This window comes from Listeria farberi (assembly GCF_014229295.1).
In the GTDB taxonomy this organism is placed as follows: Bacteria; Bacillota; Bacilli; order Lactobacillales; family Listeriaceae; genus Listeria; species Listeria farberi.
Window position 1 is genome coordinate 115,344 of sequence record NZ_JAARZL010000005.1, and the last position, 57,671, is coordinate 173,014.

General features: G+C 37.3%; 61 protein-coding genes, 1 tRNA gene, 1 other RNA gene, 1 pseudogene and 1 riboswitch (2 of these 65 cut by a window edge). Of the genes and pseudogenes, 57 read left to right on the forward strand and 7 right to left on the reverse strand.

Going from position 1 to position 57,671, the window contains the following annotated elements:
- The 5 genes from rapZ to bcaP all read left to right on the forward strand — a co-directional run.
- Nucleotides 1–351, forward strand: partial view of an RNase adapter RapZ gene (gene rapZ, locus HCB38_RS12690; protein WP_185319879.1) — the end only. Its footprint begins 525 nt before the window's first position; only the last 351 of its 876 coding nucleotides appear in the window; its start codon lies beyond the left edge, outside the window; the stop codon is at nt 349–351.
- Nucleotide 352: 1 nt separating this feature from the next.
- Nucleotides 353–1,321 carry a gluconeogenesis morphogenetic factor MgfK gene (gene mgfK, locus HCB38_RS12695; protein WP_185319878.1) on the forward strand — a complete coding sequence of 323 codons (969 nt, stop codon included), beginning with the start codon at nt 353–355 and terminating at the stop codon, nt 1,319–1,321.
- 7 nt (nt 1,322–1,328) lie between these two features.
- Nucleotides 1,329–2,300: a DNA-binding protein WhiA gene (gene whiA, locus HCB38_RS12700; RefSeq protein WP_185319877.1), complete on the forward strand. Its 972-nt coding sequence runs from the start codon at nt 1,329–1,331 to the stop codon at nt 2,298–2,300.
- A gap of 25 nt (nt 2,301–2,325) precedes the next feature.
- Nucleotides 2,326–3,342, forward strand: a complete 1,017-nt coding sequence (namA, locus tag HCB38_RS12705) for an NADPH dehydrogenase NamA (RefSeq protein ID WP_185319876.1) — start codon at nt 2,326–2,328, stop codon at nt 3,340–3,342.
- A gap of 182 nt (nt 3,343–3,524) precedes the next feature.
- A complete protein-coding gene (gene bcaP / locus HCB38_RS12710; RefSeq protein WP_185608130.1) occupies nt 3,525–4,916 on the forward strand; it encodes a branched-chain amino acid transporter BcaP in 1,392 nt (463 codons plus the stop codon).
- Between the two features lie 44 nt (nt 4,917–4,960).
- Here the strand turns inward: bcaP and clpP are convergent, their stop codons facing one another.
- Nucleotides 4,961–5,557: an ATP-dependent Clp endopeptidase proteolytic subunit ClpP gene (clpP, locus tag HCB38_RS12715; RefSeq protein WP_185319874.1), complete on the reverse strand. Its 597-nt coding sequence runs from the start codon at nt 5,555–5,557 to the stop codon at nt 4,961–4,963.
- 156 nt (nt 5,558–5,713) lie between these two features.
- On the opposite strand from clpP, the gene HCB38_RS12720 reads away from it, so the two are divergent.
- The 29 genes and pseudogenes from HCB38_RS12720 to HCB38_RS12855 all read left to right on the forward strand — a co-directional run bounded on the left by HCB38_RS12720 (nt 5,714) and on the right by HCB38_RS12855 (nt 32,638).
- A complete protein-coding gene (locus HCB38_RS12720; protein ID WP_185638703.1) occupies nt 5,714–7,150 on the forward strand; it encodes a lytic polysaccharide monooxygenase in 1,437 nt (478 codons plus the stop codon).
- A gap of 120 nt (nt 7,151–7,270) precedes the next feature.
- Nucleotides 7,271–7,342 (forward strand) — tRNA-Arg (locus tag HCB38_RS12725).
- 402 nt (nt 7,343–7,744) lie between these two features.
- Nucleotides 7,745–8,632, forward strand: a complete 888-nt coding sequence (locus tag HCB38_RS12730; RefSeq protein WP_185638706.1) for a hypothetical protein — start codon at nt 7,745–7,747, stop codon at nt 8,630–8,632.
- A 10-nt stretch (nt 8,633–8,642) separates the two neighbouring features.
- Nucleotides 8,643–8,834: a hypothetical protein gene (locus HCB38_RS12735; protein WP_185619406.1), complete on the forward strand. Its 192-nt coding sequence runs from the start codon at nt 8,643–8,645 to the stop codon at nt 8,832–8,834.
- A gap of 125 nt (nt 8,835–8,959) precedes the next feature.
- A pseudogene (locus tag HCB38_RS12740) lies at nt 8,960–9,186 on the forward strand (hypothetical protein).
- Nucleotides 9,183–9,374: a hypothetical protein gene (locus tag HCB38_RS15115; protein ID WP_260484445.1), complete on the forward strand. Its 192-nt coding sequence runs from the start codon at nt 9,183–9,185 to the stop codon at nt 9,372–9,374. Before HCB38_RS12740 ends, HCB38_RS15115 begins: the two are co-directional and overlap by 4 nt.
- A 319-nt stretch (nt 9,375–9,693) precedes the next feature.
- Entirely contained in the window at nt 9,694–10,092 is a 399-nt protein-coding gene (locus HCB38_RS12745; protein WP_185319868.1) for a hypothetical protein, read from the forward strand.
- Nucleotides 10,093–10,108: 16 nt separating this feature from the next.
- Complete coding sequence (locus tag HCB38_RS12750; protein ID WP_185638707.1) at nt 10,109–10,717, forward strand: TetR/AcrR family transcriptional regulator; 609 nt, start codon at nt 10,109–10,111, stop codon at nt 10,715–10,717.
- Nucleotides 10,718–10,796: 79 nt separating this feature from the next.
- Entirely contained in the window at nt 10,797–12,959 is a 2,163-nt protein-coding gene (locus tag HCB38_RS12755) for an MMPL family transporter (RefSeq protein WP_185638709.1), read from the forward strand.
- A 78-nt stretch (nt 12,960–13,037) separates the two neighbouring features.
- A complete protein-coding gene (locus HCB38_RS12760) occupies nt 13,038–13,964 on the forward strand; it encodes a dipeptidase (RefSeq protein WP_185638711.1) in 927 nt (308 codons plus the stop codon).
- Nucleotides 13,965–14,112: 148 nt separating this feature from the next.
- On the forward strand, nt 14,113–15,456 hold the full coding sequence (rpoN, locus tag HCB38_RS12765) for an RNA polymerase factor sigma-54 (protein ID WP_185319864.1): 1,344 nt from the start codon (nt 14,113–14,115) through the stop codon (nt 15,454–15,456).
- A gap of 441 nt (nt 15,457–15,897) precedes the next feature.
- Entirely contained in the window at nt 15,898–16,944 is a 1,047-nt protein-coding gene (locus HCB38_RS12770; protein ID WP_185319863.1) for a sugar-binding transcriptional regulator, read from the forward strand.
- 32 nt (nt 16,945–16,976) lie between these two features.
- Entirely contained in the window at nt 16,977–17,987 is a 1,011-nt protein-coding gene (gene gap / locus HCB38_RS12775; RefSeq protein WP_185638713.1) for a type I glyceraldehyde-3-phosphate dehydrogenase, read from the forward strand.
- 135 nt (nt 17,988–18,122) lie between these two features.
- Nucleotides 18,123–19,313 (forward strand): phosphoglycerate kinase, encoded by a 1,191-nt coding sequence (locus tag HCB38_RS12780; protein ID WP_185638715.1) that lies wholly within the window; start codon nt 18,123–18,125, stop codon nt 19,311–19,313.
- Between the two features lie 45 nt (nt 19,314–19,358).
- Nucleotides 19,359–20,114 carry a triose-phosphate isomerase gene (gene tpiA, locus HCB38_RS12785; protein WP_003726581.1) on the forward strand — a complete coding sequence of 252 codons (756 nt, stop codon included), beginning with the start codon at nt 19,359–19,361 and terminating at the stop codon, nt 20,112–20,114.
- A gap of 1 nt (nt 20,115) precedes the next feature.
- On the forward strand, nt 20,116–21,648 hold the full coding sequence (gene gpmI, locus HCB38_RS12790) for a 2,3-bisphosphoglycerate-independent phosphoglycerate mutase (RefSeq protein WP_185619410.1): 1,533 nt from the start codon (nt 20,116–20,118) through the stop codon (nt 21,646–21,648).
- 134 nt (nt 21,649–21,782) lie between these two features.
- Nucleotides 21,783–23,075 (forward strand): phosphopyruvate hydratase, encoded by a 1,293-nt coding sequence (gene eno, locus HCB38_RS12795; RefSeq protein ID WP_003727923.1) that lies wholly within the window; start codon nt 21,783–21,785, stop codon nt 23,073–23,075.
- A 102-nt stretch (nt 23,076–23,177) separates the two neighbouring features.
- Entirely contained in the window at nt 23,178–23,351 is a 174-nt protein-coding gene (locus HCB38_RS12800; RefSeq protein WP_185319970.1) for a hypothetical protein, read from the forward strand.
- Nucleotides 23,352–23,475: 124 nt separating this feature from the next.
- Entirely contained in the window at nt 23,476–24,195 is a 720-nt protein-coding gene (locus HCB38_RS12805; RefSeq protein WP_185638717.1) for an alpha/beta fold hydrolase, read from the forward strand.
- Between the two features lie 182 nt (nt 24,196–24,377).
- Entirely contained in the window at nt 24,378–25,121 is a 744-nt protein-coding gene (locus tag HCB38_RS12810; RefSeq protein WP_185319859.1) for an alpha/beta hydrolase, read from the forward strand.
- An 89-nt stretch (nt 25,122–25,210) separates the two neighbouring features.
- Complete coding sequence (gene secG / locus HCB38_RS12815) at nt 25,211–25,444, forward strand: preprotein translocase subunit SecG (RefSeq protein ID WP_003739713.1); 234 nt, start codon at nt 25,211–25,213, stop codon at nt 25,442–25,444.
- 471 nt (nt 25,445–25,915) lie between these two features.
- Nucleotides 25,916–26,662 (forward strand): alpha/beta hydrolase, encoded by a 747-nt coding sequence (locus HCB38_RS12820; RefSeq protein WP_185319858.1) that lies wholly within the window; start codon nt 25,916–25,918, stop codon nt 26,660–26,662.
- Between the two features lie 33 nt (nt 26,663–26,695).
- Complete coding sequence (gene rnr / locus HCB38_RS12825) at nt 26,696–29,077, forward strand: ribonuclease R (protein ID WP_185638719.1); 2,382 nt, start codon at nt 26,696–26,698, stop codon at nt 29,075–29,077.
- Nucleotides 29,078–29,092: 15 nt separating this feature from the next.
- Nucleotides 29,093–29,557, forward strand: coding sequence for an SsrA-binding protein SmpB (gene smpB / locus HCB38_RS12830; RefSeq protein WP_003723350.1), 465 nt, complete (start codon nt 29,093–29,095; stop codon nt 29,555–29,557).
- A 197-nt stretch (nt 29,558–29,754) separates the two neighbouring features.
- Nucleotides 29,755–30,124, forward strand: a transfer-messenger RNA (tmRNA) gene (ssrA, locus tag HCB38_RS12835).
- 112 nt (nt 30,125–30,236) lie between these two features.
- Nucleotides 30,237–30,560, forward strand: a complete 324-nt coding sequence (locus HCB38_RS12840) for a hypothetical protein (RefSeq protein WP_185638721.1) — start codon at nt 30,237–30,239, stop codon at nt 30,558–30,560.
- A 133-nt stretch (nt 30,561–30,693) separates the two neighbouring features.
- On the forward strand, nt 30,694–31,263 hold the full coding sequence (locus tag HCB38_RS12845; protein ID WP_185319855.1) for a YdcF family protein: 570 nt from the start codon (nt 30,694–30,696) through the stop codon (nt 31,261–31,263).
- A 40-nt stretch (nt 31,264–31,303) separates the two neighbouring features.
- Nucleotides 31,304–32,200, forward strand: a complete 897-nt coding sequence (locus HCB38_RS12850; protein WP_185319854.1) for a helix-turn-helix transcriptional regulator — start codon at nt 31,304–31,306, stop codon at nt 32,198–32,200.
- A 54-nt stretch (nt 32,201–32,254) separates the two neighbouring features.
- Nucleotides 32,255–32,638: a GyrI-like domain-containing protein gene (locus tag HCB38_RS12855; protein WP_185319853.1), complete on the forward strand. Its 384-nt coding sequence runs from the start codon at nt 32,255–32,257 to the stop codon at nt 32,636–32,638.
- Nucleotides 32,639–32,669: 31 nt separating this feature from the next.
- On the opposite strand, the gene HCB38_RS12860 is transcribed toward HCB38_RS12855, so the two are convergent.
- Nucleotides 32,670–33,011 carry a YxeA family protein gene (locus HCB38_RS12860; RefSeq protein WP_185319852.1) on the reverse strand — a complete coding sequence of 114 codons (342 nt, stop codon included), beginning with the start codon at nt 33,009–33,011 and terminating at the stop codon, nt 32,670–32,672.
- Between the two features lie 126 nt (nt 33,012–33,137).
- On the opposite strand from HCB38_RS12860, the gene HCB38_RS12865 reads away from it, so the two are divergent.
- A complete protein-coding gene (locus tag HCB38_RS12865; protein WP_185319851.1) occupies nt 33,138–33,650 on the forward strand; it encodes a ClbS/DfsB family four-helix bundle protein in 513 nt (170 codons plus the stop codon).
- Nucleotides 33,651–33,669: 19 nt separating this feature from the next.
- Here HCB38_RS12865 and HCB38_RS12870 read toward each other — a convergent pair whose 3' ends face one another.
- The gene (locus HCB38_RS12870) at nt 33,670–34,080 is read right to left on the reverse strand and encodes a VOC family protein (RefSeq protein ID WP_185319850.1); all 411 of its coding nucleotides are present in this window, start codon (nt 34,078–34,080) and stop codon (nt 33,670–33,672) included.
- A 268-nt stretch (nt 34,081–34,348) separates the two neighbouring features.
- On the opposite strand from HCB38_RS12870, the gene licT reads away from it, so the two are divergent.
- Entirely contained in the window at nt 34,349–35,206 is an 858-nt protein-coding gene (licT, locus tag HCB38_RS12875) for a BglG family transcription antiterminator LicT (RefSeq protein WP_003763832.1), read from the forward strand.
- A gap of 59 nt (nt 35,207–35,265) precedes the next feature.
- On the opposite strand, the gene HCB38_RS12880 is transcribed toward licT, so the two are convergent.
- Complete coding sequence (locus HCB38_RS12880) at nt 35,266–35,574, reverse strand: SdpI family protein (RefSeq protein WP_185638723.1); 309 nt, start codon at nt 35,572–35,574, stop codon at nt 35,266–35,268.
- A 125-nt stretch (nt 35,575–35,699) separates the two neighbouring features.
- Between HCB38_RS12880 and gad the strand changes: the two genes are divergently transcribed.
- The gene (gad, locus tag HCB38_RS12885) at nt 35,700–37,103 is read left to right on the forward strand and encodes a glutamate decarboxylase (protein ID WP_185319848.1); all 1,404 of its coding nucleotides are present in this window, start codon (nt 35,700–35,702) and stop codon (nt 37,101–37,103) included.
- Nucleotides 37,104–37,142: 39 nt separating this feature from the next.
- On the opposite strand, the gene HCB38_RS12890 is transcribed toward gad, so the two are convergent.
- Nucleotides 37,143–37,901 carry an alpha/beta hydrolase gene (locus HCB38_RS12890; protein WP_185319847.1) on the reverse strand — a complete coding sequence of 253 codons (759 nt, stop codon included), beginning with the start codon at nt 37,899–37,901 and terminating at the stop codon, nt 37,143–37,145.
- A gap of 132 nt (nt 37,902–38,033) precedes the next feature.
- Nucleotides 38,034–38,198 (reverse strand): hypothetical protein, encoded by a 165-nt coding sequence (locus HCB38_RS12895; RefSeq protein ID WP_185319846.1) that lies wholly within the window; start codon nt 38,196–38,198, stop codon nt 38,034–38,036.
- 154 nt (nt 38,199–38,352) lie between these two features.
- Here HCB38_RS12895 and HCB38_RS12900 point away from each other — a divergent pair, with 154 nt between their 5' ends.
- The 15 genes from HCB38_RS12900 to HCB38_RS12970 all read left to right on the forward strand — a co-directional run bounded on the left by HCB38_RS12900 (nt 38,353) and on the right by HCB38_RS12970 (nt 51,118).
- Nucleotides 38,353–39,324 carry an ABC transporter substrate-binding protein gene (locus HCB38_RS12900; protein ID WP_185619429.1) on the forward strand — a complete coding sequence of 324 codons (972 nt, stop codon included), beginning with the start codon at nt 38,353–38,355 and terminating at the stop codon, nt 39,322–39,324.
- Nucleotides 39,324–40,334 carry a FecCD family ABC transporter permease gene (locus HCB38_RS12905; protein WP_185638725.1) on the forward strand — a complete coding sequence of 337 codons (1,011 nt, stop codon included), beginning with the start codon at nt 39,324–39,326 and terminating at the stop codon, nt 40,332–40,334. The genes HCB38_RS12900 and HCB38_RS12905 overlap by 1 nt, the downstream gene beginning before the upstream one ends.
- Nucleotides 40,331–41,122, forward strand: a complete 792-nt coding sequence (locus HCB38_RS12910) for an ABC transporter ATP-binding protein (protein ID WP_185319843.1) — start codon at nt 40,331–40,333, stop codon at nt 41,120–41,122. The genes HCB38_RS12905 and HCB38_RS12910 overlap by 4 nt, the downstream gene beginning before the upstream one ends.
- A gap of 140 nt (nt 41,123–41,262) precedes the next feature.
- Nucleotides 41,263–42,432 (forward strand): rod shape-determining protein RodA, encoded by a 1,170-nt coding sequence (gene rodA / locus HCB38_RS12915; protein ID WP_185319842.1) that lies wholly within the window; start codon nt 41,263–41,265, stop codon nt 42,430–42,432.
- 70 nt (nt 42,433–42,502) lie between these two features.
- Entirely contained in the window at nt 42,503–43,678 is a 1,176-nt protein-coding gene (gene rodA, locus HCB38_RS12920) for a rod shape-determining protein RodA (protein ID WP_185319841.1), read from the forward strand.
- Nucleotides 43,679–43,834: 156 nt separating this feature from the next.
- Nucleotides 43,835–44,188: an arsenate reductase family protein gene (locus tag HCB38_RS12925; protein ID WP_185319840.1), complete on the forward strand. Its 354-nt coding sequence runs from the start codon at nt 43,835–43,837 to the stop codon at nt 44,186–44,188.
- A 39-nt stretch (nt 44,189–44,227) separates the two neighbouring features.
- The gene (gene gcvH / locus HCB38_RS12930) at nt 44,228–44,605 is read left to right on the forward strand and encodes a glycine cleavage system protein GcvH (protein WP_185319839.1); all 378 of its coding nucleotides are present in this window, start codon (nt 44,228–44,230) and stop codon (nt 44,603–44,605) included.
- A gap of 85 nt (nt 44,606–44,690) precedes the next feature.
- Complete coding sequence (locus HCB38_RS12935; protein ID WP_185319838.1) at nt 44,691–44,975, forward strand: thioredoxin family protein; 285 nt, start codon at nt 44,691–44,693, stop codon at nt 44,973–44,975.
- Nucleotides 44,976–45,168: 193 nt separating this feature from the next.
- A complete protein-coding gene (locus tag HCB38_RS12940) occupies nt 45,169–46,044 on the forward strand; it encodes a cation diffusion facilitator family transporter (RefSeq protein ID WP_185319837.1) in 876 nt (291 codons plus the stop codon).
- A 74-nt stretch (nt 46,045–46,118) separates the two neighbouring features.
- A complete protein-coding gene (gene cesR / locus HCB38_RS12945; protein ID WP_185319969.1) occupies nt 46,119–46,814 on the forward strand; it encodes a response regulator CesR in 696 nt (231 codons plus the stop codon).
- Nucleotides 46,804–47,946 carry a sensor histidine kinase gene (locus tag HCB38_RS12950; RefSeq protein ID WP_185319836.1) on the forward strand — a complete coding sequence of 381 codons (1,143 nt, stop codon included), beginning with the start codon at nt 46,804–46,806 and terminating at the stop codon, nt 47,944–47,946. The genes cesR and HCB38_RS12950 overlap by 11 nt, the downstream gene beginning before the upstream one ends.
- A 78-nt stretch (nt 47,947–48,024) precedes the next feature.
- Complete coding sequence (locus HCB38_RS12955; RefSeq protein WP_185319835.1) at nt 48,025–48,213, forward strand: hypothetical protein; 189 nt, start codon at nt 48,025–48,027, stop codon at nt 48,211–48,213.
- 108 nt (nt 48,214–48,321) lie between these two features.
- Nucleotides 48,322–48,440: riboswitch (SAM riboswitch) on the forward strand.
- An 89-nt stretch (nt 48,441–48,529) separates the two neighbouring features.
- Entirely contained in the window at nt 48,530–49,552 is a 1,023-nt protein-coding gene (locus HCB38_RS12960) for a methionine ABC transporter ATP-binding protein (RefSeq protein WP_112120061.1), read from the forward strand.
- Entirely contained in the window at nt 49,549–50,223 is a 675-nt protein-coding gene (locus HCB38_RS12965) for a methionine ABC transporter permease (RefSeq protein ID WP_185319834.1), read from the forward strand. The genes HCB38_RS12960 and HCB38_RS12965 overlap by 4 nt, the downstream gene beginning before the upstream one ends.
- Nucleotides 50,224–50,287: 64 nt before the next feature.
- Entirely contained in the window at nt 50,288–51,118 is an 831-nt protein-coding gene (locus HCB38_RS12970) for a MetQ/NlpA family ABC transporter substrate-binding protein (RefSeq protein WP_185319833.1), read from the forward strand.
- A gap of 39 nt (nt 51,119–51,157) precedes the next feature.
- On the opposite strand, the gene HCB38_RS12975 is transcribed toward HCB38_RS12970, so the two are convergent.
- On the reverse strand, nt 51,158–52,234 hold the full coding sequence (locus tag HCB38_RS12975) for an Lmo2079 family surface lipoprotein (RefSeq protein ID WP_185319832.1): 1,077 nt from the start codon (nt 52,232–52,234) through the stop codon (nt 51,158–51,160).
- Nucleotides 52,235–52,574: 340 nt separating this feature from the next.
- Between HCB38_RS12975 and sufC the strand changes: the two genes are divergently transcribed.
- The 5 genes in view from sufC to sufB are tightly spaced (at most 22 nt apart) and all read left to right on the forward strand, a layout consistent with a single transcriptional unit that may run on beyond the window.
- Nucleotides 52,575–53,360 carry a Fe-S cluster assembly ATPase SufC gene (gene sufC / locus HCB38_RS12980; RefSeq protein WP_003722442.1) on the forward strand — a complete coding sequence of 262 codons (786 nt, stop codon included), beginning with the start codon at nt 52,575–52,577 and terminating at the stop codon, nt 53,358–53,360.
- A gap of 18 nt (nt 53,361–53,378) precedes the next feature.
- Nucleotides 53,379–54,680, forward strand: coding sequence for a Fe-S cluster assembly protein SufD (gene sufD, locus HCB38_RS12985; RefSeq protein WP_185638727.1), 1,302 nt, complete (start codon nt 53,379–53,381; stop codon nt 54,678–54,680).
- Nucleotides 54,681–55,907: a cysteine desulfurase gene (locus tag HCB38_RS12990; RefSeq protein ID WP_185638729.1), complete on the forward strand. Its 1,227-nt coding sequence runs from the start codon at nt 54,681–54,683 to the stop codon at nt 55,905–55,907.
- Nucleotides 55,904–56,347 (forward strand): Fe-S cluster assembly sulfur transfer protein SufU, encoded by a 444-nt coding sequence (gene sufU, locus HCB38_RS12995; RefSeq protein WP_003722439.1) that lies wholly within the window; start codon nt 55,904–55,906, stop codon nt 56,345–56,347. Before HCB38_RS12990 ends, sufU begins: the two co-directional genes overlap by 4 nt.
- Before the next feature lie 22 nt (nt 56,348–56,369).
- Nucleotides 56,370–57,671: the 5' portion of a Fe-S cluster assembly protein SufB gene (gene sufB / locus HCB38_RS13000; protein ID WP_003722438.1), read on the forward strand. The gene runs 93 nt beyond the window's last position; only the first 1,302 of its 1,395 coding nucleotides appear in the window; it begins with the start codon at nt 56,370–56,372; its stop codon lies off the right edge, out of view.

The following is a 57,671-nucleotide window of genomic DNA, read 5'->3' on the forward strand; positions in this document are numbered from 1 at the left end:
TTTAAATATGGCATTCCTATTGATGCAGATTTAGTATTTGATGTTCGTTTCTTACCAAATCCGCATTATATTGATAAGATGCGCCCGCTAACAGGGCTTGATGAAGATGTTTATGAGTACGTGATGAAATGGCCAGAAACAGGGGCCTTTTTAGATAAATTAGTTGATTTATTAATGTTTACTCTTCCTTTTTACAAACGAGAAGGAAAAACCCAGCTTGTGATTGCAATTGGATGTACGGGAGGACAGCATCGTTCTGTTGCTTTAACAGAATATGTTGGTAAAGCAATCCAGCAAAAATATGAAACAACGATTTCACACCGAGATATGAAACGTAGAAAGGAACGCTAATATGAGCAAAGAAACGAAGCCAAAAGTAGTCGTTATAGGCGGCGGAACAGGTCTCCCAGTCATTTTAAAAGGACTTAAGAAAAAAGAGATTCATTTAACAGCGATTGTTACAGTTGCTGATGATGGCGGTAGTTCTGGTAAAATTCGCGAACAAATGGACGTTCTTCCTCCTGGAGATATTCGTAACGTCATGCTTGCTTTATCTAATGTTGATCCGCGCGTAGTAGACTTGTTCCAATATCGTTTTGCTGTAGATGGTGATTTATCAGGTCATGTAATTGGTAACTTGATTTTGACGGCATTATCGCAACTTAATGATAGTTACGTTGATGCAATAAATGTTCTTGCTACTGTACTTAAAATTCGTGGTAAGGTCATTCCAGCAACCGACCAACCGCTTATTTTAAATGCAGAAATGGAAGATGGATCAATTGTTCACGGTGAGTCGCTTATTCCACTTCAAGGCAAACATATTAACCGAGTATTTATAGAACCCGAAAATGTAAAACCTTATCCAACAGCAGTAGAAGCAGTCAAAGAAGCCGATTTGATTGTTATTGGTCCTGGAAGCTTATATACAAGTATTTTACCTAATTTATTATTAGAAGAATTAGCTGAAGAAATTACAGCAAGTAAAGCCCAGAAAGTATACATTACGAACATTTTAACGCAAATTGGGGAAACAGACTTTTTCTCAGATGCGGATCATATCAAAGTCATTCACGAACATGTTGGTAAATCTTTTATCGATAAAACGTTGATTAACACTACAACTGTTCCAAAAGAATTACTATTTCCTGAAGATGTGGCGCAAGTGGAGCATAATGCGGAAGAAATGGAAAAACTTGGAGTAGAAGCTATTTATCAAGATTTTCTTTCTACAGAAGACGGACTTGTGCGTCATGCTGCTGATAAGGTGGCGGACGCGCTTTTAGCAATGTTACCTAATAAAATTAATGAAAAGGAGTGAGTAAGCCATGTCATTTGCATCGGAAACAAAGAAAGAATTAACCCATATGGACGTAAGTGATAGCGATGCAAAAGTGGAACTCGCAGCTTTTATTCGAATGAATGGCGCCATCTCGTTTTCGAATCAATTAGTTATAATGGACGTCCAAACGGAGAATGCAGCTATAGCTAGGCGAATGTACCAATTACTAAAAGATTTGTATGAAGTGCCAATTGAACTTTTAGTACGTCGCAAAATGAAACTTAAAAAAAATAATGTTTATATTGTGCGACTAAAGTCTGGCACGCGAGGGATTTTAGAGGATTTACGAATTCTTGAACCCCCAATGACGTTTACGAAGTCGATTGATAGGGGATTTGTTAAGAAGAGGAGCGCCAAACGTGCTTATTTACGTGGAGCCTTTTTGGCAAGTGGATCAGTTAATAACCCAGAAACTTCATCGTATCATTTAGAAATTTTTTCTGTTTATGAAGAACACAATGAGGCGATTTGTGCTTTAATGAATCAATTTGATCTCAATGCGCGAACACTTGAACGAAAAAACGGTTTTATTACCTATTTGAAAGAAGCAGAAAAAATTACGGAATTCTTAAGCATTATTGGTGCAACTAGTGCGCTTCTTCATTTTGAAGATGTTCGGATTATGCGTGATATGCGAAATTCGGTAAATAGGTTAGTTAACTGTGAAACAGCGAATCTCAATAAAACGATTAACGCTGCTGTAAGGCAAATTGATAATATTAAGTATATCCAGTCAACAGTTGGGCTGGAAGCTTTACCAGATCGGTTGCGCGAAATTGCCGAACTTCGGATTGCGAATGAAGATGTTACTTTAAAAGAGTTGGGTGAAATGCTAACAACTGGGCAGGTAAGTAAATCAGGCATTAACCATCGTCTTCGCAAACTGGATCAAATTGCCGAACGACTTAGAAGCGGTGAAACTCCAGCGCAAGTTGGGTTAAAAGTTAGCAATAGTTAATTAAAAGAAAAGGATGCGAATTAGAATGTCAAAATTATTTTCAGAATATAAATTAAAAGATGTAACGCTAAAAAACAGAATTGTTATGTCGCCAATGTGTATGTATTCAGTAGAAAATAAAGACGGGATTGCAACAGATTTTCATTTTGCGCATTACGTTTCAAGAGCAGCTGGCGGTACCGGGCTTGTGATATTAGAGGCTACTGCGGTTCAAGAAGTAGGTAGAATTTCTGAATTTGATTTAGGTTTATGGAATGACGAGCAAGTACCAGCTTTAAAACGGTTAGTAGATGGCCTTCATAACCACGGGGCAAAAGCAGGTATACAGTTAGCACACGCTGGTCGAAAAGCAGTTTTACCAGGTGAAATTGTGGCTCCTTCTGCAATTGCCTTTGACGAGAAATCTGCTAAACCTGTAGAACTTACGAAAGAAGCAATTAAAGAAGTGGTTGCTGATTTTAAACGGGCTGCGTACAGGGCTAAGGAAGCTGGTTTTGATGTAATCGAGCTTCACGCAGCGCACGGTTATTTAATTCATCAGTTCCTTTCCCCAATTACAAACCGTCGTGAAGATAATTACGGCGGGCCTGCTGGCAATCGTTATAAAATTTTAAGTGATATTATTAAGGCAGTAAAAGAAGTATGGGACGGACCGATTATTGTTCGAGTTTCCGCTACTGATTATGCACATGGGGGCTTGCAATTAGAAGACCATATTCCTTTTGCAAAATGGATGAAAGCAGATGGTGTAGAATTAATTGATGTGAGTACAGGTGGTTTAGTTAATGTAGCGCCACCAGTTTTCCCAGGTTATCAAGTACCATTTGCTGAGGGGATTCGTCGCGGAGCTGGCATTGCGACTGGAGCGCTTGGACTTATTACACGAGGTGAGCAAGCAGAGGAGATTTTATGCAACGAAAGAGCAGACTTAATTATCATCGGTCGAGAATTATTACGAAATCCTTATTTTGCCAAAGAGGCTGCTGAAACATTAGGTGAAACAATCGAAGCGCCGAAACAGTATTCGCGTGCTTGGAAATAAATTGCTGAAGCTTGAAGATTACAGATTGTGGTCTTCAAGCTTTTTTACATTTTAAATAAAGTTGTAGATATGAGGTATATTTTTTAGCGTGTTTATGGTAGTATGAATAATAGTTTTCTAGTTAGTTTAAAAATACACAAATAAATTAACTGAAAATTGGAATATAAGTAGGAGGGATTTTTATGACGAAAGTTAATTCTTTTTTCAGAAAAAAGAGTTTTCATAACCCAGCGACAGATAAACATCATTTAAACAAAACCTTAGGGGCATTTGATTTGACGATGCTTGGGGTTGGAGCGGTTGTTGGGGGAGGAATATTCATTCTTCCAGGGCAGGTAGCTTCTGTCATAGCAGGACCAGGAATTATTATTTCATTTATTATTGCAGGAATTGCTTGTTGTTTGGCAGCTCTTTGTTATTCGGAATTCGCTTCAAAATTGCCAGTTGCAGGTAGCGCTTATACATATAGTTATCACGTGTTTGGAGAAGGAATTGCATGGATTCTCGGTTGGTCGCTTATTTTGGAATATGGTCTTGCGGTTGCAGCGATTGCAAGTGGTTGGTCATCTTATATGAAGAGCTTATTAGCGGGCTTTGATTTACACATTCCAACAGTTATATCTTCTGCTTATAACCCAAGTGCAGGTACTTACTTTGATTTACTCGCTTTTGTAGTAGTTATGGTTATTGGTATTCTACTAAGTTTTGGAATTCGCGAATCTACGAGAGTAAATAATATAATGGTTTTAGTGAAAATTGCTGTTGTTGTCTTGTTTATTATCGTTGGTGCGTTTTATGTGAAGCCAGATAATTGGACGCCGTTTTTACCATTTGGAGTACAAGGGGTAATCACAGGAGCTTCTACTGTTTTCTTTGCTTATATTGGTTTTGACGCCGTATCTAGCGCAGCGGAAGAAGTGAAAAATCCGCAAAAAAATATGCCAATCGGGATTATCTCTTCTTTAGCAGTTTGTACATTACTTTATATTTTATTATCAGCAGTTTTAACTGGGGTGGTACCATACACTGATTTAGTTGGAGTTAGTGCACCAGTTGCTTTTGCACTTCAAGCTATTAATCAAAACTGGATTGCAGGTTTGCTTTCAGTTGGAGCTATTGTAGGAATGACAACCGTCGTACTTGTAATGTCTTATGGTGGAACAAGGTTATTGTTTGCAATGGGACGTGACGGCTTACTACCAAAATCTTTCTCAAAAATTAGCAAAAATGATACACCTGTTAGAAATACAATGATTTTTGCAACTGTGATGGGCTTAATTGCCTCTACAGTGCCAATGGAAGATTTAGCACAGTTAATTAATATCGGAACGCTATTTGCTTTTGCAATGGTTTCTGTTGGAATTTTCTTCTTACGTCGCAATCCAGAGCTTAATCAAAAAGGCTTTAAGACACCGTTTTATCCAGTAGTACCAGCACTTTCATTTTTACTTTGTGTATACTTAATGCTTAATCTATCTAAAACAACTTGGATTGCATTTGGCGTTTGGTTTGTACTAGGGATTATTGTTTATATGTTTTATGGAAGAAAACATTCTACGCTACGTTTAAAATAAGACAAAAAAAGTGGGCTTGATTTACAAGCCCACTTTTTTAATAATTAGCCTTTTAAGCCAGATTTGTTAACGATGATGTCATCAATTAAACCATAATCTTTTGCTTCTTGAGCAGTCATGAAATTATCACGATCTGTATCGCGAGCAATTACTTCATAAGTTTGCCCTGTTTTTTCAGCCATAATAGTATTCATACGTTCTTTGACTTTCAAAATGTGACGAGCAGCAATTTCGATTTCAGTTGCTTGACCTTGAGCACCGCCTAGTGGTTGGTGAATCAAAATTTCTGCATTCGGAAGAGCAAAACGTTTACCAGATGCACCAGCAGTTAGTAAAAATGATCCCATCGAAGCAGCCATACCCATACCGATAGTTTGTACGTCAGCTTTAACAAAATTCATCGTATCGTAAATGGCCATCCCAGCTGAAATACTTCCTCCTGGAGAGTTGATATATAAGAAAATATCTTTTTCAGGATCTTGAGCATCTAAGAATAATAATTGAGAAACAATGGAGTTAGCCACATTGTCATCAACTGCAGAGCCTAACATAATAATTCTGTCTTTTAATAAACGAGAATAAATGTCGTATGCGCGTTCACCGCGGCTAGTTTGTTCAATTACTGTTGGAATTAAGTTCATATCAGATTCCTCCTGTTAAATTGTAGATTTTAAATTAGCTTTGTTTATATCATACACGAATGGTCAAATTAGGTCAAATGATAAAGTTTGTAGCAAACTATTTTTAAAAAATTTAACAAAAAGGTATAATGAACTATATTGAAAGGAAGGTGCATCATGAATAAATTGTTAAAAGTCGGAATGTTTTTTGCTGTTGTTATATTATCTATCGTACTTTTCGAAACAAATGCATTTGCTCATGGATACATATCTAAACCAGCAAGCCGAGTATATTTAGCTAATCAAGGGGTTAATACGGGAGTTGGAGCAGCACAGTACGAGCCACAAAGCGTAGAAGCACCAAAAGGATTTCCAGCAAGTGGTCCTGCTGATGGCAAAATTGCAGGCGGAGGAAAATACTCACTGTTAGATGCACAAACACAAGATCGATGGGCAAAAGTAGATATAGAATCAGGCCCATTAACTGTAGAATGGACTTTAACAGCGCCACATAGAACAAGTAGTTGGGATTATTTTATTACCAAAAAAGGTTGGGACCCAAACAAGCCATTAACAAGAGCGGACTTTGAACCATTAGCAACAATTACAGCTGATGGTAGCGTACCTGATAAATTAACAAGACAAGAAATAACGATTCCAAATGATCGTTCTGGTTATTATGTTATTTTAGGTGTTTGGTCTATTGCGGATACTGGAAATGCATTTTACCAAGTTATCGACGCAAACATCATTAATTCTGATATTGAACCAATTGTAGACAATGAAGCACCTACTGAACCGACTAATTTAACAGGAACAACCACTGCTAAAAAAGTAAGTTTAACATGGACTGGTTCTAAGGATAATGTAGGAATTAAGGGATATGAAATTTTACGTGATGGAAAAGTAATCGGGGAAAGTCAAGTTGCCGTATACGAAGATACAACTGTAAAAGACAATACAAACTATACGTATACAGTGCGCGCAAAAGATTTTTCTGGTAATACATCATCACTTAGTAACAGCGCTAAATTAACAACAAAGGAAGCGCCAGCCGTTGATAACGAAGCTCCAACAGCACCAAAAGGTTTAATGTCACATGCACAATCAGACACTACTATTGCACTTTGTTGGCAAGCCTCAACGGATAATGTTGAAGTGAAAAATTATGAACTATATCGAAATAATACGAAAATCGCAACCACGACTTCCACGATGTTTGAAGATACAAAGTTAGCAAATGACACAAGCTATAGCTACAAAGTATACGCAGTTGATACATCTGGTAATCGTTCACGAGTAAGTAATGAAATCACTGCCAAAACTAAAACGCTAGACCCAATGAATACATGGAAAGTTGATCGAATTTATAATGCAGGCGATCAAATTTATTATAATGGGGTAGCTTACACAGCGAAATGGTGGACTAAAGGTAATGCACCAGATACGAGTGATGTATGGAAATCAAACAGCACCGAAATACCAGTTTGGAACGCCCAAAAAGCCTATAATGGTGGAGAAAAAGTTTCATACAACGGTAAAATCTACCAAGCAAAATGGTGGGTTCGAGGTGAAAAACCAGCTAGTTCTTCTATTTGGATAGCGGTAAATTAACTATTGAAGCCAGCGCATCATAAGGTGCGCTGGCTTCTTCATTCAAAATAAAGCTTGTAAAAACATACGAATTTCGTTATAATTGTTATTCGTACGGTAAATATTTTCTTTGTACATAAAGCCCTCGTGGTGCAACGGATAGCACGTAAGATTCCGGTTCTTAAAATGGGGGTTCGATTCCCTCCGAGGGCATAAGTTGAAGCGTTATAAACATTGGTAATACAATGTTTATAACGCTTTTTTGTTTTGTGAAGTTCAAATACATGCGAGTAAATCTCTAACGTCGGTACTAGAGTATGATGCTTCAATCTAAATGAAATTACTAGATACAAAAAACACCTATGGGATGATTATTACAAGCAGATTTATTATGAGTTAATAACTTTTAGGTTTTTTGAATAATAACTTGTATTGGGTAATAATTTGCGACTAAAAACACAATATTACACGAATTGTGTAATAAAAAATCTAAATAACTCTTATTTTTGGTCGTTCATGACAAGAATCGGGCGTTTCATTACATTTTTGGTTATACATTGAATTCTTATGGTAGGGTAATAGTGATCAATACAACTTGCAAAGGGAGATAGTGACATGAAAAAAATATTCGGAATATGTAGTATAGTAGGTATAACTTTACTTACAGTATTGGGACCGGTTTCTACTGTTACACAAGCGGAAGAAGCTACAAATAACCCTGAGACTAAAGTAGAGATTTTAGAGCTTTCAGGGAAAGAATTAAAGGAACAAATTAAAAATGAAAAGGAACTAATAAATGAAGCAAAAACTAATCCAGAAAATGTAAAGGAAATAGTAGTAGAATACTTGGAAAGTGAAAATAATGTTGTTGGAAATAAGTTGCAAGAAGAAGAGTTAAATCCTGAAGACGCGGTGCTAGTAACTAATAGCGGGGAAGCTTTAGATAACGAATATAAAATTGATAATGAAACTAGTATTTCATTTAATGGGGCTGGGGTTGAAGTAGTTCAAGTAGAAGAAAGTGAAGAAAGAGATGCTACTGGAGCTGAAGACGCTAATCTGATTGAAGAAGAAACGAATGAAAATCTTTTTTCAAGTATTTCAAATAATGTGAAGTCATTTGTTTTTGGAAAAGAAGTTCTTGCGGCAAGTTCTAAAACTAAATCAGCTAGCCATTCTAGAACGGCTTATTCATGGTTAGGACCAAAACTATTTACTGCTAAAATTGCTGCAAAATTTACTTATAATGGATCAAAAGTGACTGCACAAACAACTGAAAATTACATCAAGAAATCATTTACGGGTGGTATGTGGAGTTGTTACGACAAGAAAAATGGTGTTCAAAAACCAAGCAGCAAGAAGAGGGTTGTGTATCAACAAGGTATGTGTAGCTGGGGACTAGCTGTAAAAGGATATGGCTGGACTGTACAAGAAAAATATGTAAGAGTAAATGTAGAGTGCAATCAGAATGGTACGATTTCAAAATCAAGTGTACTTAAATAGGAGGTTTAACATGAAAAAATTTATTCTTATAGAATCTATTCTTTTTCTAGTAATATTTTCTGTCTTACTGGTTCAAGCTACAGAAATGAGCATACAAATGCTTATTGGAGTTCTACTTATGACAGTTGTAATAAACGGCTTTATTCTTTTTATAGCTTGGATTATTAAGGTGATACGAGCGGGAATACAATCAACTAGATAATAGTGTTCAAACATAAAAAGCATGCTAAACAGCATGCTTTTTATGCTTGAGAAAAGAAAGTAAATTGTATTATCTCTTGATTATAGGAACGCTTGTTCTTATAATGTTTTCAAGAGGTGACGAAAATGTATAATTTAATGGATGATATTTTAGAACATTCAATAGTGTTAGCAGAAGGAATGAAGCGCTATTGATTAATAGAAGTACTGTTTTTAAAGAATAATCATCATGTGCGTGCGATACAAGTATGGTTTTAGACTATGAAAAACATATTGTGCAGCTTGAAAGATTTGACGAACGAATAATTGACATTAATATAGAAGATATTGTTTTCTGCGAGGTTATGACATGAGAGTATATAGCTTTAATAATTTTAAATATATTTGTTACGTCGAAGGAAAAAGAATAGGTGTTGAAAAAATCTTTTCTGAACTACTTGAAACAAATGAATTAAAATCATTTTATAAAAACCTTGAGAAAAAACATCTTGATATAAATACTATTTATAATGAATATTTACTACAATGCAAAAATAAATAACATTTACAAACACATAAAATGTTTGTGACGAAATTTGTGGCAAGCGTATCCTGAATGGCTATATATCAACATATATTAATCCCTCCGAGAGCATAAAAAACATCTCACATTTGGCGAAAGCTCATTTGTAAGATGTTTTTATTTTTTAAACTTCCCATATAGAAATGATAGTTAGAAGAGACTATACGTAAAACTCAGAGATAACCGCCGATTGCGATTGTAAAATATTTATACTGTCTATTTAACTTTCTGCCAAAATTAGTCTACTTCAACCCAGCATTTTCTGGTAAAATATAAATCAGCAAGGGAGGCGCTTATTTTGGCTGCTAGTTTGAAAGAACGGTTAGAAAAAGAAGTAAGAACATATAGTGAAGATAATCATTTGAACGTTCAAACAATTGATTTTTTATATGCAGGACCTCATATGCGAGGACGCCACTCGCTTATTCTAGCCTTTACGGAAGCTGGAATTTTTACATTTGTTTTCAAATTAAGTGACGCAGAAATGCACTTTTTAGATGCAAAAACGATTCAGCAAATTGCGCTAGTTAAAAAGAAATTGGTGTACCGTTTATTTATCCGTGCAGTAACGGAGGATGGCGAACTAGAAGAAGGGAAATATCTTGTAAGTAAACGAGTTTTCGGACGGAAATGGCACAAAGAAACTTTACAAAAATTAATTGATAAAAACATACAACTACTGACTACAAACCAATAAGAAAGGTGGGGTAATGATGGAAAAGAAACGCACTCGGGCAGAAGAACTAGGAATAACAAGAAGAAAAATTCTCGATACAGCAAGAGACTTATTCATGGAAAAAGGTTACCGGGCAGTTTCAACAAGAGAAATTGCTAAAATCGCCAAAATTACCCAACCGGCACTTTATCACCATTTTGAAGATAAAGAATCACTTTATATTGAGGTAGTTCGTGAACTGACGCAGAACATTCAGGTGGAAATGCATCCGATTTTACAATTGAATAAGCCGAAAGAAGAGCAGTTACATGATATGTTGATTATGTTAATTGAAGAACATCCAACCAATATTTTACTAATGATTCACGATATTCTTAATGAAATGAAGCCGGAAAATCAGTTTTTACTATATAAGTTATGGCAAGAAACATATTTAATGCCGTTTCAACAATTTTTTGAGCGCTTAGAAAATGCAGGAGAGTTGCGCACAGGTATCAGTTCTGAAACAGCCGCGCGATACTGTTTATCGACTATTAGCCCACTGTTTTCTAGCAAAGGTAGTTTCGCGCAAAAACAAACGACTACAGAACAAATTGATGAATTAATTAATTTAATGATGTTTGGCATTTGTAAAAAAGAGGTATAATTTAGAGTGCTTCTTTTTTTTGGTGTTTCACTTATCGATTGATAAACGAAAAAATAAGCAAACTAAAGGGGGATTTATAATGAAAGACGGATTTTTAAGTAAAATAGCCAGTTTTGTCGGTGGTAAGAAAGGTCGGTTTATAACACTAGGTCTATGGATTATCGCTATTATAATTTTACAGTTGTTCTTTCCAAAGGCTGCGGATTACAAAGACGATGCAGCGAAAGACTTACCTAGTTCAGAGCCTTCTGTGGTCGCCCAAAAACTAATTGATGATAAATTTGCTGGGACAGACGGGACACCAGCGCTTATTACTTGGTATCGTTCAACTGGCTTCACCACAGCTGATTTAGCTAATATTCAAAAATACAGCAAAGAATTAACTAAAAACCCAGTTGACTTCCAAAAAATGGCAGTTCCATATGATAAAATGCCGCCAGTTGCCTTAAAACAGCAAGTTTCTAAAGATGGAACCACTTTTATTCAAACCGTTATTATGAAAGATAGTGCGACGTCAGATCAGCTAGCTGAGAGTTTTAAACAACTCGAAACAACTGCTAAAAAAACAATTGGCGAAGATCCTTTTGCCAAGAAAGTGTCAGCTGATGACACACTTGTTGCTCGGACAACTGGACCAGCAGGTATCAGTGTGGACGCGAGCGGATTATTTAAAGACGCAGATGTTTCACTGTTAATTGGGACGGTTCTACTTGTTCTAGTCTTTTTATTAGTTATTTATCGTTCGCCAATTTTGGCATTAATTCCTCTGATTGCAGTAGGGTTTGCTTATTTAGTAATTACGCCGATTCTTGGTTTGCTTGCAAAAGAAGGGATTATCACATACGGTTCCCAAGGGCTCTCGATAATGACCGTACTATTATTTGGTGCAGGAACAGATTACTGTTTATTCTTGATTGCTAGATTCCGAAGCCATTTACACACAGAAAAAAATCGTTTCCAAGCATTTAAAGAAGCTTTTAGTGGGACAGCTGGGGCAATTGCGCTTAGTGGCTTGACTGTTATGGCGGCGCTACTTCTACTTTTAGCTGCCGAATATGGTTCGTTCCATAACTTTGCCGTACCTTTTAGTTTAGCGATTTTCATTATGATGATTTCTTCATTAACACTTGTGCCAGCGTTACTTGGCTTATTTGGTCGTGTTTCATTCTGGCCATTTGTCCCAAGAACAATAGAAATGGAAGAAGCTCGTGCAAAGAAAAAAGGGAAGACACCGAAACATCACAAAGAAAACCGTTTTTGGCATAAAATTGGTGAAATGTCTGCAAAACATCCCGTGCGTATTTTAATTATTACTTTAATCATCCTAATTGGCTGTGGGATTTTCACGACGCAAGTCAAATATACGTATGATACACTTTCGACTTTCCCCGAAGACATGCCATCTCGAGAAGGTTTCACGCTAATTAGCGATCATTTCGGTGCCGGTATGCTCGCGCCGATGGAAGTGGTTGTTAATTCCAAAGAATCAATGAAAAGTTCGCTTGAAAATGTGGATGGAGTAGCTTCGGTTACTGGGCCTGAACGAAGCAAAGGTTACCAAAAATACACACTTATTTTGAAAGACAATCCTTATAGCAATGAAGCAATGGATGTCGTACCAAAAGTTCGCGCCGCTGCTGATAAAGGTAATGATGTTTATATAGCTGGCCAAACAGCAACACAATATGATGACCGGGCAGTGACACAACATGATGAAAAAGTAATTATCCCACTCGTGATTGCCTTGATTGCCATTTTACTACTTTGTTATTTACGTTCAATTACAGCAATGCTTTACTTAGTGGCAACAGTTCTACTTTCATTCGTTGGAGCACTTGGACTTGGTTGGGTCATTATCCATTATGCAATGGGAGTAGAAGCTATTTCTGGCTTGATCCCACTATATGCCTTTGTCTTTATTGTGGCCCTCGGAGAAGATTACAATATCTTTATGATTTCTAGTATTTGGAAAAATAGTAAGAAAATGCCGCTTCGAAAAGCCATTACAGAAGGTGTTGGTCAAACTGGTGGGGTTATTACTTCTGCAGGTTTAATTTTAGCGGGAACGTTTTGTGTCTTAACCACACTACCAATCCAGTTATTAGTACAATTTGGTTTAATTACTGCGATTGGTGTGTTACTAGACACATTCATCGTTCGACCATTCCTTGTTCCATCAATTACCGTACTCCTCGGGAAATGGGCATTCTGGCCAGGTAAACAACATAAAATGACAAAATAATAATGTCCTAAATAAACTTCTTGTCTATTCCTCTGAAAGGTATATAATAGATGTATCTAAAAGGAGGAACGACAGAAAATGAGAGTAATTGATACCCACTGTGATGCGCTTTATAAGTTACAGGCTGGAAAAGGAAAATACACTTTCCAAGATGCAAAAGAACTTGATGTGAATTTTGAACGGCTTATAGAAGCTAAAATGTTGTTACAAGGATTCGCCATTTTTCTTGACGAAGAGGTTCCTGTTGAAAATAAATGGAAGAAAGCAGTAGAGCAAGTTAATATTTTTAAACAACATGTTCTCCATAAAGGCGGAATGATTCAGCATATAAAGAAATGGTGCGAATTAGAAAATCTGCCGGAAGATAAAATTGGTGCAATGTTGACTTTAGAAGGCGTTGAACCAATTGGACGTGACTTAGATAAATTAACCCAATTGCTTGATGGCGGGGTATTATCTGTTGGTTTAACTTGGAATAATGCTAACTTGGCAGCAGATGGGATTATGGAGGAACGCGGTGCAGGTTTGACCCGTTTTGGGAAAGAGATTATCCATCTTTTGAATAAAAGAAAAGTATTCACGGATGTTTCGCACTTGAGTGTGAAAGCTTTTTGGGAAACTTTAGATGAAGCTGAGTTTGTCATTGCCAGCCATTCGAGCGCTAAAGCAATTTGTTCGCATCCAAGAAACTTAGATGATGATCAAATTAAAGCGATGATAGAGCATGATGCGATGATTGATGTTATTTTCCATCCGCTTTTCACAACAAATTCTGGTGTGGCGGATATGGAAGATGTTATCCGTCATATTGATCACATTTGTGAACTTGGCGGTTTAAAAAACATTGGTTTTGGCTCGGATTTTGATGGCATCCCAGATCATGTCAAAGGACTGGAACATGTCGGTAAGTACCAAAGCTTCCTCCAAACATTAGAGAAACACTATACAAAAGAAGAAGTAGAAGGATTTGCATTTCGCAATTTCTTAAACCATTTACCAAAATAAAAAAGTCCAAGCACTAGTTGAAGTGCTTGGGCTTTTTCAAATAGAATGTGCTGTAATTTGAAAAATGGCATGTTATAATAAAGACTAGAAATGGAATATAATTCAGTTTGGTAGTAGTATCAGACTGATTTTTAATGGAGGTTTTAATGTGCGTTTAGAATCTAATTTCGTCCAAAAGCAACAACAAAAACAATCGCTGAAATTAAATATGACGCAACAATTGTCACAGTCTATTGCTATGCTTCAATTTGCGACAGCTGATTTAGTGGCATTTTTAGAAGATAAAGCACTCGAGAACCCATTAATAGAAGTGATTCCAGGCTCGGATTTTGCAACAGATTTTTCCTATAGTAGCCGTAGAAGTACTGGAAGTTCTGATGATACAGATTGGTTAGAACAAATAGCAGATAATAAGTTGACGCTAGCCGATGCGCTAAAAGAACAATTACATTTAATGGATATAACGCAAACCCAAAAAATTATTGTTTTATATTTAATAGAAAGTTTAAATGACAATGGTTATTTACAAATAGATTTAAAAGATGTTAGTGCAGCACTTCTGATGGATGATTCGAGTGTTTTAGAAGGACTTGAAATTTTACAAGGGATGGAACCTGCTGGAGTTGGAGCGAGGGATGCGAGAGAATGTATTTTACTCCAAATCGAACGTTCACCTGATGCTCCTTATATTGCTTACGATGTCATCCAAAAATTCTTCACAGAATTCGCTGAGAAAAAATGGAAAAAAATTGCATCAGAAATGGACGTTAGTTTGCAAGATATTCAAGAAGTTTCTGACTACATCCAAACATTAAACCCTAAACCAGGCTCTGAGTTTGAGTCAGAACGCGTCCAATATGTAGTTCCTGATTTAATTTTACTCCAACACGGAAATGAATTTGCCGTTTCTCTAGCAAAACAATTTCTGCCACAAGTCAGGTTTCAAGAGGCTTATTATGAAACAATGCGAGCAACAGAAGAAAAAGACGTTGCCCAATTTCTCCGTGAAAAAGCGGGTGAATTTGATTGGATAAAAAAAGGAATTGAACAACGGGAAAACACATTACAAAGAGTAGGTGAGGCAATCGTAAGTCACCAAAAATCCTACTTTCTCGACAATTCAGCCCATTTGCAACCCCTAACTTTAAAAGAAGTGGCAGAAGAACTTGGTGTGCATGAGTCTACAGTGAGTCGTGCGGTAAATGGCAAGTATATGGAAACGAATACCGGCGTGTATGAACTAAAACGTTTTTTTGCATCTGGCTTACAGAAAAAATCTGCTGAGAACGAAAACATTGGCGACATCTCTAGTACGACGATTAAAAAACTAGTACAAGAATTCGTAGCAGCAGAAGATAAATTAAAACCACTCTCGGATCAAAAAATAGTGGATATGCTCGCAGAAAAAGAAATTCAAGTTTCCAGAAGAGCTATCGCTAAATACCGCTTGGAATTAAATATCCCATCATCTTCTAAAAGAAAAAGATTTTAAAGACATTTTTTGCCTCACAACTAGGCTGTGGGACAAAAAATGTCTTTTTAGAATAAAAAAATTACCAAGAGCATGTTTCATTTTTAATAGAGGTGGAAAACAACTAGTGTAGCCTAGTTAGAAGTTTGCATTCTTAAATTTAATTGTAAACTTTAGGTGAATATTTCATAAATGTCCCACTTAATACTTGAAGATTTCTACTAAGACTGTTAGAATAGGGAACGTAGGGTAGTTAAAGAACATTAAAAAAAGATTCACCAGCGTAAGCAGAAAGAGAAGGGGTAAAAACTCATTGAGAGACATTTTGTTGACGAGCTGAAGTAGCTAGTTTAATAGTCTTGAAAGTTTATGTAAACCTCTATCTCTACTTTTTTTAGTTCTAACGGGACGTCAGATGACTAAGTGGGTCGTGAAGCGTCCAAGGATGAGGAGCAATTAAAAATGTCAGACTTAATTAACATTCAGAAAAAGTTATTGCCCGACGTTTTAATGATTATGCAAAAACGCTATCAAATCTTACGCTCAATTTATTTTTCTGAACCAGTTGGAAGACGAACACTTGCCGGAATGTTAGGCATGAGTGAACGAGTCCTGCGCGGCGAAGTGGAATTTTTAAAAGCACAAGGTTTAGTAGAAATTGCTTCTTCCGGGATGACCGTTACAAAAGAAGGTTTGGTCGTTTTTCGCGATTTAGAAAATGTCATGAACCAACTTTCGGGGTTACATTCAATGGAAGAACAATTAGCAAAGAAATTGCAAATCAAAAAATGCTTGGTAGTGCAAGGTGATAGCGATGATACACCATGGGTCCGCGAAGAAATGGGGCGTGTGGCGGTAGAACAATTAGACATGGCGCTCACCGAAAAAAGAAACATCGTCGCAGTTATGGGCGGCTCTACAATGGCAACTGTTGCCGAAATGATGACAACTGATTTCGCAAAGGGCAGAGAACTACTTTTCGTTCCCGGTCGTGGAGGTATTGGTGAAGACCTTGACAATCAAGCGAATACAATTTGTGATAAGATGGCAACGAAGACAAACACGAAACACCGCGTTCTTTATGTTCCAGAACAACTTGGCGAAGAAGCCTACCGTTCTTTACTGAAAGAACCGGCAATTCAAGAAGGCTTACGGTTAGTACAATCCGCAAATGCTATTATCTTAGGCATAGGTGATGCGCTCGCAATGGCGAAACGCAGACATACCGGCGAAGAAGTACTTGAAAAAATCATCCGTCGTAAAGCCGTTGGTGAAGCATTTGGTTATTATTTTGATGAGCAGGGCGAGGTTGTACATAAGGTCCCTACTTTCGGTCTTCAATTCGAAGACTTAGCGCAAATTCCGCACATTATCGCTGTTGCAGGCGGTACATCGAAAGCCAAAGCAATCAAATCGTATATGAAAAGCGCTCCGAAAAATACGATTTTAATCACGGATGAAGGAGCAGCAAAATCGCTTTTAAAAGGGAGTAATACCCTTTTGAAATAAAAAAACACTATTTTCAAGGAGGAAATTGACTTATGACAGTTAAAGTTGGTATTAATGGTTTTGGACGTATCGGACGTCTAGCATTCCGTCGTATTCAAAATGTGGAAGGAATTGAAGTTGTTGCAATCAATGACTTAACAGACGCTAAAATGTTAGCTCACCTGTTAAAATATGATACAACTCAAGGCCGTTTTGACGGTGAAGTAGAAGTACATGATGGTTTCTTCAAAGTAAACGGTAAAGAAGTTAAAGTATTAGCTAACCGTAACCCAGAAGAACTTCCATGGGGCGACCTAGGAGTAGATATCGTTCTAGAATGTACTGGTTTCTTCACAGCGCAAGACAAAGCTGAATTACACATTAAAGCTGGCGCTAAAAAAGTTGTTATCTCCGCTCCAGCAACTGGCGACATGAAAACAATCGTTTACAATGTAAACCATGAAACATTAGACGGAACTGAAACAGTTATCTCTGGCGCAAGCTGTACTACTAACTGTTTAGCTCCTATGGCTAAAGTTTTAGAAGTCAAATTTGGTGTTGTTGAAGGTCTAATGACTACAATTCACGCTTACACTGGTGATCAAAATACATTAGATGCTCCACATCCAAAAGGTGACTTCCGTCGTGCACGTGCTGCTGCCGAAAATATTATCCCTAATACAACTGGTGCTGCTAAAGCTATCGGTGAAGTATTACCAACACTTAAAGGTAAATTAGACGGAGCTGCTCAACGTGTTCCAGTTCCAACTGGTTCCCTTACTGAATTAGTAACAGTTCTTGATAAAAAAGTTACTGTGGATGAAGTAAATGCAGCTATGGAAGCAGCTTCTGATCCAGAAACATTCGGTTACACTAGTGACCAAGTTGTTTCTTCTGACATCAAAGGTATGACTTTCGGTTCATTATTTGACGAAACTCAAACAAAAGTGCTTACAGTTGGCGATCAACAATTAGTTAAAACTGTTGCTTGGTATGATAACGAAATGAGCTACACTGCTCAATTAGTACGTACTTTAGAATACTTTGCAAAAATCGCTAAATAATTACTAGATTAATTTTACTGAAGTGCTTGTTACTTCAGCAATAACAAGAATAAGCGGAGACACTATTGTTTCCGCTTATTTTCTGAAATAACGGGGGGCGACCCCAATCCTTTAAAATTAATGGAGGAACTTTAAATGGCTAAAAAAGTTGTAACTGATTTAGATTTAAAAGACAAAAAAGTTTTAGTTCGTGTTGACTTTAACGTGCCAATGAAAGACGGCAAAATCACTAACGACAACCGTATTGTTGCCGCACTTCCAACAATTGAGTACATCTTAGAACAAAACGGTAAAGCAATTCTATTTTCTCACCTTGGAAAAGTAAAAACAGAAGAAGATAAAGAAGGAAAATCTCTTCGTCCAGTAGCCGCTCGTTTAAGCGAATTACTTGGAAAAGAAGTGAAATTTGTTCCAACTACTCGTGGTCCAGAACTTGAAAAAGCAATTGATGAGTTAAAAGACGGCGAAGTACTTCTTTTTGAAAATACACGTTTTGAAGATATTGATGGTAAAAAAGAAAGCAAAAATGATTCAGAACTTGGAAAATACTGGGCTAGCCTTGGCGACGTTTTCGTAAATGACGCTTTCGGTACTGCTCATCGTGCGCACGCGTCTAACGTTGGAATCGCTTCTAACCTAGAATCAGCGGCCGGATTTTTGATGGAAAAAGAAATTAAATTCATCGGCGGTGTAGTTGATAATCCAACACGCCCACTAGTAGCAATCCTAGGTGGCGCTAAAGTTTCTGACAAAATCGGTGTTATCGAAAACTTACTTACAAAAGCAGACAAAGTACTTGTCGGTGGCGGAATGACTTTCACTTTCATGGCAGCTCAAGGTCAAGAAATTGGTAAATCTCTTCTAGAAGCAGATAAAGTTGAACTTGCTAAAGGTTTACTTGAAAAAGCTGGCGATAAACTAGTATTACCAGTTGATGCAGTTGTATCTAAAGAATTCAGTAACGATGCTCCTTTCCATACAGTGAGTGCAGATAGCATTCCAGCTGATGAAATGGGACTAGATATTGGTCAAGCTACAATTGACTTATTCACAAAAGAACTTCAAGGTGCTAAAACAGTAGTATGGAATGGTCCAATGGGCGTATTTGAACTTAGCAACTTTGCTAAAGGTACAATTGGCGTTTGTGAAGCTATTGCAAACTTAACGGATGCAACAACAATCATCGGTGGTGGGGATTCCGCAGCAGCAGCTATGGACTTAGGTTTTGCTGACAAATTCACACATATTTCCACTGGTGGCGGTGCATCTTTAGAATATCTTGAAGGTAAAGAGCTTCCTGGTGTTGCTTCTATTAGCGACAAATAAGCTGAACCAAAAATAATTTTTAATATCGAGAGGATGTTTATCCAAATGCGTAAACCAATTATTGCTGGTAACTGGAAAATGAACAAAACTGCTGCAAAAGCAGGACAATTTGCAGAAGACGTAAAAAATAACGTGCCATCAAGCGATGCTGTTGAATCAGTAGTTGCTGCACCGGCTCTATTTTTACAAGAATTAGTTCGTCTTACTGAAGGAACTAATCTTCGCGTAGCTGCACAAAACTGTTATTTTGAAGACGAAGGTGCTTTCACTGGCGAAATTAGCCCGTTTGCACTTGCTGACTTAGGTGTATCTTATGTTATTATTGGACACTCTGAACGTCGTGAGTACTTCCACGAAACAGACGAAGATATTAACAAAAAAGCACACGCAATCTTCAAACACGGCATGACACCAATCATTTGCTGTGGTGAAACATTAGATCAACGTGAAGCTGGTCAAACAGATACTTGGGTACGTGGTCAAATCCGTGCAGCGCTTGCTGGTTTAACGGAAGAACAAGTAATCAAATCTGTTATTGCTTACGAACCAATCTGGGCAATCGGTACTGGGAAATCTTCTACAAGTGCTGATGCAAACGAAACTTGTGCAGTTATTCGTGCAGAAGTTGCTGACGCTGTATCTCAAAAAGCAGCAGACGCAGTTCGTATTCAATACGGTGGTAGCGTAAAACCTGAAAACATTGCTGATTATCTTGCAGAGTCCGACATTGACGGCGCTCTTGTAGGTGGAGCAAGCTTAGAACCAGCATCGTTCTTAGCATTATTGGAGGCAGTAAAATAAAATGAGTAAATCACCTGTAGCAATTATTATCCTCGATGGTTTTGGTAAACGTGCAGAAACAGTAGGTAATGCTGTAGCTCAAGCAAACAAACCAAATTTCGACCGTTATTGGGCTAATTTTCCTCACGGGGAACTTAAAGCTGCCGGCCTTGATGTTGGTCTTCCTGAAGGCCAAATGGGTAACTCTGAAGTTGGCCATACAAACATCGGAGCTGGACGTATTGTCTACCAAAGCTTAACTCGTATTGACAAAGCTATTGAAGAAGGCGAATTCCAAGAGAACAAAGCCCTAAACAATGCCTTCACACATACAAAAGAAAACAACTCGGACCTACATCTTTTCGGTTTACTATCAGACGGCGGCGTGCATAGTCACATTAATCACCTCGTTGCACTTTTAGAAACTGCGAAAGATAAAGGCGTGAAAAACGTTTATATCCATGCATTCCTTGATGGACGTGACGTGGCTCCACAATCTTCACTAGAATATTTAGAAACACTACAAAAAGCTATTAGTGATTTAAACTATGGTGCAATTGCTACTGTTTCTGGACGTTTCTACGCGATGGATCGTGATAAACGCTGGGAACGTGTTGAAAAAGCTTACAAAGCAATCGTCAGCGCTGAAGGTGAAAAATTTGAAGATCCAATCGAACTTGTCAAAGCTTCTTATGCGAATGACAAAAATGATGAATTCGTTGTTCCTGCTATCATTACTAAAGATGGCGAACCTGTTGCAACAGTCAAAGACAACGATGCAGTTATTTTCTTCAATTTCCGTCCGGACCGTGCGATTCAACTTTCTAATGCATTCACTGATAAAGAATGGGATCATTTCGACCGCGGGGCTAACCACCCTAAAAACATCAAATTCGTTACAATGACTCTTTACAACCCAAGCATTGATGCAGAAGTTGCTTTTGAGCCAATTGAAATGAAAAATGTTATCGGCGAAGTACTTTCTAATGAAGGCCTTTCGCAACTGCGTATCGCTGAAACAGAAAAATATCCACACGTAACATTCTTTATGAATGGTGGACGAAATGAAGAATTCCCTGGTGAAAACCGGATTCTAATCAATTCGCCAAAAGTAGAAACATACGATTTGCAACCTGAAATGAGCGCATATGAAGTAACAGATGCACTTGTTGAAGACATTAAAAACGACAAACACGATGCGATCATCTTAAACTTCGCAAACCCAGATATGGTTGGGCACTCAGGTATGCTTGAGCCAACTATTAAAGCAATCGAAGCAGTAGATGAAAATCTTGGTCGTGTAGTAGACCTTATTTTAGAAAAAGGTGGATCAGCGATTATCTTTGCTGACCATGGTAACTCTGAAACAATGTCTACTCCAGAAGGAAAACCGCACACTGCGCACACTACTGTTCCAGTTCCAGTAATTGTAACAAAAAAAGGTGTAACGCTTCGTGAAGGTGGTCGTCTAGCTGACGTTGCGCCAACTATGCTTGATTTACTTGGCGTTAAAAAACCTGCCGAAATGACAGGTGAAAGTTTAATTCAAAAATAATTTTAGTTATTACTTTAGTTTTTTTGCAAACAGAGCTACAATAAATACGAATTTAAAAACGGATGGGTCTTTGATTTGAAGTGAATGTCCTATTCATTTCGTTCAATTAATCCCAACAAAGGAGAGAATTATAAATGTCTATTATTACTGAAGTTTATGCTCGCGAAGTCTTAGATTCCCGTGGTAACCCAACTGTTGAGGTTGAAGTTTATACTGAAGCTGGTGCGTTTGGTCGCGCTTTAGTTCCAAGTGGTGCTTCAACTGGTGAATACGAAGCTGTAGAATTACGCGATGGCGACAAAGCTCGTTACCTTGGAAAAGGTGTTTTAAAAGCTGTTGAAAACGTAAACGACATTATTGCTGACAAAATTATCGGTTTTGACGTAACTGACCAAATCGGAATTGACAAAGCAATGATCGAACTTGATGGTACACCTAACAAAGGTAAATTAGGTGCTAACGCTATTCTTGGTGTTTCTTTAGCTGCTGCTCGTGCTGCTGCTGACGAACTAGGCGTACATTTATATGAATATCTTGGCGGAGTGAACGGTAAAGTTCTTCCAGTTCCAATGATGAACATCCTTAACGGCGGAGAACATGCTGATAACAATGTCGACGTTCAAGAATTTATGGTAATGCCTGTTGGAGCTCCAAACTTTAAAGAAGCTCTACGTATGGGTGCTGAAATCCTACACGCACTTAAAGCTGTTCTTAAAGGTAAAGGCTTAAACACTGGTGTTGGTGATGAAGGTGGATTCGCTCCAAACCTTAAATCCAACGAAGAAGCTCTTGAAACAATCATGCAAGCAATTAAAGATGCTGGTTACAAACCTGGCGAAGAAGTTAAACTTGCGATGGATGCTGCATCAAGTGAGTTCTATAACCGCGAAACTGGTAAATACGAACTTAAAGGTGAAGGCGTAACTCGTACTTCTGAAGAAATGGTAACTTGGTATGAAGAAATGATTACTAAATACCCAATCATCTCTATTGAAGATGGCTTAGACGAAAATGACTGGGACGGATTCAAACTACTTACAGAACGTATTGGTGACCGCGTTCAATTAGTAGGTGACGATCTATTTGTAACTAACACAACTAAACTTAAAGAAGGTATCGAAAAAGGTATCGCTAACTCCATCCTAATCAAAGTTAACCAAATCGGTACTTTGACTGAAACATTGGATGCAATTGAAATGGCTAAACGCGCTGGTTACACTGCAGTTATCTCTCACCGTTCTGGTGAAACAGAAGATTCCACAATCGCTGACATTGCTGTAGCTACAAACGCTGGTCAAATCAAAACTGGTGCGCCTACTCGTACTGACCGTGTTGCAAAATATAACCAATTACTCCGCATCGAAGACAATTTGGCTGATCTTGCTGAATATCATGGTAACGACACTTTCTACAACTTGAAAAAATAAGTTGATTGAATAAAACGCTAAACACCGCGAAAAGTAAAATTTTCGTGGTGTTTTTTCTGTTTTGAAATAACAGGAGGGGGTAATGAGTTGGAAGAGGAGGTAATGCTGATGAAAGTAAAAAATAGTCAGGCCTCAAAAGTGCTCGAAACTCCAAAAATCAAAGACGCAGTGGTGCATGAAAAAAGCCACCCCATAGCCGAAAAGCGCTCTGTACCAAAGAAAATTATTGATGCAGATGTGCCGCAACAACAGTTCCATCGTAGACTTATGAAATAATTGCGCGCCTGATTCTACAATGTTAGAATCAGGCGTATTTTATTAGAAGCATTTTTATATGAAATCAAGTATAATCAGATGTAAAATAAGAGTATTAAAAGTCTCGCGCAAGGAGAAATGCTTTATGATAACAAAAATCAATGGAATTAACTTGTTTTATCAAATTTACGGGACTGGCGAACCGATTCTTCTTATTCACGGTAATGGTCAAAATCACCGTTCCTTAAAGCGAATTATTGATGATTTATCGCTTGACCACCAAGTGATTGCAGTAGATAGTCGTGCTCACGGTAGGAGCGATGCGGGCAATATGCCACTTGATTTTGAAATAATGGCGCTTGATATGCTTTCATTACTCGATTTTTTGAAAATTGATAAATATAAAATTGTCGGATATAGTGATGGAGGGATTGTTGCTCTTGTAATGGGAAAAATGCAGCCACATCGTCAAATTGCCTCTGTTGTTATCGGTACAAATTACCATGTAAACCAAATTCGCTTTTTGCCAGATTTATTTTGCCGAGTTGCTTATGGTTCTGCCGTTCTATTAGCGCCATTTAGCCGTTTTTTCGACCGAATGAAACAACAACTTGCTTTAACAATTTATCATCCACATATGTCTGAAGCAGATTTGAAAAAAATAACCGCACCACTTTTGGCAGTTGTTGGCGAATATGATTTGATTTCTTCTAAAGATACGAAAAAAATGGTGCATTCTGTTCAGCACGGCAAAATGGCAATTGTCAGAAATGGTCTTCATTATTTACCTAAACAAAAGCCAAAACAATTGTTACAATTAATTCATACTTTTTTTTCTGATTTAAGCGCGGGGATTCACAAATAGAATTACCTTAAATCCCTTTAGTACCAACATGTTTGGTAGTTGAGAAAAAAGTATTTGACAAGTTCTTTGGATAGCGTTAATATTGGTCTATTGGTCAGAACTCAAAAGGTAGCTTATTTAGTTCAGATGGGCTACAATGGAGTGGATTATAAAAGTGATGATATTAGGAGGATTGCGTAAAAATGAGTGCGGATCGTAGCTTTACGTTAAAAGCGGGAAATCGTGCTGTTTTGCTCTTGCATGGCTTTGCAGGGACTACAGAAGACGTAAGAGAACTTGGAGAAACTCTAGCAGAAAATGGATACACAGTACATGCACCAAACTTCAGAGGTCACGGGGATGAACCCGCTATTTTCTTGAAAACAACACCGGAAATGTGGTATGAAGATGCGGTGGCTGGATATCGTCAACTTGAAAAAGACGGATATAATGAAATTGCAATTGTCGGTGTGGCAATGGGCGGTGTTTTTGCGCTTAAAATGGCCGAATCGTTTTCACCAAAAGCGATTGTTCCACTCTGCGCCAACGTAAACCGCAAAATGCGCTATATCCCAATCGAAAACTATTTAACTAAACAATTAAAGAAACAAGGTATAGTAGAACAAGAAGCGGATCAAATGTTAAAAAACTATCTTCCTGAAATTGATGTAATGACGGAAGCACGTGCTACTTTCTACAAAAATGTAGCAAGCGACATTGAGAAAATCCATGTGCCAACAATGATTGGCCAAGGCTGCCAAGACGAAGAAATCGATGCAGATAATGCCAACTATATCTTTAAGCACATTCATACAAATGACAAACAACTATGTTTCTATGCAGGTTCAGGTCACGATATTGTGAACGACTGTGAAAAAGATATTTTAGAAGAAGACTTGATTTACTTCTTAGACGATTTAGTTTGGCTCGAGGAAAAAGTTGTTTGATTATTGTATAGAAACAAACCTTTACGTATAATACCAAATATGGTAAAATTAACCTTAGTCAAATTGGGCGGTTTTAGGAGGAAAGAACAATGAGTACAGTTTTAACGGTCTTACTCATCATCGTATCAGTACTGTTAATTACAGTTATCATACTTCAACCAGGTAAAAGTGCTGGCTTATCCGGTGCCATTTCTGGTGGAGCTGAGCAATTATTCGGTAAGCAAAAAGCAAGAGGACTAGAACTTATTCTACATCGTACAACCATCGTTCTATCCATTGTTTTCTTCGCAATACTAATTGCACTGGCATACTTTGTACAGTAACGAGATGTTAACCACCTGAATGAAAATTTAGGTGGTTTTTTATTATTGGAGTTCTAAAGAAGTGTAGTCCGCTTCCCTAGAACTCCAATACAAGGCGTAACGAAGTGGAGCGTTGTTTCCATTAAAAAAAGTGGACGAACACCCCAAAAAGAGGCGAACAAATTACTAAATACAACAAATCCCCTAGAACTCCAATACAAGGCATAACAAAGTGGAGCGTTGTTTCCATTAAAAAAAGTGGACGAACAACCCAAAAAGAGGCGAACAAATTACTAAATACAACAAATCCCCTAGAACTCCAATACAAGGCATAACGAAGTGGAGCGTTGTTTCCATTAAAAAAAGTGGACGAACAACCCAAAAAGGGGTGCACAAAACATTAATTTAGTAAATCCCTTAGAACTCCAACAAAAATAACATCCACCTCAGAACAACCAAAACTCCAAAAAGAACCAAGGAGCGATATTTATTATGAAAATAACACCACCACAACCATTTTTATTTGAAAAAGGTAAAAGAGCAGTGTTACTCTTACACGGTTTTACAGGTAGCTCAGCGGATGTAAGAATATTAGGTAGGTTTTTACAAGAAAACAATTACACTTGCTACGCCCCTCAATACAGAGGCCACGGTGTATCTCCTGACCTACTCTTAAAAACGGGGCCAAACGACTGGTGGGAAGATGTTCTTGCGGCATATGACCATCTAAAATCTCTTGGTTATACCGAAATTGCTGTAGCAGGACTTTCACTCGGTGGACTTTTTTCATTAAAATTAGGTTTTTCTAGGCCGTTAAAGGGAATTATAGCCATGAGTACCCCAACAAGGATGGACAGTTCATCACCAATAATTCAAGGCTTTTTAGATTATGTACGTAATTATAAAAAATTAGAAGGTAAAACACCTGAACAAATCGATGCAGAAATGGTTGCTTATAAAGATGCCCCAATGAATACCATTGCTAAATTAAAAGATGAAATTAATGGTGTTGTGGCTGAAATAGATATGATTTATGCACCAATTATGGTCATTCAAGGTGAAAAAGATGACATGGTTGATGTGAGCGGAGCACAGCTAATTTATGATACAGTAGAATCAACAAAGAAAGAATTACACTGGTTTAAAGAATCTGGTCATGTCATCACATTAGACAAAGAAAGAAAAGATGTAAACCAAGCCGTTTTAACATTTTTAGATAGTTTAGATTGGCTAGAATAAACAACTTTTAAAACAGAGAGAGGAGGGACAGAAGTGGAACAAAAACAAATGGAAGAAAAAATTATGAATTTACTAACTTCGGCGCCTGATAAAACGTTTGCGCTAGAAGATTTAGAAATAGAAATAGCTTTAAACAATGCGGATGACTTTAAATTAATGGTGAAAGCTTTAGTAAAACTGGAAGATTCCGGAACTATTGTCCGCTCAAGGAAGAATCGGTATGCATTACCAGAAAAAATGGACTTAGTAAAAGGAACATTTCGCGCACATGAACGAGGTTTTGGCTTTGTTCTCCCAGAAGAAAAGGAAATGGACGATATTTTTATCCCGCCAAATGAAGTAAAAGACGCAATGAATGGGGACTTAGTTTTTGCGACGATTACGAAACGTAAAGGCGATAATTTGGCAGAAGGTACGATTAAGAAAATTGTCGAACGGAAGACAACGCAAATCGTCGGAACTTATATGGAAGACTTAGCTGGTACTCCGATTGTGATGCCAGATGATAAGCGACTTTTCGGTGAAGTGGAAATTGATTTAGAGGACGGCTTAAAACCAGTTGATGGACATAAAGTTATCGTTGAATTGACAGAATATGCAACTGGCCATGCGCGTGCAAAAGGGGTAGTTAAGTCTATTATCGGTCACCGCAATGACCCAGGAGTGGATATTTTATCAATTATTCATAAACATGGTATTTCAATTGGATTCCCGGAAGAAGTAATGGAGCAAGTAAGTAAAGCACCTGATGTGGTTGATGATTCAGATATTGGCAATCGTCGTGACTTGCGCGATCAAATGATTATTACGATTGACGGGGCAGACGCTAAGGATTTAGATGATGCTGTTACTGTTAAGCAACTTCCGAACGGCAACTGGAAGCTAGGCGTTCATATTGCAGACGTAACGCATTATGTAACAGAAGGCTCGCCACTTGATAAAGAAGCGCAAGACCGTGGAACGAGTGTTTATTTGGTTGACCGGGTAATTCCGATGTTGCCACATAAACTATCGAATGGAATTTGCTCGCTTAATCCGCAAGTTGACCGTTTTACCATGAGTTGTGAAATGGAAATTGATCAAGAAGGTCATGTGGTTAACCACGAAATTTTTGAAAGTATTATTAAAACTACGGAACGTATGACGTATACGGATGTAAATGATATTTTAGTTGAAAAAGACGAAGCGTTGCGTGAAAAATATGCGCCAATTGTTCCGATGCTTGAAGCAATGCAGCATTTGGCTGAAACCCTTCGCCATAAACGTGAAAAACGTGGCGCGATTGATTTTGATTTTAAAGAAGCACGTGTAGTTGTTGATGAAGAAGGTCACCCAGAAGCAGTCGTTATGCGCGAACGTTCAGCGGGAGAGCATTTGATTGAAGAATTTATGCTTGCTGCCAATGAAACAGTCGCAGAACATTTCCACTGGATGGATGTACCATTTATTTATCGTATCCATGAAGATCCAAAAGAAGATAAATTAGCTCGTTTCTTTGAATTCATTACGAACTTTGGCTTGATTGTGAAAGGAACAGCTAACGATATTCACCCAGCTGCTTTACAACAAGTACTAGAAGAAGTAAAAGGTAAACCAGAAGAAATGGTTGTTTCTACTGTTATGCTGCGTTCGATGCAACAAGCGAAGTATGATACAGTGAGCGCCGGACACTTTGGTTTGTCTACTGATTTTTATACTCATTTCACCTCGCCGATTCGTCGTTACCCAGATTTAATCGTTCACAGGTTGATTAGAGAGTATTTAATTAACGGCGATGTTCGTCCGGAAACAATAGAAAAACGCGCTGAGGAGCTTCCTGAGATTGCTGAACATAGCTCGAAAATGGAGCGGCGTGCCGTAGAAGCAGAACGCGAAACAGACGAACTGAAGAAAACGGAATTCATGGTCGACAAAGTGGGCGAACGTTTCATCGGAATCATTAGTTCGGTAACCAATTTTGGCTTATTTATCGAGCTACCGACAACGATTGAAGGTCTTGTCCATGTGAGTGCAATGAAAGGCGATTATTTCAAATTCCATCAAAATCAGTTAGCGATGATTGGCGAAAGAACGGGTCAAATTTATCGTATCGGTGATGAAGTGGAAGTAGAAGTAACTAAAGTTGATGTGGATGCACGTGAAATAGATTTTGCGCTCCGTAGTGAAGGTAAACCTGGTCCAGTGAGCGACAAACAAAAACGCCAACGCGAAAAACCGATTGATAAAACTAGAAACTTCAAGAGTAGTTCAAAAAATAATCGTAATAAGCGCAGAACTGGAAAATCAGATGATACGAAACCAAAATCAGAACGTAAAGAAGACGAATGGTATACAAAACCTAAGAAGAAAAAGAAGAAAAAACCTTTTTATCAAGGTGTAGCAAAAGAAAGCCCGAAAAAGAAAAAACGTCGCTAGAAAGGATGGGGAGTTATGCCAAAAGGTGATGGTAAACTAGTCGCGCAAAATAAAAAAGCGCGCCACGATTACGCAATTGAAGAAACTTTTGAGGCTGGCATTGTCCTACAAGGTACTGAAATTAAATCCGTTAGAAACGCACGGGTAAACTTAAAAGATTCCTATGCACGTATCGACAAAGGGGAAATTTTCTTACACAATATGCATATTAGTCCATATGAACAAGGGAACCGCTACAATCATGATCCACTAAGGACGCGCAAGTTGCTTTTACATAAGAAGCAAATCAGCCGTTTAATTGGCGAAACGAAAGAATCTGGTTATTCGATTGTGCCGCTTAAAATGTATATTAAAGATGGATACGCAAAAGTACTCATCGGTGTGGCTCGAGGTAAAAAGAAATACGATAAACGCCAAGATTTGAAACAAAAAGAAGCAAAACGTGATATTGAACGTGCATTTAAAGAGCGCCAACAATAAAATGCCTAAACCTAGTTATGTAACACTTAGTTAGATAAACTAGGTTTAGCTCTTGCCTTTTTAATTCAGTAACAGGTTTAGATTTTGCCGAGAATATCGTAATATATTTTTTATAAAAGAATCGCATTTACTATATGTTTTTCTATTTGTAAAGCCTTGTTTTTTCCTGTATAATAACAAATGTTAGCTCTAATCCTGGGGATGTTACGGATTCGACAGGGATAGTTCGAGCTTGAGTTGCGAGTCGGGGGGATCGTCCTCGTTATCAACGTCAAAGCCAATAATAACTGGCAAAGAAAAACAAAACCTAGCTTTCGCTGCCTAATAAGCAGTAGCATAGCTGATCCTCCGTGCATCGCCCATGTGCTACGGTAAGGGTCTCACTCTAAGTGGGCTACACTAGTTAATCTCCGTCTGGGGTTAAATAGAAGAGCTTAATCAGACTAGCTGAATGGAAGCCTGTTACCGGGCCGATGTTTATGCGAAATGCTAATACGGTGACTACGCTCGTAGATATTCAAGTGCCGATATTTCTGGACGTGGGTTCGACTCCCACCATCTCCATAAAATAAAAAAGTTATGAATGGCTGTATAAAACTGTTTATAGCTTTTTTTATTAGAAACATTTAAACTCCAAGGTTAACGCTGAAAATAAAGTGACATTATAGTGAGGTTATCAATGAGTACAGAAGAATTTGTAAAAAACGTTCATAAAGAAAAAGACAATTTATTGAGAGTATACTTTGAAAATCAAAATAGTGAAGTTAGTAATCAAATAAATACCATGGAATTAACTGCTAAACAAAAAGAAAAATTAAATAAAGTTCTTGATATAGCTTTAAGTGACCTTTGTTTTACTTTATTATCTGCATTAGATGGCGCTACTTCATTAGGGAATCTCGAACAAACTGATTATACTTTATATGATGAAGATGAAAATGAATTAGTGCAAAATGGACAAATGGAATTAGCTGCATATGAGTATTTTTTTAATAGAAACTAATAATTCAAAGGTAAACATCCCAAAACAGTTTTGGGGTGTTTTTTTAATTTCCCTTAACTTGATTATTTCTTTCTCTTTTATTTACAATTTTCTGCTAAGCTATTATTAAAGAAGTAAAGAGAGGACGAACTAGATGAGAGGTCTAAGGAAAATTTTCGTTATTTTTATTGTAATTGGATTTATATATGTATTGATTGTTGCGGCGTTTATGTTCAGTGGGACGAAAGCTAAACCGGGTGAAAATGTAAAAACGGTACTTATTTTAGGTGCGAAAATAAACGGAAATCCGGCTAGCCCCTCGTTAGTTTTGCAAGAAAGGTTGGATGCGGCTGTTGCTTATTTGAATGAATATCCAAAAGCAAAAGTGATTGTTAGTGGTGGTCAGGGGGCGGATGAAAGTGCAACAGAAGCTTCAATTATGGAAGAATATTTAGTTAACGAGGGAATTGCTAGGAACCGGATTAAGCAGGAAACCAAATCTAAAAGAACAGAAGAAAATATTAAATATAGTAATGCGACATTTGATTTAGGAAAAACAGTGATTGTGACAAGTGACTATCATATGTATAGGGCATTAATGCTAGCAAAACGTCAAGGGATTGATGCAACCGGTCTTCCAGCAAAATCGCGGACATTTGCTAAATACAAAGGAATGATGCGAGAAGTTTTATCCATCACTTATGGGTGGGTTTTTGACCGCTAATACATGCTATAATAAGGCTAAAAGAGCTGGAGGTTTTGGGATGAAACTAGAGCGGATTTTAGCAATACTTGTAATGATTTTAGAGCGAAAAGTACTAGCAAGTGAGCTGGCTGAAAAATTTGAAGTAAGTACACGGACGATTTATCGTGATATGGATACATTACTCTATGCCGGATTTCCAGTCGTTGCTTTACCAGGAAAAAATGGCGGATTTACGATGCTTGATACATATAAACTAGCAACGTTTACTTTTTCTGAGGAAGAGAAGCGGATTTTGCTTGAAGCACTAGAGGCGCGTTCGGAATTTATGTTAAATGATAGCCAAGAAACTTTACGAGAAAAAATCACTTTATTACAAACAGAAAAACCAACTAGCAATTATATTTTCTTTGATTCAGCGACACAACATCGCAAGCAAATCGAGGCGGAAGTAAAACGGAAAATCGCCTATATTCAAAAAGCTTTTACAATGAAAAAACAGCTAGATATAACATATATTGCGATGGACGGAGCAGAGACAAAACGAGAAATTTCACCTCAAAAATTAAACTTAATGGATGGCAGCTGGTATTTAGAAGCATACTGTCACAAAAGAGCAGCCATTCGCCACTTTAAATTAACAAGAATAACGACTTTGAAAGAAACGAGTAAAACTAGTATGAAAATAAAAGAAGACCAAAAACAAGTTGAAGTAACAAAAAAAATTGTTTTAGAGTTTCCGAAAAACCAGCTTGGAAAATTATTGGATTACTTTTTGTTAGAAGAAATGCAAATTGAGATAGATTTAGTTCGTGTAACGTTTCAATATGATCCTGAGCGGAACATTATCCCGTTTTTATTGATGTTTGGAAGTGCGGTGAAGATTTTAGAACCGGATTCACTACAAAAAGAATATAAAGCCGAAGTGGAAAAACTTTATTTTAATTTGAATTGTTGACAGATAGCTGTCAAGTTTAGTTCGCTATAATGGTTTTAAAGGAGGCGGCAAATAATGATTTTACAAGAAAATAAAGTGATTTTTGGAAAAGAGATACGTGCAAACAACGAAAATTTTAGCCCGATTGCAGAACTGTGGGGCGAGATAATGGCGGATAAACCTACTGGAGATATTTTTGCAGTATATAGTAATTATGCCAGTGATTATAAAGGTGACTATGATTTGTTGGTAGGCACAAAAGGCTGGGATGAAGAGAGAAGCGTAGTAATTGAAGCCGGAGAATATCTGGTATTTTCTGTAGATAATGCGAGTCATAAAGGTGTGGAGGAAGCGTGGCAGCGGATTTGGGCGCAAGATAGCAAATTAAAACGAACATACAAAACGGATTTCGAATGGTATCATACGAATGGGAAGATAGACATATATATATCAATATAAAAAATCCCCTCATAAGGAGGAGATTTCTTGATTATTTAAGGTTTTCTACTGCTTTAGCTGGGACTTCTTTTTCGGAAACTTCTTCAAAAGAAGTCACGCCTTTTAATTTTTTATAATATAGCTTTAAGTAAGCTCCTTTGCGCAAGTTTTTATCTGCTTTGAAAGAAACTTCTTTTAAAGCGCCATCTTTGTCATAGGCAGGCATTGTGTATGAGTAATTGAAACCTCTTTCGTTGCCTTCTTCGCCATCTTTTGTGATTTTAACATACAGTTGCTCAGCACCTATTTTATTTCCACTATTTAAATAGTACACGCCAAAAGCGATACCACCTAAAAGTATTACGCTAATAATGAGTAGAATTATTTTTTTCATTGTTTAAACCATCCTTTTCTGAGTTCTTACGTTTATTTTAACGAAGAAAAGGACTTGATTCCCTCGTAAAAGGTAACAAAATCAGTGGTTTAAGCTTACATATTTGTTAGAAAGGAGTAACATTTGATGACAAGACCAAAAAATAAAGAAGAGCTACTTCAAAAAAGTGCGGAAAAGTATCAACAGTTGAATGATTTAATCAACTCTATTCCAAAAGAAAAGCAACAGATGATGTTTCCGTTTGAAGACCGGGATAAGAATATTCGGGACGTGGTGGTACATTTGCATGAATGGCATAAGATGGCGCTGGGGTGGTATGAAGTTGGGATGAGCGGAAAGAAGCCATTTATGCCGGCAGAAGGTTATACATGGAAAACGACACCAGAGCTTAATTTGGTCATTTGGCAAAAATACCAAGGGACTGATTTAGCGCAAGCGAGGGAATTGCTAGATGAAACTCACAATAAAGAAATGGTTTTAATTGCGGAACATTTGGATGAAGAGCTGTTTACAAAAAAATATTATAAATGGACGAATTCAACGTCACTTGGAGCTATTTTTATTTCAAGTACATCTAGTCATTACGACTGGGCGATTAAAAAAATACGGAAATTTAAGAAAGCCGCTGGAATCAAATAAATTCCAGCGGCTTTTTATTTTATTGTAACGCGGATTCGTCTAAATAAGCAATTTCCCAAAGATGGTTGTCTAAATCAAGAAAACTTCTGCTATACATGAAATCGTAGTCTTGTGTTTCGCCAGCTTGTTTAGCGCCAATTTCAAAAGCATGATCAACAAGTTTGTCGACAGCTTGGCGGCTATCTTGGGTGATGGTGATGAGAACTTCGCGTACTTTTGATGTGTCAGCGATGCCTTCTTTATGGAAAGTCTGGAAGAAATCTTCTTTCAAGAGCATGGCGAAAATATTTTCCCCGATGAGCATTTGGGTAGCATTTTCGTCTGTGAATTGAGGGTTAAATTCGTAGCCAAGTTCCGTGAAAAAAGCGACAGTTGCTTGTAAATCTTTTACAGGCAAATTAATAAAAATTTGTTCCGAACGTGTTGCCATAATTTATCACCTCCAGCCAAAAATAGCATGCAGAAAACTACATGTCAATGAATAAGTTGTGGTAAAGTAGGGAAGATATAAAGTAATCCAAAAATTGAATATCAAAAAACCACTTGTAATCGGTTTCTTTTTGTACTATAATGTTAGAGAAAAGCATAGGATTGTTACTGCTGAGGCAGGCAAAACCTAGATTAATTCAAGTGCTATTTTGATATTAATAGCATTGGAATTAGTTTGGGTTTTTTTCTTTTGAAAGAGGTGAAAATGCATGATTATCAAAAAAATACTGAATAACAATGTTGTAATCGCCGAGGGTAAAAGTGGCAAGGAGTCTGTAGTGATGGGCCGTGGTCTTGCTTTTCAAAAGAAACTTGGAGATGAGGTGGAGGTATCCAAGATTGAAAAAACATTTGTAATGGAAACACATGAACTTTCAGAAAAGCTTTCAGAATTACTTAGTGAGATTCCGCTGAAACATTTACGTATCGCGGATGATGTTGTCCAGTACGCGCAAGAAACACTTGAAACAGACTTAAGTGATAATATCTATTTAACTCTTACAGACCATATTAATTTTGCAGTATCACGGTATAATCAAGGTATCAACTTGAAAAATGCACTATTGTGGGAAATAAAACGATTTTATCACGCAGAGTATTTAGTTGGAATGAAGGCACTTGATTTTATTGAGAAAGAAGTAGGGATTAGGTTGGATGAAGATGAGGCTGGATTTATTGCGCTTCATATTGTAAATGCGAGACAAGACGGACAACAAATGCACATGACAGTTGCGATGACCCAAATTGTTCAAGATATTTTAAGCATTGTCACGTATCATTATGGTATGGTTTTGGATGAAACTTCACTAAACTATACACGTTTTATTACTCACTTACAGTATTTTGCACAACGTTTGCTTCGAAAAGAAATTGTCGATTCTGGCGATGACTTTTTATATGAACAAGTGCAAATTAAGTATCCAGAAGCTTTTAATTGTACGAAAAAAATTGATGCATATCTGATTAATACGCATCATACGGAATTAACAAGAGATGAACGCGTCTACCTCGCAATTCATATTTACCGCGTTACTGAAAGAAACACAATTGCAAAAGAAGAAGAATAATTTTTTTGGACTTATATGTAATGGATTACAGAAAAGTACCGCTTATCGTGGTGCTTTTTTTATTGTAATTTTTTCTCTACTAATATGACCGAAAATAACACTGCAAAAACACTAGTAGTTAATAAAATGGAGCTACGAATCATGGCATACATTGGGATAAATGCGAGTACAATTGAAAAAACTAGAATTAATACGCCAATGATTATCCAGTAAGTACCAAGCAATCGATGAGCTTTTTTCCAAGTGGCATCGTTTTTTAAAGAAGCCTTCGTCCGGTAACTAAAGCGTCCGTTTTTATTTTTTGGCGGATTAATTCTATAAATAATGCCAATAATAATTAATAAAAGCGGGAAAAGTAAATCAAACATAATAAACCTCCTTCAAGCTACCATCGTAGTATAACAAATTCTTGTGAAAAATTGAACGGTTTGCCTATTTGTTTTAATGGGTATTGGTGAAAGAGATGATCAGTTATTTTAAAGGAGGAAAAAAGATGCTTTATAGCGAAAACGACAAGCGAAAACATGAAAGTTATCGAATCCCGCTCTTTGGATCTGAAGAAGAAAGTACTAGTATCCCGAAATACGTATTAAAAAAGGAACCAATGGAACCACGCATTGCTTACCAATTAGTGAAAGATCAGCTGATGGATGAAGGAAATGCGAGACAGAATTTGGCGACTTTTTGTCAGACATATATGGAAAAAGAAGCTGAAATATTGATGGCAGAAACACTGGAGAAAAATGCTATCGACAAATCTGAGTATCCACAAACAGCAGAACTAGAAAATCGCTGTGTTAATATTTTAGCGGATTTATGGAATGCACCAAAAGATATGTCTTACCTAGGAACTTCCACTGTTGGTTCTTCGGAAGCGTGCATGCTCGGCGGTCTTGCAATGAAGTTTCGCTGGCGTAATAATGCAGAAAAACGTGGTCTAGATATTCAAGCGAAACGACCAAATTTAATTATTTCATCAGGTTATCAAGTGTGTTGGGAAAAATTCTGTGTATACTGGGATGTTGATATGCGTGTCGTACCAATGGATAAAGAGCATCTTAGTCTTGATGTAGAGAAGGTATTTGAGTTAGTGGATGAGTATACGATTGGTATCGTTGGGATTTTAGGTATTACTTACACAGGAAAATTCGATGATATTGCTTTATTAGATGAAAAAGTAGAAGCTTATAATGAAGCAAACGAGCATCAATTAGTGATTCATGTTGACGGGGCAAGTGGCGCAATGTTTACTCCATTTGTAAACCCAGAATTACCATGGGATTTCCGACTTAAAAATGTTGTTTCAATTAATACTTCTGGTCATAAATATGGCTTAGTTTATCCGGGTGTTGGCTGGATTTTATGGAAAGATAAAGAATATTTACCAAAAGAACTTATTTTTGAGGTGAGTTATTTAGGTGGTTCAATGCCAACCATGGCGATTAATTTTTCGCGTAGTGCTAGTCAAATTATTGGTCAATATTATAATTTCTTGCGTTATGGTTTTGAAGGCTACCGAGAAATTCACGAAAAAACAAAGAAAACAGCGCTATATCTTTCAAAAACGGTAGAAAAAAGTGGCTACTTTGAAATTATTAATGATGGCTCTAATTTGCCGATTGTCTGTTATAAGTTGAAAGATGGCCTTGATGTTGAGTGGACACTCTATGATCTTGCGGACCAGCTTCTTATGAAAGGTTGGCAAGTTCCGGCTTATCCGCTGCCGGCTGATTTAAGTGATACGATTATTCAGCGGTTTGTTTGCCGGGCGGACTTAGGTTATAATGTAGCGGAAGAATTTGCAGCTGATTTCGCGGATGCACTCCACAATTTAGAACATGCAAGAGTACTTTATCATGATAAGGAGCGAAAGGATTCTTACGGGTTTACGCATTAAAAAAAGAAGACTTGGATGTGAGTCCAAGTCTTCTTTTTATTAAAGTGGAAGCCAGTCGATAATTTCTTTTAGGCTTTTATCCCAAAAATCCCAATCATGGTCACCAGGACCTTCGCGATATTCTAGTGGAGCGTTTTTGGCAAGTGCAAAATCACGGAAACGAATATTGTCTTCATAAAGAAAATCTTCCGTACCACAATTTTGGAAAAGAGCTGGTAACTCTATGTGGTTCGTTAGATTAGTTTCTAATAAATGGAATAAATCATTTTCCGTACCAGTTTGGCTAGCCATTTCTCCAGTGATGGCACGTGTGCTGAAATTTTCGAAGCAATCTTCTTTAATAATATAATTAATGTCCATGACGCCGGACATACTTGCAGCTGCTTGGAATTTTTCTGGGAAAGTAAGTGCAACTTTGAACGCACCGTAACCACCCATTGAATGTCCAGCAATGAAAGTATCTTCTTTTTTATCCGAAAGTGGAAACCAGTTTTTCATCACGTGAGGAAGTTCAGTACTGACAAATTGGAAAAAATCGCGACCATGAACCATGTTAGAATAGAAACTATGGTCTGCTGCGGGCATGATGACAGCGAGCCCTTTTTCGGTAGCGTAACGTTCAATATTTGTATTGCGAACATAAGTAGTGTGGTTGTTCGACAAGCCATGCAAAATATATAATGTTTTATATTTAGGAATTGAACCATGATAAAGTGTTTCTGTTTCGGGTAAAATTACCGTTACACTCGTTTGCATGGCTAAACATTCTGATTTAAAATTTAGTTCTAAAATAGCCAATCTAAAGGCCTCCTGTCGTGTCTTTTTTTCTAGTATACATGATTTTTTAATGAAATAAAATAAATACAACTTATCTTATGAGTTAACTCGGAATTAGAATTTAAAGAAAGAACCTGCGCGAACAGGTCCTCGTTATTTTTTAATACTAGGTTTCTTTTTATCCACAATGTTCAAAATTTCTTCAAGCTTGCGATTCTTTTCTAGAATGGCTGCTTCTTTGAATTGTTCTGTTGTGACTGGGGGCATCGTTTCTTTGCAATTTTCATGCGTTAGATTTGGAAAAAGATTATCAGTCATTTTTCATCGCCTCCTTGATTTAATTATAAAGGATTAGCATAAAAATATCGACAAATTAGATATAGATGAAAATAATTCTCAATTAGGGGTCCGACTTTTTGAATATCGTGTTATAATTTAGTAAAATGAAATGGACAGTGTTGTGGAGGGAATTATGAAGAAAATAACTATATTGACGTTAAGTATAACAGCCGCACTACTCCTTGCATCGTGTGGAAATGATACTGCAACTGATACGAATAATGAAAAAGTAAAAACAGAAAATAAATCGCAAGTAGCCTTAGAGGTAACTGATATGGCTGGTCGTGATGTTTCTTTTGATAAAAAACCAGAACGGATTATTGCGCTTACAAATGCAGATATGAATATTATTTATGCGCTTGGGGGGACAGTAGTTGGTCGTCAAACAACAGATGCAAGTGGTGTTCCAGATGGTGCCAAAAAAGCGACAGAAGTGGGCAATACGCATGATTTAAACTTAGAGAAAATTGCTTCTCTTGGGGCAGATGCTATTGTCGCAAGTTCAGAACAAAACTTAAAAGATGTACCAGCAATGGAAGGCGTCGGGCCGAAAGTTGTTTTAACTGGAGCAAATTCAATCGATGAAATAAAAAAACAGACAGCCGTTCTTGGCAAGCTTTTAGGTAAAGAAACAAAAGCAAAAGAGCTAGAAGCAAATATTGATAAAAAAGTAGCAGAAGTAAAGCAAAAACAACAAGGTAAAAAAGTACGTGCTTTATTAGTACTTGGGGCTCCTGGAAGTAACTACGCAGCGCTTCCATCTTCTTTAAGTGGAAATGTTTTAGAAATTGCTGGCGGAGAAAATGTGGCGAAAGATTTTAAAGGAGTGGAAAATTTTCCGCAATATGCTTCGATGAACGTTGAAAAAATTGTTGCAGCCGATCCAGAAGTAATTTTCTTAATGATTCACGGTGGGGACGAAAAAGAAACAGAAACAGCATTCAAGAAAGAAATGAAACAAAATGAAGCTTGGAATTCAACAAGTGCTGTTAAAAATGATCATATTGTCGTACTTCCAGCAGAACTGTTCGGAACAAATCCCGGAATAAAAATTGATCAAGCATTGGATTATATGACAGATGAGATAAATAAGGTGGCTAACTAATGACAACTGTGAGGGCGCATGATCCGCGGCGAAGACGTAGACGGATAACTTTTATTGTAGTGATTGTTTTACTTATTTTAGCTTTTTTCTACGGACTGACAACAGGATCCGTGAAAATTACATATAGTGACGCTTGGCAAGCTTTAACTGGTGGCGGAAGTGACCTTGCGAATCAATTGATTTGGAATTTGCGATTACCACGATTATTGATTGCGTTCTTAGTAGGTGCTGCACTTGCAATAGCAGGTTGCTTGCTCCAAGGTGTGATGCGGAATCCACTAGCTGACCCAGGTGTGATTGGAGTTTCAGCTGGCGGAGGCTTTGTAGCAATTTTAATGACGTTAGCTTTTCCTGCTTTGGCTTCTTTTGTTCCAATTGGCGCATTTTTAGGAGCTTTTGGTACAGCAATTTTAATTTATTTATTAGCGTGGGATCGTGGCGTTTCTCCTTTACGCGTCATTTTATCCGGTGTTGCTATCAATGCATTTATTGGCGCAATGACTTCTGGTGTTATGGTGCTTTATAGTAACCGGGTACAAAGTGTTATTTCTTGGATGACAGGAACGCTTTCTGGGAAAAGTTGGTATCACTTGGATATGATTTGGCCTTATATGTTGGTTGGTTTTGTTTTAAGTGGTTTTGCGATTCGCTCTTCTAATGTGTTGCTACTTGGGGACGATGCAGCAAAATTACTAGGCTTTTCAGTCGAACGACATCGTTTTTTCATTATCATGTTAGCAGCATTTCTAAGCGGTGTTGCGGTTAGTGTGGCTGGATTAATTGGCTTTGTGGGGCTTGTTGTGCCACATATTTTCCGTTTGATTATCGGCAATGACTACAAATATTTACTGCCATTATCTGCCTTAGGTGGCGCACTATTAGTCGGTTTTGCTGATACAGCGGCTAGAAGTTGGTTTGGGTCAATTGAGCTTCCGGTTGGGATTTTGCTTGCGATGATTGGCGCGCCATTCTTCTTATTCCTACTTCAAAGAGGGAGGGTTGCTTCATGAAACCTGCATTAGAACTAAAAAATGTTTCTTTCTCACGCAAAAGAGATTTTGAAATGAAAGACGTGAATGCACAAATTCCAGAAGGTAAAATCACGACACTTATCGGTCCAAATGGTTCAGGTAAATCAACTATGCTTCGTTTGATGATGCGCCTTTTGACGCCTGATAGCGGAGAAGTTTTGCTTGGTGAAAAAAATATTACGGATATTCCTTCTAAAGATTTAGCAAAGAAAATGACAATGCTATCTCAAGCGCCTGAAGGTTTAGTCGATGTGATGGTGCATGACTTGGTAGCTTATGGACGCTTACCGCATAGAAGTTGGCTCTCTACATTACAAGAAGATGATGAGGCGGTTATTCAGTGGGCAATTAAAGTGTGTAACTTAGAAGATTTAGCGTATCGACCACTTCACTCGTTATCTGGTGGTGAACGTCAACGCGCATGGCTTGCAATGGCTCTTGCACAAAAAACACCCATTTTACTACTTGACGAGCCGACAACCTATTTAGATATTGCGCATCAACTTGAACTTTTAGATTTATTAGTTCATTTAAATAAAGAATATAATTTAACGATTGTGTTAGTGTTACATGATTTAAATCAAGCTGCAATCTACAGTGATTATGTTTTTGTTTGCGAAAATGGGCAATTAGTCAAAAATGGTACGCCTCAAGAAGTTTTTACAACAGCGCTTTTGCGAAATGTCTTTCATATTACGGCAGATATTACTGAAAAAGATGGGAAGCAGCACATTCACCCGCTTACTTCGACTAGATTTGAATATTAAAGAAAACAGAAAGAAGATTAGAATTTGGTGAAAAAGCTTCCTATCCAAGAGAAACTTTATTATAATAGATGAAGGCTGTTGCTCTTTTTAAGAATAGCAGCTTTTTTACATTTAAATCTAAACATAAAGGACGGAAAGCAATGGCTAGAAAGAGAAAAAAGGCAGTTCGAGTTGACTATGCGATTATATTCTTGATGATGTTGCTTTGTATTATTGGTTTAGTGGCTATTTATGTGGCAGGACTTGTCAATGACCAATATACAAATAATTTTTTGTTGCAACAGTCTATTTGGATTGTTATTTCTACTGGGGTAGTCGTTGTTATTGTACTTTTTTTCGATTATGATCGGCTTCAATGGGCAGCTTATTACTTATATGGGATTGGAAACTTGCTTCTAATTCTTGTATTAATTGTTGGTGATGAGCGTAAAGGTTCAAAAAGCTGGATTGGTATTGGCTCACTTGGTAGCTTGCAACCATCAGAGTTAATGAAGAGTTTCTTAATTCTCGCGCTTGCAAAAGTAATTTGGGACCATAATAAAAAATATCAATTACACACGGTAAAATTAGATATGCAATTATTGCTTAAAATAGGCATCGTTTCTATCGTTCCCCTTGGACTAGTTGCGCTTCAGCCAGACCTAGGAACGATTTTAGTATTTATAGCTATTATCATCGGAATGGTCTTTATTAGTGGCGTTACGTGGAAAATTTTAGTACCAGTATTTAGTTCAGTTGCTTTACTGGGTGGGACGTTAATTTATTTAGTTATGTACAATCAAGATTTTTTACAAAAACTAGGATTTAAACCATATCAATTTAAACGAATTACTTCTTGGCTTAGACCTGAAGAAGATCCACTTGGAGACGGTATGCAACTGCTCCGTTCGATGCAGGCAATTGGATCCGGGCAGTTACAAGGAAATGGTATTGGCAACCAAGCAATTGCTATTCCAGAAAACCATAATGATTTTATTTTCTCTATTATTGGTGGTAATTTCGGTTTTATTGGTGGCTGTGTGCTTATTATGTTATACTTTTTACTGATTTACCAAATTATTCGAGTGGCACTAGATATTGGTATTCCTTTTTATTCGTATATTTGTACAGGTGTTTGCTCAATGATTTTATTTCACGTTTTAGAAAATATCGGGATGACAATTGGTCTTCTTCCAATTACCGGTATTCCACTACTTTTTGTCAGTTATGGGGGAAGCTCTCTTCTTGGCGCATTTATGGCACTTGGCCTCGTATTGTCTGCTAGATATAATGCCCCGGAAGTTAACTTAGGGAAAGGGAATCGCGTATGATTTTCTTTTTTAAACTGTTTGGGAAAAAGCATTAGTTTACACAAACCAACCAGTAAGGAGTAATTAAATAATGAATCAACAAAATAAACTAGCTGGACGCATTGATTACGGAATTGTTTTATCAATGATGTTACTTATGATAATCAGTTTGGTGTCCATTTATAGTGCGCAATTAACAAATAATCAATATGATGCTAACTTTGTTGTAAAACAAGGTATGTGGTTTGTGGTTTCGACGTTTGCAATTATTGTCGTGATGCAACTGGACTATGATCGACTCACGAGATGGGCTTATTACTTTTACGGATTAGGTCTATTTTTACTCGTTTTTGTTTTGCTTTTTGGGAAAGAAGTAAAAGGAGCAAAAAGTTGGATTGTTATTCCATTCTTAGGAAACATTCAGCCATCTGAGGTTGTAAAGGTTATTTTAATTGTCGTTTTAGCGAAAGTAATTTGGGACCATAACCGAACGTATAAGGTCCATCGTTTTAGTTATGATGCTTGGTTACTTTTGAAGATTGGCTTGTTTACGTTAATGCCACTTATTCTTATTATGCTGCAACCCGATCTAGGGACGGCACTTGTGTTTATCGCTATCATGTCGGGAATGATTCTTATTTCCGGAATTACTTGGAAAATTATCGTGCCACTTTTCGGTTCAATTGCAGCAATTGGGACAGCGCTCATTTGGATGGTTATTTATCACCAAAATTGGCTAACTAGCCTTGGTTTTAAACCATATCAATTTGAGCGGATTACGACATGGATAAATCCGGAGAATGATCCTCAAGGCGGAGGTTATCAAGTACTGCGAGCGATGACAGCAATTGGTTCTGGACAGATTTCCGGAAATGGTGCAGGATATGATGCCATCGCTATTCCAGAAAATCATAATGACTTTATCTTTACTATTGTAGCTGGAGATTATGGCTTTATCGGAGCGAGTATTCTCCTTGCAATTTATTTCTTATTAATTTACCAAATTATTCGGGTGGCGCTTGATGTGGGTGTACCATTTTATTCTTACATTTGTACGGGTGTTGTAATGATGTTAATGTTCCACGTGCTAGAAAATGTGGGGATGAATATCGGCTTATTACCGATTACAGGTATTCCGCTTCCGTTTATTAGTTACGGTGGTAGTGCTCTACTCGGGAATATGATGGCAGTCGGGCTAGTTCTCGGGATAAGATTTAATTTTAAAAAATCTATGTTTGAAGTTAAAGAAGAAAATCATGTCTCCTAAAAGAAAAATACAAAAGTCAAAAGTGGCTTTTGTATTTTTAAAAATCCGGTATGAATACGCTTTCAAAATATCTGTTTTTTTATAAGGGTTGCTGTTTGTACTTTCAGAAAAAATGCACTATGATAGTAATAGAATGCAATCGGAGGGAGATGCAAAATGATTAATTTTTATTGGTATCCAAAATGTAGCACCTGTAAGAAAGCAAAAGCATGGCTTGAAAATGAGCATATTAATTTTAAAGAAGTAGATATTAAGACTGAAACCCCAACTGCCGAAGAATTACAAAAATGGCATGAGGTCAGTGGACTCCCAATTCGTCGTTTCTTTAACACAAGTGGCATTAAATACCGCGAACTTGGACTGAAAGATAAACTTGATACACTTTCGCTGGAAGAAGCTTATAAATTGCTCGCTTCAGATGGTATGTTAATCAAACGTCCACTAACTACGAATGGTAAAGAAGTAACGCTTGGTTTCAAAGAAGAAGAATTTGAAGCAACTTGGAAATAGTCAATATAGATAATTGTAAGTAAAAGGAGGAGTTTTGAAATGAGTTTACCAAAAGACTTATTGTACACAGAAGAACATGAATGGGTGAAAGCAGAAGACGGTAGTTATATTATTGGAATTACTGACTTTGCTCAAGATCAATTAGGGGATATTGTTTTTGTTGAATTACCTGAAGTTGGCGATACAGTAACAAAAGGTGATTCAATTGGTAGCATTGAATCTGTAAAAACAGTATCTGATTTTTACGCACCAGTAACTGGTAAAGTAGTTGCTGTTAATGAAACATTAGAAGATGAGCCAGAGCTAATTAATAGCAACCCATATGACACGGGTTGGATTTTAAAACTTACTGAAGTAGAAGATGCGGACGTATCAGCTCTTTTATCAAGTGATGATTACGAAAAAGTATTAGACTAATTTTTAGAGGGCCGGCTTGGGATAACCGAAGCTGGCTTTTTTTTGATAGGAGGCGTTTTTCCTGGAAATTTGGGATAAAGAAAGTTTGCGGACGTCGCAAAAAAATGGTGCGGACTTCGTTGTCTTCTTTTTTACGCCAATGTGTGGTAGCTGCCAAATAGCAAGTCGTCTTGTGGATGTAATTTTAGAAGCGGACGGGATTCATACAGAAGTCGCAAAAGTTGATTTGAATTATGTGCCCGATATTGCACAAAGTCTTGAGATCACATCGGTCCCCGCGTTAGTTAAATTTAAAAACGGGCAACCAGCCGATTTAAGCTATCAACTACATGATGCAACAGCCATTTTTAAATTCCTGTATAGTGAGTGATACAGGAGTTTTTTCTGTGTTATAATTTGCCCTGATGCAAAAATGTTTCGTTTCCGATATAGAACTGCGTTTAGCTAAAAACGTTGCTATAGACACAATTCTGCTACTTGTGATAAGATAATTCGAGTTGTTAAATAAGTGTTTTATAAAGAGAAATTTTTAGTGAAACATAAAAATATCGGGGGCTTTTTCTATGAACCATTCTAATCTTACTATTTTATCTGTTTGTAGTAATTTTGTTATTGTTGTTCTTAAATTAATTATCGGCTTTTTTACAGGTTCAGTGGCAGTAATTTCGGAAGGGATTCACTCGTCAATGGACTTATTTGCGTCAATCATAACTTTCTTCTCGATTAGGATTTCTAATCAACCGGCTGATGAAGATCATCCATATGGGCATGGAAAAGCAGAGAATATTGCGGGAACTATTGAAACATTACTTATATTTGTAGCGGGCATTTGGATTATTGTTGAATCGGTTAATAAACTTATAAACCCGCACGAAATTCGTTTTCCAGCGCTTGGTATTATGGTAATGCTTTTTGGCGCTATCGTGAATATTATCGTGTCTCGTATTATCAAAAAAGCAGCGGATGAAGCTAATTCTGTTGCGATGAAATCCAATGCATTACATTTATATACAGATGTTTTCACATCACTTGGGATTGCCCTCAGTTTGTTTCTTGTATACATAACAGGGTGGCTTTGGTTAGATCCAGTCATCGCAATTTTAACAGCGTTTTACATCATGTATGAGGCTTACAAATTATTAAAGGAGTCTTTCCCACCATTAATGGACAAACGTTTGTCTGCAGACGAAGAAGAGGCTATTAAGCAAATTATTCTAGCTCATAAAACAAAATTTATTGAATTTCATGATTTTCGCTCAAGACGAGCAGGAGCGGAAGAATATATTGATTTTCATTTAGTCGTATCTTCTTCGATGACGATTGAAAGTGCCCATTCGCTATGTGATGAAATTGAAAGAGAGATTATGAATTTTTATTCTAAAGCAGAAGTTCTTATCCACTTAGAGCCAGAAGAAGAACGAGTTTTCACTAGAATTTAATCCAAGCTCTTTCTATTCGATTTGTTGCTAAAGTGTTACAATAGGTAGAAATAAGGATGGAAAGGACAATGAGTATGACAACTTCTATTTTGATTGCCGATGATGATAAAGAAATTGTAGATTTAGTGAAATTATATTTACAAAATGAAGGTTATACGATTTATCAAGCTTATGATGGCGCGGAAGTATGGCGTTTAGTGCAAGAAAAGCAACCTACATTAGTGATTTTAGATATAATGATGCCGGAAATGAATGGCTTAGAAGTATGCCGTTTAATGAGAAACAATGGTATTTTGACACCGATTTTAATGCTCAGTGCAAAGGCAGAAGATAATGATAAAATTATGGGACTATTAACTGGAGCGGATGATTATATGGTTAAACCATTTAATCCGCTAGAGCTCTCAGTTCGGGTTAAAGCGATTTTAAGACGAATGCAACAAATGAGTCAAGCAGAGCCAATAAGTCAAGATAAAGTCATTATTGGGCCAATTGTAATTGACCGTGGTCTTCATGTAGTAACAGTTGATGGAAAAGAACTTCATTTAACAACTTCAGAATTTGATATTTTATTTTTACTCGCGAATGAACCAGGTCGTGTTTTTAGTTCGGAATATATTTTTGAGAAAATTTGGCAGGAGAAAGCGCTTGGAGCAAGTAAAACAGTCATGGTTCATATTAGCAATTTGCGAGATAAGTTAAGAGATGCTATGGGCGGAGAAAATGTTATTAAGACAATTTGGGGAGTAGGGTACAAAATTGAAATCTAGACTAGAAATGCTGTTTACGAAAATTAGTCATGTGATGAATGTTTGGCAGGCGACTTTTTTTGCAATCGTGTCTTGGATTTTTGCTTTGATTACTGTACAAACTATTTATTTATGGAGTATTTCTATTCGTGATGATTCTTTATTTTTGCGTGAATTGACGCAATCTATGGTCCAATTATTTGGACCGAATAAATATACTCGGATAATGCAGTCATTTTGGATGTTATCGCTGAAATTTTTAATTATCTTTTTGATTGCTTGTTTATTCTTTGCGTTCTTTTATCGCTTGATGCGTCAACGAATATTAAAAAAACAACTACAAACGATTAATTTTGCTTTAAATGACGGAAAGCCCGTTGATACAGAGAGTTTTGTTCCGGAAATTCAAGAACTTGAGCGAAACATTGAAAATATGCGTGAACGACAAAATAAATTAATGAAGCAGGAAGAACAGGCGCAGCAAGCTAGAAATGACTTAATTACAAATGTCTCACATGATTTACGGACTCCTTTAACGTCGATTTTAGGATATTTAAGTTATATTCATGAGGACCGTTATCGTGATGAGATAGAGCTGCGGTATTATACGGAACTTGTATACGGAAAAGCTCGTCATTTGCATAAACTGATTGATGATTTATTTTCTTATACCAGACTTGATAATGTAGAATACCAACTTAAAAAAGATGAGCTAGATATTATTGAACTACTAAGCCAATTAGTTGCTGAATATGATGGTCGTGCAGCTGAACGTAATATGAAGATTGTAGAACATTTTGATGCAAAAAAATTAATTATAAGCGGCGATGGTAACCAAATTATGCGTTTGTTTGAGAATTTATTTTCCAATGCGCTTAGATACGGAGAAGGAAATAAACAAATTGATGTAAGCGCGAAAAAAGAAGATAATATGGCTGTTGTGCGGGTCACTAATTATGGTGAAGAGATTCCAACCGTTGATTTGCCTTATCTATTTGAACGTTTTTACAAAGTAGATAAAAACCGGACAACCACGGGGACGGGGCTAGGGCTTGCAATCGCTAAGTCTATCGTTGAAAAACACGGTGGAATTGTTACCGCAGAGAGCAAACATCGCCAAACAAGTTTTATCGTCAAATTGCCTCTCATTTAATCTTTAAAAATTCTTAAATGTTTCTTTCCTTGTGATTTATGTTCTTTCAGTAGAATATAAATCACGGAGGAGAGAAAAATGAAAAAACATATTGTTTTAATTGTTGTTGCTTGTATCACGGTCATTGCGGTATTTATGTACATAATTCAAGTCAATAGTAGCGAACTTAAATACCAAAATAGAGCTCAAATTAAAATAGCCTCTCAGTTAGCTAGCCACGGATATCTGGGAGAAAATAGTATTAATAATAAATTAAATTACAAATAAATTCGTATAAATAAAAAAGTTATTGACAAAGTGTACCGGAAAAGGTAATATGAAAAAACAAGAAACGTCACTATAGTCACAAATGAAGTGATATAATAATATGTAGAAATCTTATCCAGAGTGGTGGAGGGAAATGCCCTATGAAGCCCAGCAACCTAAACAATAATTCATTATGTGTTTAAGGTGCTAAGTCATGCAGAACAACTAATTGTTCTGAAAGATGAGAAGGAAGTTAGCCCATTTGAAAAAATGCTGCCTTTCTGCTCATTAGCAGGAAGGCTTTTTTGTATATCAGAATGTAGAAAAGGTGATAGAGATGATTACATTACAGAACGTCGTAAAAGAATATACGTCCAGAAATAACAAAGTTCTCGCAGTCGACCATGTCGATTTAGAAATTGAACAAGGTGAGATTTTTGGAGTAGTTGGTTATTCAGGTGCTGGTAAAAGTACGCTAATCCGAATGTTCAATGGATTAGAACTACCAACGGAAGGATCTGTTGAAGTAGATAATCTACTAATTAGCCAAATTCGCGGTGGGAAATTAAGAAAAGCGCGCCAACAAATCGGTATGATTTTCCAACATTTTAATTTATTATGGTCAAGAACCGTTGCAGAAAATATTGCATTTCCGTTAGAAATTGCTGGAGTACGTGGTGAAAAAAGACGTTTCCGAGTCAATGAACTAATCCGGCTTGTTGGTTTAGAAGGAAAAGAAAACGCCTATCCCGCTGAACTAAGCGGCGGACAAAAGCAACGCGTCGGTATCGCAAGAGCGCTCGCCAATAATCCTAAAGTATTGCTTTGTGATGAAGCTACATCCGCACTAGATCCACAAACAACCGATGAAGTTTTAGAATTACTATTAGATATAAATAAACGTCTCAACCTAACTATCATCGTTATCACCCACGAAATGCATGTTATCCGGAAAATTTGTAATCGCGTGGCAGTCATGGAAAACGGGAAAGTTGCTGAACTCGGTGACGTACTAGATGTTTTCCGTCATCCTAAAGAAAAAGTAACGCAGCGCTTCGTTCGCCAAGTAACTGATTCAGACGAAACAGAAGAACTAATCCATCTATTACTCGATAATTACGCAGAAGGTAAAATCGTTAAACTACTCTTCATGAGTGAAAATGCAACTCAGCCTGTGATCTCTCAAGTAGCAAAAGAAAATGATGTAATGCTAAATGTTCTTCACGGGAACTTAACTCAAACGCAAAACGGTGCGTACGGAACATTATATGTCCAAGTTTTAGGCACGGAAGAAGCGATAGATGCTAGTCTAACACAGCTCCGTCAACTTAAAGTAGAAACGGAAGTGTTAGAACGATGACGAAATTACAAGAATTATTCCCAAATGTTGATTTTCAAATGATGTGGGTGGCCACACAAGAAACGCTATATATGACACTTACTTCATTATTTGCAGTTTTTTTACTAGGAATCGTGCTAGGGTTATTACTATTTTTAACCAATAATAAAAAACATGCCGGATCGCGCATTTTATACTGGATAACAGCAATCCTCGTTAATGTATTCCGTTCCATTCCTTTTATTATTTTAATCGTGTTACTTTTACCGATGACAAAATCGTTAGTCGGAACTGTAATTGGACCAAAAGCAGCACTTCCAGCTTTAATTATCTCAGCAGCTCCGTTTTATGGTCGAATGGTAGAAATTGCTTTTCGTGAAGTGGACAAAGGTGTTATTGAAGCCGCTAAATCAATGGGCGCGAACATGTTTACCATTATTGGTAAAGTGCTCATCCCAGAAGCCCTACCAGCGATTATTTCTGGTATTACAGTGACAGCCATTTCTCTCGTTGGATTCACAGCGATGGCCGGTGTTATTGGTGCAGGAGGGCTTGGAAATACAGCTTATCTTGAAGGATTCCAACGTGGGCAACCTGATGTAACGGTCCTTGCGACAATTATTATCTTAATTATTGTCTTTATTTTCCAGTTTATCGGCGATTTCCTAACAAAACGAACCGATAAACGCTAACCAAAGTATATGAAGCAATTTATATAAAAAAACGCGGAATCCCCGCAAAAAAGGAGAGAATTTCATGAAAAAGGTTCTTGGTTTAATTTTCACATTAAGTTTAGTTTTAGTACTTACAGCTTGCGGTGGCTCCTCAGATAAAGCATCATCTGATAAAGACGATAACAAATTGGTAGTGGGTGCTTCTAATACACCTCATGCGCAAATTTTAGAACAAGCAAAACCGATTTTGAAAGATAAAGGGATTGACTTGAAAATTGTTAAATATACAGACTACGTTATGCCTAACAAAGCCCTAGAAGAAGGCGATTTAGATGCTAACTACTTCCAACATAAACCATATCTTGAATTAGAAGAAAAAGAAAAAGGTTACAAATTTGCTGATGTTGGCGCAATTCACATCGAACCAATGGGCATTTATTCTAAAAAAGTAAAAGATATTAAAGATTTAAAAGACGGCGCGCAAGTCTTACTTTCTAATTCAAAATCTGACTGGCCGCGTGTGATTGGTATTTTTGTAGATAATGGACTTTTAACGCTTAAAGACGGTGTGAAAGCACAAGATGCAACCTTTGACGACATTAAAGACAATCCGAAAAACTTGAAATTCAAATATGATTTTGACCCTGCTTACTTAATGACTGCATATAATAATGAAGAAGGCGATGTTGTCGCTATTAACTCAAACTTTGTTGTAGACCAAGGTTTAAATCCTTCTAAAGATGCTATTGCAATCGAAAGCAAAGATTCTCCGTATGCTAATATCGTTGTAACTACGGACAAGAAAAAAGATGACAAAAACATTAAAGAACTAGTTAAAGTTTTACATTCAAAAGAAATTCAAGATTACATTACGAAAGAATGGGACGGAGCAGTTGTTCCAGTCGATAAGTAAACAAAAAATCCTTTTACCGATTTGGTATAAGGATTTTTTTTAATTAGCACTACTTAAATATAGTTTCAGTCCATCAGAAATGGCTTTATCAAGTTCTTTTTTAGAAACAATGTCTTTACCTTCTGGCATTGGAGGAACTTTTTCGTAATCAAGCATATCCACAGTTGTCGTTAAGCTGATTAAATCTTTTGTTTTGCTATCTTCAAAGTTCGTAGTAATAATAGCTTTACTAAAACCTTTTTTGTTATCTGGTGTAAGCGTTAGTTTGAAATCTAACGTTTGATTTTTATCAGAAGTAAGGTTTTTTAGTGAAGAACGAACACTGTCTTGACCGGCGTTCCATTTTTTTTGAGCTTCTTTTTGTGTACTGCCATCAATTTCTGAAAGAAGTGTTACGATATTTCCGTCATCATTAAGTGCTGTAAAGACGTTATTTACTAAATCCTTGATTTCATCTTTAGATAGCTTTAGGACGATATCTCCATTATCTTTAGCGGTGAAATGTTTGTCATCTAAGTTATTCAAATAACTATAAATTGCGATACCACTTGCTTCTTCAATTTTTTTCAATTCTTCTGCTTGACGATCAACGGTTTCTGAATCAATTGTTTGATTGGAGAAGTTTTGAAATGTCTCAAAAACGTTGAGATACTTAGATTCTAAGTCTTTATTTTGTGCAAGTACTTTGTTAAAAATCTGAGCGGCTGAATCGGATAGTAAGTTTGAAATACTATCGGATGCGTCATAAATATCAGAAACTGGAATATAGGCTTTTCCGTCCTCACTATTTTGGAGTGCATGTAAGGTTAAATCAAGTGGATTTTTTCCTTTCCAGTGAAGCGAATAAGCACTATAAGAAGAGGAAGAATCACTATCTACAGAAATTTTATATTGAATGTTAGATTTTTTAAGTTGATTTAAGTCAGTATCAGAGCCAAGTTTTTTAATGTAGTTATCAGATAAGTTATTTACTTGGAAGGTGACGTTCGTTGTAAATTGTTTATTTTCAGTTGCTTTCTTTAAAGTAGAGGTGAAGTCGGACTTAGGGGAGCTACACCCAGATAATGTGGCTAAAAGCAATACAAAGATGGTCAGAGCCATTATTGCTTTCTTCATATTTTAAATTCTCCTTCAATAAATAATCATTTATTACAAATAAGTTATTATGTTGCAAATTTGTTACGTTACAACAATACCATATCTAAATAAGATATACAATCCTTTTTTGTAGTAAAAAAGGACCTTTCTTCTATTGATATAAAGCGTTCTTTCTTTTATGTAATAGATTCTCAAATAAAATGGGAATAGTGATAATACTTGAAAACTGGCAAAAAACAGCTATTAATAGTAGAATGAAGGGGAGAATGCGAAGAGTGCTGGTTTTTATAGTTGTAATCAGATTAGAATTATACTAAACTAGGATTATGCAAATTTTACACTAGGGAGGACTTTTTTTATGGCAACTTTAAAGATTCAAGATTTACATGTTGAAATAGAAGGAAAAGAAATTTTGAAGGGCGTTAACCTTGAAATTTCAACTGGCGAAATCCATGCAATCATGGGACCAAATGGAACAGGTAAGTCTACGTTATCCTCAGCTATTATGGGGCACCCGAAATATGAAGTAACCCAAGGAACAATCACGCTTGATGGAGAAGATGTACTCGAAATGGAAGTAGACGAACGCGCTCGTGCTGGTCTTTTCTTAGCGATGCAATACCCAAGCGAAATTAGTGGTGTTACAAATGCTGAATTCATTCGTGCAGCCATCAACAGCCGACGCGAAGAAGGCGATGAAATCCCAGTAATGCAATTTATCCGCAAACTAGATGCAAAAATGGATATTTTAGATATGGACGAAGAAATGGCGGAACGTTATTTAAATGAAGGATTTTCAGGTGGAGAGAAAAAACGTAATGAAATTCTGCAATTATTAATGATTGAGCCAAAATTAGCGATTTTAGATGAAATTGACTCCGGTCTTGATATCGACGCGCTTAAAGTTGTCTCTAAAGGTGTAAATGAAATGCGCGGCGAAGGTTTTGGCTGCTTAATCATTACCCACTACCAACGTTTACTTAACTACATTACACCAGATTTTGTGCACGTAATGATGCAAGGTAAAGTAGTGAAAGAAGGCGGACCTGAACTTGCGAAACGTTTAGAAGCGGAAGGTTATGACTGGATTAAACAAGAACTTGGTATTGAACTTGAAGAAGAAGAAGCAGTAGACCAACAATAAGGAAGTGAGGCTAAAATCATGGCAGAAAATATGACAATTAAAGTTGATTTTATCCACGCTTTTTCAAGTAATGCGAATGAACCGGATTGGTTTTTAGAAATCCGTCGCAATGCTTTTAAAGCCTACGGGGAACTTGACTTGCCTTTTGTGGATAAAACAAAAATTACTCGCTGGAATTTCACAAAGTTTGAGACGTTTATACCTTTTAAAGAAGGCGTGACGAATGAAACTTTACCTGAAAAAGTAGCGAATTTAGTTGATTTAGATAATAAAGAAGCCAATTTTTACGTTCAAATGGATGAAAGACCTGCGAGACTTCAGTTGCAACAAGAACTAGTTGATCAAGGTGTTATTTTTACAGATATTATTTCCGCTGTGAAAAACCATCCTGAACTTGTGAAGAAATATTTCATGAAAGATGCAGTTCAAGTGAATGAGCACAAATTGACTGCTTTTCATGCGGCACTAGTGAACGGTGGGATTTTCCTTTACGTTCCTAAAAATGTTGAAGTGAAAGCGCCAATTCAAGCTGTTTTTGTACAAGAAAAAGCAGAATCTCCACTTGTTAACCATGTGTTGCTTGTGGCGGATGATAATAGTGCAGTCACTTATGTGGAAAACTATGTAACAGTAGATAACGCACCTAAAGGGATTGTTAGTATTGTTGAAGAAGTAATCGCTGAGAAAAATGCGCGTATTACTTTTGGCGGTGTAGACAATCTTGCAAGTGATGTTACGACATATGTGAACCGTCGTGGACACATTGGAACAGATAGCCAAATTGAATGGGCGCTTGGCCTGATGAATGATGGCGATACAATTAATGAGAACGTAACAAACCTAATGGGTGATGGATCTTCTGCTGATGTAAAAACAGTGACAGTTGGTCGCGGTAAGCAAACGCAAAACGTAACAACTCGCGTGACACATTACGGAAAAGCTTCTAACGGTACGATTTTATCTCATGGTGTTATGAAAGAAAGAGCAACAACTATTTTTAACGGAATTGGCCACATTAAACATGGCGCTTCTAAGTCTGATGCACAACAAGAGTCACGTGTATTAATGCTTAGTCCTGAAGCACGCGGTGATGCAAACCCAATTTTATTAATTGATGAAAATGACGTAGTTGCAGGTCATGCGGCTTCTGTTGGACGCGTTGATCCACTACAATTATTCTATTTGATGAGCCGCGGGATTTCTCAAAAAGAAGCAGAAAGATTAGTTATTCATGGCTTCTTAGATCCTGTTGTTCGTCAGTTACCAATCGAAAGTGTAAAAACGATGCTTCGTGAAGTAATCGAAGGGAAAGTGCGCTAAATGATTGATATCCAAAAAATTCGGGCGGATTTTCCAATTTTAGCTCAAGAAATAAATGAAAAACCGCTAGCTTATTTAGATAATGCTGCCACTTCACAAAAGCCAAAACAAGTTATTGCGGCTTTAACTCATTACTATGAATTTGATAATGCGAACGTTCACCGCGGTGTGCATACTCTTGCGGCAAGAGCGACGGATGCATATGAATCAGCTCGTTCTAAAGTAGCCAAGTTCATTCATGCTCGCGAAGTAGCAGAAATTATTTTTACAAGAGGTACTACTTCAGCGATTAATTTAGTTGTAGATAGTTATGGTGAGGCAAATATTGAAGCTGGCGATGAGATAGTTATTTCTTATCTAGAGCACCATTCTAATTTGATTCCGTGGCAACAACTAGCTAAACGCAAAGGCGCGGTTTTGAAATATATTGAGTTAGAAGAAGATGGAACGATTTCTGTGGAACAAGCCAAAAAAACGATTGGTGAAAAAACGAAAATCGTTGCATTAGCGCATGTTTCTAATGTACTCGGGACTATCACGCCAATTAAAGAAATCGCAGCAATTGCTCATCAATTTGGAGCAGTCATTCTCGTTGACGGTGCGCAAGCTGTGCCTCATATGGAAGTCGACGTAGTAGATTTAGATGCTGACTTTTATGCTTTTTCAGGGCACAAAATGATGGCTCCTACTGGCATTGGCGCCTTGTACGGAAAACGTGAATTGCTTGATGCGATGGAACCTACCGAATTTGGCGGAGAAATGATTGATTTTGTGGAATTATACGATTCGACGTGGAAAGAACTGCCGTGGAAATTTGAAGCTGGAACACCGATTATTGGTGGAGCGATTGCGCTAGGTGCGGCGATTGATTACTTGGCGGAAGTCGGACTCGAAAATATTCACGCACATGAACAAGAATTAGTCGGCTACGCGATAGAAGAAATGGATAAAATCGAAGGCATTACCATTTACGGACCAAAAGATGCGAGTAAACGATGTGGTTTAGTGACTTTCAATTTAGATGGCGCACACCCACACGATATTGCGACTATTTTGGACGAAGATGGAATTGCAATTCGAGCTGGCCATCACTGTGCACAACCATTGATGAAGTGGCTGGATGTTTCTTCTACAGCTCGCGCAAGCTTTTATATTTATAATACAAAAGAAGAAATTGATGCGCTTATAGATGGCCTCAAGTTAACAAAGGAGTATTTTGGATTATGACAAGCCGGAAATTAGATCAGCTTTATAGACAAGTCATTATGGATCACTATAAAAATCCGCGCAATAATGGAGAGCTCCCAGATAGCGATGTAACAATCGACCTTAACAACCCAACATGCGGTGATCAAATTCATCTTCATTTAAAAATGGACGGTGATAAAATCGTTGCGGCAAAATTCACTGGTAGCGGCTGTTCGATTTCGATGGCCTCTGCTTCGATGATGACGCAAAGCATTATTGGGAAAACCGAGAAAGAAGCATTAAAAATGTCCCGTGAATTTTCAGAAATGGTGCAAGGTCACGACCATGAAACAATTGATGAATACGGCGACGTTGAAGCACTTGCTGGAGTTGCGAAATTCCCAGCGAGAATCAAATGCGCGACTCTTTCTTGGAAAGCAATGGAGAGAGCGATTTTTGAAAAAGAAGGAACAAAATAAGTAGCGAAAAGGAGGATACGACATGACTGAAATTCCAGAAATTGGCGAATACCAATATGGATTCCATGACAAAGATACCTCTGTGTTCCGTACAGAACGCGGATTAACAGAAAAAGTAGTAAGAGAAATTTCGAATATTAAAGAAGAACCAGAATGGATGCTTGAATTCCGTTTGAAGTCTTTGGAGCAATTTTATAAAATGCCAATGCCGACTTGGGGTGGCGACCTGTCAGAACTGAAGTTTGAAGACATCACTTACTACGTGAAACCGTCTGAACAAACCGTACGTTCTTGGGATGAAGTTCCTGAAGAAATTAAACGTACTTTTGATAAATTAGGTATTCCTGAAGCCGAACAAAAATATTTGGCTGGGGCATCTGCGCAGTACGAATCCGAAGTAGTTTATCACAATATGAAGCAAGACCTAGAAGATTTAGGGATTGTCTTCAAAGATACAGATTCCGCGTTAAAAGAAAACGAAGATATTTTCAAAGAATACTTCGCAAAAGTAATTCCACCAAGCGACAACAAATTCGCCGCACTAAACTCGGCTGTTTGGTCAGGTGGCTCATTCATCTACGTACCACCAGGTATCAAAGTAGATACGCCACTTCAAGCCTATTTCCGCATTAACTCGGAAAACATGGGGCAATTTGAACGGACGCTAATTATCGTCGACGAAAATGCCAGTGTAAACTACGTGGAAGGCTGTACTGCTCCCGTTTATACAACGAATTCCCTTCACTCAGCTGTCGTGGAAATTATTGTAAAACCAGGCGCTTACTGCCGTTATACAACCATCCAAAACTGGGCAAATAACGTTTATAACCTAGTAACAAAACGTACTTTCTGTGAAGAAAATGCGACTATGGAATGGATTGATGGTAACATTGGTTCGAAATTAACGATGAAATACCCAGCTGTACATTTACGTGGCGAAGGAGCGCGCGGAACGACACTTTCTATCGCGATTGCTGGTAAAGGCCAACGTCAAGACGCAGGAGCGAAAATGATGCACTATGCGCCTAATACGTCCTCTACGATTGTATCGAAGTCGATTTCGAAACAAGGCGGAAACGTAACGTACCGCGGAATTGTTCATTTTGGTCGTAATGCAGACGGCGCACGTTCCAATATCGAATGTGATACGCTCATTATGGATAACCTGTCCACATCGGACACAATCCCGTACAACGAAATCCTAAACAGCAACATCTCATTAGAACACGAAGCCAAAGTTTCCAAAGTATCTGAGGAACAACTTTTCTACCTAATGAGCCGTGGTTTAAGCGAAGAAGAAGCGACAGAAATGATCGTTATGGGC

Bases quoted from the DNA above. Each gene is read 5' to 3' on its own strand.
- mgfK (WP_185319878.1), top strand. From the start codon at position 353: ATGAGCAAAGAAACGAAGCCAAAAGTAGTCGTTATAGGCGGCGGAACA.
- whiA (WP_185319877.1), top strand. From the start codon at position 1,329: ATGTCATTTGCATCGGAAACAAAGAAAGAATTAACCCATATGGACGTA.
- namA (WP_185319876.1), top strand. From the start codon at position 2,326: ATGTCAAAATTATTTTCAGAATATAAATTAAAAGATGTAACGCTAAAA.
- bcaP (WP_185608130.1), top strand. From the start codon at position 3,525: ATGACGAAAGTTAATTCTTTTTTCAGAAAAAAGAGTTTTCATAACCCA.
- clpP (WP_185319874.1), bottom strand. From the start codon at position 5,557: ATGAACTTAATTCCAACAGTAATTGAACAAACTAGCCGCGGTGAACGC.
- HCB38_RS12720 (WP_185638703.1), top strand. From the start codon at position 5,714: ATGAATAAATTGTTAAAAGTCGGAATGTTTTTTGCTGTTGTTATATTA.
- HCB38_RS12730 (WP_185638706.1), top strand. From the start codon at position 7,745: ATGAAAAAAATATTCGGAATATGTAGTATAGTAGGTATAACTTTACTT.
- HCB38_RS12735 (WP_185619406.1), top strand. From the start codon at position 8,643: ATGAAAAAATTTATTCTTATAGAATCTATTCTTTTTCTAGTAATATTT.
- HCB38_RS15115 (WP_260484445.1), top strand. From the start codon at position 9,183: ATGAGAGTATATAGCTTTAATAATTTTAAATATATTTGTTACGTCGAA.
- HCB38_RS12750 (WP_185638707.1), top strand. From the start codon at position 10,109: ATGGAAAAGAAACGCACTCGGGCAGAAGAACTAGGAATAACAAGAAGA.
- HCB38_RS12755 (WP_185638709.1), top strand. From the start codon at position 10,797: ATGAAAGACGGATTTTTAAGTAAAATAGCCAGTTTTGTCGGTGGTAAG.
- HCB38_RS12760 (WP_185638711.1), top strand. From the start codon at position 13,038: ATGAGAGTAATTGATACCCACTGTGATGCGCTTTATAAGTTACAGGCT.
- HCB38_RS12770 (WP_185319863.1), top strand. From the start codon at position 15,898: ATGTCAGACTTAATTAACATTCAGAAAAAGTTATTGCCCGACGTTTTA.
- gap (WP_185638713.1), top strand. From the start codon at position 16,977: ATGACAGTTAAAGTTGGTATTAATGGTTTTGGACGTATCGGACGTCTA.
- HCB38_RS12780 (WP_185638715.1), top strand. From the start codon at position 18,123: ATGGCTAAAAAAGTTGTAACTGATTTAGATTTAAAAGACAAAAAAGTT.
- tpiA (WP_003726581.1), top strand. From the start codon at position 19,359: ATGCGTAAACCAATTATTGCTGGTAACTGGAAAATGAACAAAACTGCT.
- gpmI (WP_185619410.1), top strand. From the start codon at position 20,116: ATGAGTAAATCACCTGTAGCAATTATTATCCTCGATGGTTTTGGTAAA.
- eno (WP_003727923.1), top strand. From the start codon at position 21,783: ATGTCTATTATTACTGAAGTTTATGCTCGCGAAGTCTTAGATTCCCGT.
- HCB38_RS12800 (WP_185319970.1), top strand. From the start codon at position 23,178: ATGCTGATGAAAGTAAAAAATAGTCAGGCCTCAAAAGTGCTCGAAACT.
- HCB38_RS12805 (WP_185638717.1), top strand. From the start codon at position 23,476: ATGATAACAAAAATCAATGGAATTAACTTGTTTTATCAAATTTACGGG.
- HCB38_RS12810 (WP_185319859.1), top strand. From the start codon at position 24,378: ATGAGTGCGGATCGTAGCTTTACGTTAAAAGCGGGAAATCGTGCTGTT.
- secG (WP_003739713.1), top strand. From the start codon at position 25,211: ATGAGTACAGTTTTAACGGTCTTACTCATCATCGTATCAGTACTGTTA.
- HCB38_RS12820 (WP_185319858.1), top strand. From the start codon at position 25,916: ATGAAAATAACACCACCACAACCATTTTTATTTGAAAAAGGTAAAAGA.
- smpB (WP_003723350.1), top strand. From the start codon at position 29,093: ATGCCAAAAGGTGATGGTAAACTAGTCGCGCAAAATAAAAAAGCGCGC.
- HCB38_RS12840 (WP_185638721.1), top strand. From the start codon at position 30,237: ATGAGTACAGAAGAATTTGTAAAAAACGTTCATAAAGAAAAAGACAAT.
- HCB38_RS12845 (WP_185319855.1), top strand. From the start codon at position 30,694: ATGAGAGGTCTAAGGAAAATTTTCGTTATTTTTATTGTAATTGGATTT.
- HCB38_RS12850 (WP_185319854.1), top strand. From the start codon at position 31,304: ATGAAACTAGAGCGGATTTTAGCAATACTTGTAATGATTTTAGAGCGA.
- HCB38_RS12855 (WP_185319853.1), top strand. From the start codon at position 32,255: ATGATTTTACAAGAAAATAAAGTGATTTTTGGAAAAGAGATACGTGCA.
- HCB38_RS12860 (WP_185319852.1), bottom strand. From the start codon at position 33,011: ATGAAAAAAATAATTCTACTCATTATTAGCGTAATACTTTTAGGTGGT.
- HCB38_RS12865 (WP_185319851.1), top strand. From the start codon at position 33,138: ATGACAAGACCAAAAAATAAAGAAGAGCTACTTCAAAAAAGTGCGGAA.
- HCB38_RS12870 (WP_185319850.1), bottom strand. From the start codon at position 34,080: ATGGCAACACGTTCGGAACAAATTTTTATTAATTTGCCTGTAAAAGAT.
- licT (WP_003763832.1), top strand. From the start codon at position 34,349: ATGATTATCAAAAAAATACTGAATAACAATGTTGTAATCGCCGAGGGT.
- HCB38_RS12880 (WP_185638723.1), bottom strand. From the start codon at position 35,574: ATGTTTGATTTACTTTTCCCGCTTTTATTAATTATTATTGGCATTATT.
- gad (WP_185319848.1), top strand. From the start codon at position 35,700: ATGCTTTATAGCGAAAACGACAAGCGAAAACATGAAAGTTATCGAATC.
- HCB38_RS12895 (WP_185319846.1), bottom strand. From the start codon at position 38,198: ATGACTGATAATCTTTTTCCAAATCTAACGCATGAAAATTGCAAAGAA.
- HCB38_RS12900 (WP_185619429.1), top strand. From the start codon at position 38,353: ATGAAGAAAATAACTATATTGACGTTAAGTATAACAGCCGCACTACTC.
- HCB38_RS12905 (WP_185638725.1), top strand. From the start codon at position 39,324: ATGACAACTGTGAGGGCGCATGATCCGCGGCGAAGACGTAGACGGATA.
- HCB38_RS12910 (WP_185319843.1), top strand. From the start codon at position 40,331: ATGAAACCTGCATTAGAACTAAAAAATGTTTCTTTCTCACGCAAAAGA.
- rodA (WP_185319842.1), top strand. From the start codon at position 41,263: ATGGCTAGAAAGAGAAAAAAGGCAGTTCGAGTTGACTATGCGATTATA.
- rodA (WP_185319841.1), top strand. From the start codon at position 42,503: ATGAATCAACAAAATAAACTAGCTGGACGCATTGATTACGGAATTGTT.
- HCB38_RS12925 (WP_185319840.1), top strand. From the start codon at position 43,835: ATGATTAATTTTTATTGGTATCCAAAATGTAGCACCTGTAAGAAAGCA.
- gcvH (WP_185319839.1), top strand. From the start codon at position 44,228: ATGAGTTTACCAAAAGACTTATTGTACACAGAAGAACATGAATGGGTG.
- HCB38_RS12940 (WP_185319837.1), top strand. From the start codon at position 45,169: ATGAACCATTCTAATCTTACTATTTTATCTGTTTGTAGTAATTTTGTT.
- cesR (WP_185319969.1), top strand. From the start codon at position 46,119: ATGACAACTTCTATTTTGATTGCCGATGATGATAAAGAAATTGTAGAT.
- HCB38_RS12955 (WP_185319835.1), top strand. From the start codon at position 48,025: ATGAAAAAACATATTGTTTTAATTGTTGTTGCTTGTATCACGGTCATT.
- HCB38_RS12960 (WP_112120061.1), top strand. From the start codon at position 48,530: ATGATTACATTACAGAACGTCGTAAAAGAATATACGTCCAGAAATAAC.
- HCB38_RS12965 (WP_185319834.1), top strand. From the start codon at position 49,549: ATGACGAAATTACAAGAATTATTCCCAAATGTTGATTTTCAAATGATG.
- HCB38_RS12970 (WP_185319833.1), top strand. From the start codon at position 50,288: ATGAAAAAGGTTCTTGGTTTAATTTTCACATTAAGTTTAGTTTTAGTA.
- HCB38_RS12975 (WP_185319832.1), bottom strand. From the start codon at position 52,234: ATGAAGAAAGCAATAATGGCTCTGACCATCTTTGTATTGCTTTTAGCC.
- sufC (WP_003722442.1), top strand. From the start codon at position 52,575: ATGGCAACTTTAAAGATTCAAGATTTACATGTTGAAATAGAAGGAAAA.
- sufD (WP_185638727.1), top strand. From the start codon at position 53,379: ATGGCAGAAAATATGACAATTAAAGTTGATTTTATCCACGCTTTTTCA.
- HCB38_RS12990 (WP_185638729.1), top strand. From the start codon at position 54,681: ATGATTGATATCCAAAAAATTCGGGCGGATTTTCCAATTTTAGCTCAA.
- sufU (WP_003722439.1), top strand. From the start codon at position 55,904: ATGACAAGCCGGAAATTAGATCAGCTTTATAGACAAGTCATTATGGAT.